The sequence below is a fragment of the Achromobacter sp. Bel genome, assembly GCF_012928505.1.
Taxonomy (GTDB): Bacteria; Pseudomonadota; Gammaproteobacteria; order Burkholderiales; family Burkholderiaceae_B; genus Achromobacter.
In genome coordinates, this window is record NZ_JABBJN010000030.1 from 1 (window position 1) to 57,413 (window position 57,413).

51 protein-coding genes and 1 pseudogene (1 of these 52 running past the window's edge) are annotated in these 57,413 nt (G+C 65.4%); 22 read left to right on the forward strand and 30 right to left on the reverse strand.

Features of this window, described 5'->3' with window-relative positions:
- Window positions 1–39: 39 nt before the first annotated feature.
- Window positions 40–1,650 (reverse strand): MFS transporter, encoded by a 1,611-nt coding sequence (locus tag HG262_RS18740; RefSeq protein ID WP_169272449.1) that lies wholly within the window; start codon window positions 1,648–1,650, stop codon window positions 40–42.
- A 104-nt stretch (window positions 1,651–1,754) separates the two neighbouring features.
- Between HG262_RS18740 and HG262_RS18745 the strand changes: the two genes are divergently transcribed.
- Entirely contained in the window at window positions 1,755–2,645 is an 891-nt protein-coding gene (locus HG262_RS18745; RefSeq protein WP_169272450.1) for a LysR family transcriptional regulator, read from the forward strand.
- Window positions 2,646–2,686: 41 nt separating this feature from the next.
- Here the strand turns inward: HG262_RS18745 and HG262_RS18750 are convergent, their stop codons facing one another.
- From HG262_RS18750 to HG262_RS31035, 3 genes and pseudogenes are all read right to left on the reverse strand, one after another.
- Window positions 2,687–3,685 (reverse strand): tripartite tricarboxylate transporter substrate binding protein, encoded by a 999-nt coding sequence (locus tag HG262_RS18750; protein WP_169272451.1) that lies wholly within the window; start codon window positions 3,683–3,685, stop codon window positions 2,687–2,689.
- A gap of 43 nt (window positions 3,686–3,728) precedes the next feature.
- On the reverse strand, window positions 3,729–4,907 hold the full coding sequence (locus HG262_RS31030) for a CoA transferase (RefSeq protein ID WP_282437041.1): 1,179 nt from the start codon (window positions 4,905–4,907) through the stop codon (window positions 3,729–3,731).
- Window positions 4,908–5,147: 240 nt separating this feature from the next.
- Window positions 5,148–5,993, reverse strand: a pseudogene (locus HG262_RS31035) (hydroxymethylglutaryl-CoA lyase); the annotation flags it as partial.
- A gap of 143 nt (window positions 5,994–6,136) precedes the next feature.
- On the opposite strand from HG262_RS31035, the gene HG262_RS18760 reads away from it, so the two are divergent.
- Window positions 6,137–7,042 (forward strand): LysR family transcriptional regulator, encoded by a 906-nt coding sequence (locus HG262_RS18760; RefSeq protein ID WP_169272453.1) that lies wholly within the window; start codon window positions 6,137–6,139, stop codon window positions 7,040–7,042.
- A gap of 27 nt (window positions 7,043–7,069) precedes the next feature.
- Here HG262_RS18760 and HG262_RS18765 read toward each other — a convergent pair whose 3' ends face one another.
- Window positions 7,070–8,593 (reverse strand): amidase family protein, encoded by a 1,524-nt coding sequence (locus tag HG262_RS18765; RefSeq protein ID WP_169272454.1) that lies wholly within the window; start codon window positions 8,591–8,593, stop codon window positions 7,070–7,072.
- A gap of 12 nt (window positions 8,594–8,605) precedes the next feature.
- Window positions 8,606–9,577 (reverse strand): tripartite tricarboxylate transporter substrate binding protein, encoded by a 972-nt coding sequence (locus HG262_RS18770; RefSeq protein ID WP_169272455.1) that lies wholly within the window; start codon window positions 9,575–9,577, stop codon window positions 8,606–8,608.
- A 180-nt stretch (window positions 9,578–9,757) separates the two neighbouring features.
- Between HG262_RS18770 and HG262_RS18775 the strand changes: the two genes are divergently transcribed.
- Entirely contained in the window at window positions 9,758–10,660 is a 903-nt protein-coding gene (locus HG262_RS18775; protein WP_169272456.1) for a LysR family transcriptional regulator, read from the forward strand.
- 50 nt (window positions 10,661–10,710) lie between these two features.
- On the opposite strand, the gene HG262_RS18780 is transcribed toward HG262_RS18775, so the two are convergent.
- The 3 genes from HG262_RS18780 to HG262_RS18790 form a co-directional block, all read right to left on the reverse strand.
- On the reverse strand, window positions 10,711–12,306 hold the full coding sequence (locus tag HG262_RS18780; RefSeq protein WP_169272457.1) for an aldehyde dehydrogenase (NADP(+)): 1,596 nt from the start codon (window positions 12,304–12,306) through the stop codon (window positions 10,711–10,713).
- Window positions 12,307–12,414: 108 nt separating this feature from the next.
- Window positions 12,415–13,749 carry an MFS transporter gene (locus HG262_RS18785; RefSeq protein ID WP_169272458.1) on the reverse strand — a complete coding sequence of 445 codons (1,335 nt, stop codon included), beginning with the start codon at window positions 13,747–13,749 and terminating at the stop codon, window positions 12,415–12,417.
- 101 nt (window positions 13,750–13,850) lie between these two features.
- Window positions 13,851–14,987, reverse strand: a complete 1,137-nt coding sequence (locus HG262_RS18790) for an iron-containing alcohol dehydrogenase (RefSeq protein WP_169272459.1) — start codon at window positions 14,985–14,987, stop codon at window positions 13,851–13,853.
- A gap of 108 nt (window positions 14,988–15,095) precedes the next feature.
- On the opposite strand from HG262_RS18790, the gene HG262_RS18795 reads away from it, so the two are divergent.
- On the forward strand, window positions 15,096–16,058 hold the full coding sequence (locus HG262_RS18795) for a LysR family transcriptional regulator (protein ID WP_248293414.1): 963 nt from the start codon (window positions 15,096–15,098) through the stop codon (window positions 16,056–16,058).
- On the opposite strand, the gene HG262_RS18800 is transcribed toward HG262_RS18795, so the two are convergent.
- Both HG262_RS18800 and HG262_RS18805 read right to left on the reverse strand, forming a co-directional pair.
- Window positions 16,048–17,244 (reverse strand): SLC13 family permease, encoded by a 1,197-nt coding sequence (locus HG262_RS18800; protein WP_248293415.1) that lies wholly within the window; start codon window positions 17,242–17,244, stop codon window positions 16,048–16,050. The genes HG262_RS18795 and HG262_RS18800 overlap by 11 nt on opposite strands.
- 64 nt (window positions 17,245–17,308) lie before the next feature.
- Window positions 17,309–18,544 carry an MFS transporter gene (locus tag HG262_RS18805; RefSeq protein WP_169272461.1) on the reverse strand — a complete coding sequence of 412 codons (1,236 nt, stop codon included), beginning with the start codon at window positions 18,542–18,544 and terminating at the stop codon, window positions 17,309–17,311.
- A gap of 275 nt (window positions 18,545–18,819) precedes the next feature.
- Here HG262_RS18805 and HG262_RS18810 point away from each other — a divergent pair, with 275 nt between their 5' ends.
- Window positions 18,820–19,188, forward strand: coding sequence for a VOC family protein (locus HG262_RS18810; RefSeq protein ID WP_169272462.1), 369 nt, complete (start codon window positions 18,820–18,822; stop codon window positions 19,186–19,188).
- Between the two features lie 85 nt (window positions 19,189–19,273).
- Here HG262_RS18810 and HG262_RS18815 read toward each other — a convergent pair whose 3' ends face one another.
- Complete coding sequence (locus tag HG262_RS18815; RefSeq protein ID WP_169272463.1) at window positions 19,274–20,245, reverse strand: tripartite tricarboxylate transporter substrate binding protein; 972 nt, start codon at window positions 20,243–20,245, stop codon at window positions 19,274–19,276.
- A gap of 130 nt (window positions 20,246–20,375) precedes the next feature.
- Here HG262_RS18815 and HG262_RS18820 point away from each other — a divergent pair, with 130 nt between their 5' ends.
- The 4 genes from HG262_RS18820 to HG262_RS18835 all read left to right on the forward strand — a co-directional run bounded on the left by HG262_RS18820 (window position 20,376) and on the right by HG262_RS18835 (window position 26,506).
- Complete coding sequence (locus HG262_RS18820; RefSeq protein WP_169272464.1) at window positions 20,376–21,320, forward strand: LysR family transcriptional regulator; 945 nt, start codon at window positions 20,376–20,378, stop codon at window positions 21,318–21,320.
- A 130-nt stretch (window positions 21,321–21,450) separates the two neighbouring features.
- A complete protein-coding gene (locus HG262_RS18825; protein WP_169272465.1) occupies window positions 21,451–23,526 on the forward strand; it encodes a hydantoinase/oxoprolinase family protein in 2,076 nt (691 codons plus the stop codon).
- A gap of 11 nt (window positions 23,527–23,537) precedes the next feature.
- Window positions 23,538–25,319: a hydantoinase B/oxoprolinase family protein gene (locus tag HG262_RS18830; protein ID WP_169272466.1), complete on the forward strand. Its 1,782-nt coding sequence runs from the start codon at window positions 23,538–23,540 to the stop codon at window positions 25,317–25,319.
- Window positions 25,320–25,420: 101 nt separating this feature from the next.
- Window positions 25,421–26,506: a calcium:proton antiporter gene (locus tag HG262_RS18835; RefSeq protein WP_169272467.1), complete on the forward strand. Its 1,086-nt coding sequence runs from the start codon at window positions 25,421–25,423 to the stop codon at window positions 26,504–26,506.
- A gap of 79 nt (window positions 26,507–26,585) precedes the next feature.
- On the opposite strand, the gene HG262_RS18840 is transcribed toward HG262_RS18835, so the two are convergent.
- Window positions 26,586–26,831: a hypothetical protein gene (locus HG262_RS18840; protein ID WP_248293416.1), complete on the reverse strand. Its 246-nt coding sequence runs from the start codon at window positions 26,829–26,831 to the stop codon at window positions 26,586–26,588.
- A complete protein-coding gene (locus HG262_RS18845) occupies window positions 26,828–27,610 on the reverse strand; it encodes a BON domain-containing protein (protein ID WP_169272468.1) in 783 nt (260 codons plus the stop codon). Before HG262_RS18845 ends, HG262_RS18840 begins: the two co-directional genes overlap by 4 nt.
- Window positions 27,611–27,893: 283 nt before the next feature.
- On the opposite strand from HG262_RS18845, the gene HG262_RS18850 reads away from it, so the two are divergent.
- Both HG262_RS18850 and HG262_RS18855 read left to right on the forward strand, forming a co-directional pair.
- Window positions 27,894–28,445 (forward strand): DUF4142 domain-containing protein, encoded by a 552-nt coding sequence (locus HG262_RS18850; RefSeq protein WP_169272469.1) that lies wholly within the window; start codon window positions 27,894–27,896, stop codon window positions 28,443–28,445.
- Window positions 28,446–28,531: 86 nt separating this feature from the next.
- Window positions 28,532–28,819 carry a hypothetical protein gene (locus HG262_RS18855; RefSeq protein WP_169272470.1) on the forward strand — a complete coding sequence of 96 codons (288 nt, stop codon included), beginning with the start codon at window positions 28,532–28,534 and terminating at the stop codon, window positions 28,817–28,819.
- Window positions 28,820–28,883: 64 nt separating this feature from the next.
- Here the strand turns inward: HG262_RS18855 and HG262_RS18860 are convergent, their stop codons facing one another.
- Both HG262_RS18860 and HG262_RS18865 read right to left on the reverse strand, forming a co-directional pair.
- The gene (locus HG262_RS18860; RefSeq protein ID WP_169272471.1) at window positions 28,884–30,704 is read right to left on the reverse strand and encodes a glycoside hydrolase family 15 protein; all 1,821 of its coding nucleotides are present in this window, start codon (window positions 30,702–30,704) and stop codon (window positions 28,884–28,886) included.
- Window positions 30,705–30,708: 4 nt separating this feature from the next.
- Window positions 30,709–31,527, reverse strand: coding sequence for a glucose 1-dehydrogenase (locus tag HG262_RS18865; RefSeq protein WP_169272472.1), 819 nt, complete (start codon window positions 31,525–31,527; stop codon window positions 30,709–30,711).
- Between the two features lie 350 nt (window positions 31,528–31,877).
- Here HG262_RS18865 and HG262_RS18870 point away from each other — a divergent pair, with 350 nt between their 5' ends.
- The 3 genes from HG262_RS18870 (at window position 31,878) to HG262_RS18880 (ending at window position 34,153) form a co-directional block, all read left to right on the forward strand.
- Window positions 31,878–32,714, forward strand: coding sequence for an alpha/beta hydrolase (locus HG262_RS18870; RefSeq protein ID WP_169272473.1), 837 nt, complete (start codon window positions 31,878–31,880; stop codon window positions 32,712–32,714).
- Window positions 32,715–33,081: 367 nt separating this feature from the next.
- On the forward strand, window positions 33,082–33,504 hold the full coding sequence (locus tag HG262_RS18875) for a GreA/GreB family elongation factor (protein WP_169272474.1): 423 nt from the start codon (window positions 33,082–33,084) through the stop codon (window positions 33,502–33,504).
- Between the two features lie 19 nt (window positions 33,505–33,523).
- Window positions 33,524–34,153, forward strand: coding sequence for an NAD-dependent dehydratase (locus HG262_RS18880; protein ID WP_169272475.1), 630 nt, complete (start codon window positions 33,524–33,526; stop codon window positions 34,151–34,153).
- Here the strand turns inward: HG262_RS18880 and HG262_RS18885 are convergent.
- From HG262_RS18885 to HG262_RS18920, 8 genes are all read right to left on the reverse strand, one after another.
- Window positions 34,141–35,808, reverse strand: a complete 1,668-nt coding sequence (locus HG262_RS18885) for a long-chain fatty acid--CoA ligase (protein WP_169272476.1) — start codon at window positions 35,806–35,808, stop codon at window positions 34,141–34,143. The genes HG262_RS18880 and HG262_RS18885 overlap by 13 nt on opposite strands.
- Window positions 35,809–35,823: 15 nt before the next feature.
- Complete coding sequence (locus HG262_RS18890; RefSeq protein WP_169272477.1) at window positions 35,824–36,978, reverse strand: acyl-CoA dehydrogenase family protein; 1,155 nt, start codon at window positions 36,976–36,978, stop codon at window positions 35,824–35,826.
- Window positions 36,979–36,995: 17 nt separating this feature from the next.
- Entirely contained in the window at window positions 36,996–37,820 is an 825-nt protein-coding gene (locus HG262_RS18895; RefSeq protein WP_169272478.1) for an SDR family oxidoreductase, read from the reverse strand.
- 21 nt (window positions 37,821–37,841) lie between these two features.
- Entirely contained in the window at window positions 37,842–38,261 is a 420-nt protein-coding gene (locus HG262_RS18900; RefSeq protein WP_169272479.1) for a MaoC family dehydratase, read from the reverse strand.
- Window positions 38,262–38,271: 10 nt separating this feature from the next.
- Window positions 38,272–38,715 (reverse strand): MaoC family dehydratase N-terminal domain-containing protein, encoded by a 444-nt coding sequence (locus HG262_RS18905; protein WP_169272480.1) that lies wholly within the window; start codon window positions 38,713–38,715, stop codon window positions 38,272–38,274.
- A 10-nt stretch (window positions 38,716–38,725) separates the two neighbouring features.
- Window positions 38,726–39,910: a lipid-transfer protein gene (locus HG262_RS18910; protein ID WP_169272481.1), complete on the reverse strand. Its 1,185-nt coding sequence runs from the start codon at window positions 39,908–39,910 to the stop codon at window positions 38,726–38,728.
- Window positions 39,907–41,442 (reverse strand): AMP-binding protein, encoded by a 1,536-nt coding sequence (locus HG262_RS18915; RefSeq protein WP_169272482.1) that lies wholly within the window; start codon window positions 41,440–41,442, stop codon window positions 39,907–39,909. Before HG262_RS18915 ends, HG262_RS18910 begins: the two co-directional genes overlap by 4 nt.
- Window positions 41,443–41,568: 126 nt before the next feature.
- On the reverse strand, window positions 41,569–42,621 hold the full coding sequence (locus tag HG262_RS18920) for an AraC family transcriptional regulator (RefSeq protein ID WP_169272483.1): 1,053 nt from the start codon (window positions 42,619–42,621) through the stop codon (window positions 41,569–41,571).
- A gap of 191 nt (window positions 42,622–42,812) precedes the next feature.
- Between HG262_RS18920 and HG262_RS18925 the strand changes: the two genes are divergently transcribed.
- Complete coding sequence (locus HG262_RS18925; protein ID WP_211187524.1) at window positions 42,813–43,982, forward strand: CaiB/BaiF CoA-transferase family protein; 1,170 nt, start codon at window positions 42,813–42,815, stop codon at window positions 43,980–43,982.
- A 71-nt stretch (window positions 43,983–44,053) separates the two neighbouring features.
- Entirely contained in the window at window positions 44,054–45,049 is a 996-nt protein-coding gene (locus HG262_RS18930) for a tripartite tricarboxylate transporter substrate binding protein (protein ID WP_169272485.1), read from the forward strand.
- Window positions 45,050–45,104: 55 nt separating this feature from the next.
- Here the strand turns inward: HG262_RS18930 and HG262_RS18935 are convergent, their stop codons facing one another.
- The 5 genes from HG262_RS18935 to HG262_RS18955 form a co-directional block, all read right to left on the reverse strand.
- Window positions 45,105–45,479 (reverse strand): tautomerase family protein, encoded by a 375-nt coding sequence (locus HG262_RS18935; protein ID WP_006223500.1) that lies wholly within the window; start codon window positions 45,477–45,479, stop codon window positions 45,105–45,107.
- A gap of 139 nt (window positions 45,480–45,618) precedes the next feature.
- Window positions 45,619–46,875, reverse strand: a complete 1,257-nt coding sequence (locus HG262_RS18940; RefSeq protein ID WP_169272486.1) for a glycine betaine/L-proline ABC transporter ATP-binding protein — start codon at window positions 46,873–46,875, stop codon at window positions 45,619–45,621.
- Window positions 46,872–47,729 carry a proline/glycine betaine ABC transporter permease gene (locus HG262_RS18945; protein WP_006223502.1) on the reverse strand — a complete coding sequence of 286 codons (858 nt, stop codon included), beginning with the start codon at window positions 47,727–47,729 and terminating at the stop codon, window positions 46,872–46,874. Before HG262_RS18945 ends, HG262_RS18940 begins: the two co-directional genes overlap by 4 nt.
- A 294-nt stretch (window positions 47,730–48,023) precedes the next feature.
- A complete protein-coding gene (locus HG262_RS18950) occupies window positions 48,024–49,025 on the reverse strand; it encodes an ABC transporter substrate-binding protein (RefSeq protein WP_169272487.1) in 1,002 nt (333 codons plus the stop codon).
- Window positions 49,026–49,493: 468 nt separating this feature from the next.
- Complete coding sequence (locus HG262_RS18955) at window positions 49,494–50,762, reverse strand: class I SAM-dependent methyltransferase (protein ID WP_348984403.1); 1,269 nt, start codon at window positions 50,760–50,762, stop codon at window positions 49,494–49,496.
- Between the two features lie 206 nt (window positions 50,763–50,968).
- On the opposite strand from HG262_RS18955, the gene HG262_RS18960 reads away from it, so the two are divergent.
- From HG262_RS18960 to HG262_RS18985, 6 genes are all read left to right on the forward strand, one after another.
- The gene (locus tag HG262_RS18960; RefSeq protein ID WP_169272488.1) at window positions 50,969–52,117 is read left to right on the forward strand and encodes a Bcr/CflA family multidrug efflux MFS transporter; all 1,149 of its coding nucleotides are present in this window, start codon (window positions 50,969–50,971) and stop codon (window positions 52,115–52,117) included.
- Window positions 52,118–52,465: 348 nt separating this feature from the next.
- Window positions 52,466–52,702 carry a 50S ribosomal protein L28 gene (gene rpmB, locus HG262_RS18965; RefSeq protein WP_006223506.1) on the forward strand — a complete coding sequence of 79 codons (237 nt, stop codon included), beginning with the start codon at window positions 52,466–52,468 and terminating at the stop codon, window positions 52,700–52,702.
- A gap of 37 nt (window positions 52,703–52,739) precedes the next feature.
- Window positions 52,740–52,907, forward strand: a complete 168-nt coding sequence (rpmG, locus tag HG262_RS18970; protein WP_003810296.1) for a 50S ribosomal protein L33 — start codon at window positions 52,740–52,742, stop codon at window positions 52,905–52,907.
- A 201-nt stretch (window positions 52,908–53,108) separates the two neighbouring features.
- A complete protein-coding gene (locus HG262_RS18975; RefSeq protein WP_211187526.1) occupies window positions 53,109–54,338 on the forward strand; it encodes an ABC transporter substrate-binding protein in 1,230 nt (409 codons plus the stop codon).
- The gene (locus HG262_RS18980) at window positions 54,338–56,215 is read left to right on the forward strand and encodes an ABC transporter permease (RefSeq protein WP_169272489.1); all 1,878 of its coding nucleotides are present in this window, start codon (window positions 54,338–54,340) and stop codon (window positions 56,213–56,215) included. The genes HG262_RS18975 and HG262_RS18980 overlap by 1 nt, the downstream gene beginning before the upstream one ends.
- On the forward strand, window positions 56,212–56,970 hold the full coding sequence (locus HG262_RS18985; RefSeq protein WP_169272490.1) for an ABC transporter ATP-binding protein: 759 nt from the start codon (window positions 56,212–56,214) through the stop codon (window positions 56,968–56,970). Before HG262_RS18980 ends, HG262_RS18985 begins: the two co-directional genes overlap by 4 nt.
- A gap of 52 nt (window positions 56,971–57,022) precedes the next feature.
- On the opposite strand, the gene HG262_RS18990 is transcribed toward HG262_RS18985, so the two are convergent.
- A protein-coding gene (locus tag HG262_RS18990; RefSeq protein ID WP_169272491.1) for a SulP family inorganic anion transporter crosses the window boundary here: on the reverse strand, window positions 57,023–57,413 show its final stretch. The gene runs 1,361 nt beyond the window's last position; only the last 391 of its 1,752 coding nucleotides appear in the window; its start codon lies off the right edge, out of view; it ends in the stop codon at window positions 57,023–57,025.

The following is a 57,413-nucleotide window of genomic DNA, read 5'->3' on the forward strand; positions in this document are numbered from 1 at the left end:
TAAACCCACCGACATGACGCTTCGCCCGGGCCCGCGGCATCAACGACTTACCCCGCCGCAAGCGGATCTTGCCTCCTTGATCGAACATGCTCCGGCGGAAGCGACAGCGCCCGTCGATACGTCCTGAAGGGCATGGATGGGCTTGACGCTGTCGCGCCCCTGCCTTCCGATGGACCAATATAACGCCACCGCCGTCCCCACCGTCACGGCGCACAGTACGTAGAGCAACGCGGCAAACGCTTGCCCCGACGCCAGGATCAATGCGGCTTGTTGCGCCGACGGCAGTAGCGTCATCGCCCCGGCCACATCGCCGGCCACCAGACGCTGGGCGGCCGCCCCCGCCGATGCCGCCTCGCCTGGCGTGGCTGCCGCAAGATAATAGGTCGTGAGGCCGGCCAGTACCGCACTTACGATCGCCAGCGCCAGGCCCTCGCCTGCCACCCGCGAGGTGCTGAAAATGCCGGCTGCCATGCCTGCACGCTCGTTAGGCACCACGCTCACCGCCAATCCATCCATCAACCCCCAAGGCAAGCCAATGCCTGCGCCGATCAGCAGCATTGGCCCTACGCTGGCGGATACATCGGCCTGCTGTGTCGCGTGACCCAGCCATGCCAACCCTGCCGCGTTCGCCAGAAGGCCGACGGCGCACAGGCTCGCTGCCGAAAACCGCTGCACCAGGCGCCCGGCCAGCATCGGCACCACCATCAAGGGGCCCGACAATGCCATCATCAGCAGGCCCGCACGCACCTCGTCCAGCCCCACCACCGCAATCCAACGCACGGGCAACAGGATCAAAAGCACCACGAATCCGTACGCCGGGGCCGCGGCCAACAGTTGAACGCCCACGAAGGGCGGATGACGGAACAACGAGAGATCCAGCAACGGCCGCTTGCAACCCAGCTCGATTTTTACGAACGCGATGAACGACAGCACGCAACCCGCCAGCAGCCCCAAGGTGCCGCGATCCGCCCAGCCCGCGCCCGGCACGCGCAGCGCCATGCACGTAAGCAAAGCCAGCGCGGCCGAGAACGCGAACGCTCCCCCCCAGTCCAGACTGCCCGCATCCGGATCGCGCGATTCGCGCAGATAGCGCCATCCCAGCCCCCACGCCGCCAGCGCCATCAAGGCAGTCAGGCCGAACACGCCGCGCCAGCCAAATTGCGCCACGAGCAACCCCGACAGGATCGGCCCGAATGAAAGCCCCACGCCGAAGCTCGTGCCCATGAAGCTAAAGGCCCGCGTGCGCGCCGCACCATCGAATTCCTGTGCCAACGCGGCCGCCCCAGCCGACAAGATCGCCGCGCCTCCCAGCCCCTGGGCCGCCCGCAACAGGTTGAACACGCCTATTCCAGGCGCCGCGATCAGCGCCAGCGATGCCAGCACGAAAAGCGCCGCACCCCAAAGATATACGCGCCGGCGCCCATGCCGGTCAGCCAGTCCCCCAGCGGCCAACAAGGTGCTGCCAAACGCCAGCATGAACGCGTTGGTCACCCAACTGAGCGCCTCCGGGCTCGCATGCAGCGCATGCACCAGCGACGGCAGCGCGACCGCCGGGCCGGTAAAACTAAGCGGCATTACGAGTGCGCCAAGGCATACGGCAGCAAGTGCCCACCGCTGCGAGGCGGAAGAAGTTGGAACGGGCGCGGTCATCGTCAATGTGAAATCCAAAAAAGGGATTTCAAGATAGTGGTTCCGACTTGGCGGATAAATGGGGCGATAATCCTGTCATTACGGAATAAGATTCTTGAATAGACATGGACCGTCTTGCCGCTCTCATGCCCTTTGTCTGCAGCGCCGAGCTGGGCAGCTTCGCCGCCGCGGGCCGCAACCTGGGCCTATCGCCCTCCGCCGTGGGCAAGGCCGTCGCCCGCCTGGAAGAGGACCTGCACGTGCGTCTGTTCCAACGCAGCACGCGCCGCATGCAGCTCACCGAAGAGGGCCGCCTTTACTTCGAGCGCTGCAAGCGCATCCTCGACGACCTTGATGACGCCCACGCCATGCTGTCGCGCACGCGAGACGAACCGCGCGGCCGTCTGCGCGTCAGCGCGCCGCTGATCAGCTATCACTTTCTACTACCGGTGCTGCCCGATTTTGCGGCGCGATATCCGGGCGTCGAGCTCGACCTGGACTTCAATGATCGCGTTGTCGACCTGATCGGCGAACGTATCGACGTCGCGATCCGCAGCGGTGACCTGCCGGACTCCCGACTGATGGCCCGGCCGATGAGCCAGTTTCGAATGTTGTTGTGCGCCTGCCCGGAGTACTTGGCAAGGCATGGGACGCCGCAATCGCCCAACGACCTGCAAGCGCATGCCGCGGTCCGATTCCGCTTTCCAAACTCTGGAAACCTGCAACGCTGGCCGCTGGCGCATCCCGACCCTGCGGTGCGCACGGCACTGACCTGCAACAACATGGAAGCGTTGCGCGGTGCGGTGATACAGGGGTTCGGCATCGGTTGCATGCCGGATTTCCTGGCGCGCGATGCGTTAGCAACGGGTGTGCTGGTAGAGGTGCTGCCCCAACACACCGAAGGCATGGGCCGATTCCAGCTGGTGTGGCCGTCGAACCGGAACCTGTCGCCCAAGGTGCGGGTGTTCGTGGACTTCATGGGGCAGCACTGCGGGGATACGCAGGCGAAACGGTGAATGGCGAGAATGGCCGGGTTGTCGATCAATCGCCCCCGTGCCTATTGCAATTCGATATTCGCATTCTTCACGATTGCCGCATATTTTCGAGTCTCGCTCTTGAAGTAATCGAGCGATTTCGCAGGGTCGAGCATGGTGATCCTATTGCCCTGCACGTCCATGGCCTTTTTGGTTTCTGGATCGTGGTATGCCGCGTCGAAAGCCCTGTACACACGCCGCACCTGATCGGCCGGCAATTTCGCCGGCCCGATCACCGCGAACCAGCCTTCCACTTCGTAATCGGGCATGCCTTGTTCACGAATGGTGGGAATCTCTGGCGCCGCGGGACTCCGTTCCTTGCTGCCCACGCCAATGGCTTTCAGCGCACCGCTTTTCAGATGCGGCAGGATCGACGGCAGCGAGGTCACGCCAAAGTCAACCTGACCGCTCATGATGTCGGTAACCATGGGGCCGGTTCCCTTGTACGGAATGTGGCGGATTTTCAGTCCATTTTGCTGCAGGAATAGCTCACAGCCCAAGTGCAGGATGGTGCCGTTGCCCGAGGATCCATAGTTATAGGCGTCGGGCTTCGTACGCAAGGCAGCGACCAGATCGCGCACGTTGGTGTACGGCAGCTTTACAGGATTCACGACCAGAAGCAGTGGCGTGGCGCCTATGATGGAAATCGGCGTGATGTCCAGGATCGGATCGAACGGCACGGACTTCAGCACGCTGGGAAAGATCACATGATTGTTGGACACCACCCCTAACGTGTGACCATCGGCGGTGGCGCGCACGATGGCCGACGTGCCCAGAATGCCACCCGCCCCCGGCTGATTTTCCACCACCACCGACTGCCCGAACGCTCGATTCAGCGCAGGCCCGGCGGAACGCACGATGGTGTCCACGCCAGACCCCACGCTGATGGGCAGAATCAACCTCACCGGCCGGGCACTGTCCTGCGCGCGCGCAACACGCAGCGCAAAGGGGGCCATCAGCATGCCCGCCCCCAAGACGCCCAGCATCCCGCGCCGAGTCACCGATCTATCGAATGCCTTCATGATGCTGTCTCCTTGTTTTATAGGTATAAGCGCAGCCAGGCCGTCAGTGGATGGCGCCTTGCTCGCGCAGCTTGTGAATACTCTCGTCCGAGTAGCCCACGCTTCTCAGCAGATCCGTGGTGTGCTCTCCCATGACGGGGGGTTGCAGCCGCACATCCAGCCGCGCTCCGTCCATGGTGATCGGGAACAATGTCACCTTCGCTTGCTGCCCGGCGCGTTCGCCATCGGTCAACCGTATATTCGCCAGGCCACCGGTGGCGCGCAGATGGGGATCGTCGAATAGTTCTTCCGGTCGGACAATGGGCGCGAACGGCAACCCGTTCTTTTCGAAGATACGCGCCAATTCGTCCACCCCATACCCCTGCAAACGCGACCGCAGATCGGCCAGCAGTTGCGCGCGCGCTCGCACCCGGTCATTGTTCGTTTTCAGATGCGACGCATTTTTAAGATCGTCAAACCCGAACGCATCGCAGAATGTGATCCACTGCGCGTCGCTGACGGCCGCCAGGAAGATCTGACCATCATCCTTGACGGTAAAAACGTCGTACAAGGCCCATGCGGAAATGCGTTCAGGCATGGGTGCGGCGGCTTGGCCCGTGACCGCGTATTGCAGCATGTGTTGTCCGACCAGGAAGACGTTGTTTTCGAACAGCGCCGACTGCACTTCCTGCCCAAGACCCGTCGCCCTGCGTTCTTGTAACGCGCCCATCGCCCCTATCGCACCGAACATGCCGCCCATGATGTCGTTCACACTTGAGCCCGCGCGCAAGGGATCGCCAGGACGTCCTGTCATGTACGCCAGGCCGCCCATCATCTGCACGACTTCGTCCAGCGCAGTGCGTTGTTCATAGGGACCCGGCAAGAACCCCTTGCAGCTGACATAGATCAGGCCACGGTTTCGCTGACTCAACGAGGCGTAGTCCAGCGCGTATCTCGCCATGACGCCGGGTCGGAAGTTCTCGACCACGATATCGGCGCTGGCGCATAGCTTGTGCGCCGCTTCGGCGCCCGCAGGGCTGCGCAGATCCAATGAAATGGACTTTTTATTCCGGTTGAACATCGGAAAGAACCCCGCGCCCGCGCCCAGCAGGTGACGGGTGCGGTCGCCCTCGATGGGTTCGACCTTGATCACTTCAGCGCCCAGGTCAGCCAGCACCATTCCACAGGTCGGTCCCATCACCATGTGGGTGAACTCCACCACACGGATGCCGACCAAGGGCAGACGGCGAGTCCTGGCAGCGGCCGATGCGCCGGGCGCCGAGGCGTCTCCGGCCGGAACGCCGTTGCTGGCTGCGACGGCGCTAGCCTGTTCTGCTGCCGCTGCCGGGGCGTCAACTTCCGCGCCGTCGTCGCCCGCGCCCAACGCCACGCCCTTCCATATCTTCGGCAATCCCGCCTTCGCAATCGATCCGCCCAGCGTTTCCCCTTCCAGCCAAACGCCGGCCTGCCTACGCAAGGCCAACAGCCGCGGCATGTCCAGCCCAGTGTGCACGCCCATGCTTCCCAGCAGATAGGCCACGTCTTCAGTGGACACGTTGCCGCTGGCGCCCGGCGCATGCGGACATCCGCCGATACCCGCCAGGCAGGCGTCGAATCGTGAGATGCCCGTTTCCATTGCCGCCATGACATTAGCCAGCCCCAGACCCCGCGTGTCGTGGAAATGCGCGCACGTCAGGCGATCGCCGGCAATACGGCGCGCGGCCTCAAACAAGCGCCGCACCATCAGCGGGTCCGCATACCCCACGGTGTCCGCAAGGCTGACGCAATCGGCGCCCGCGTCCAGCAACGCCTGCATCAATCTCAGCACCTCGACCGGGTCCACATGCCCCTGCAGCGCGCAGCCGAACGCGGTGCCCACGCCGCCTTCCAACAACATGCGCGAACCGGCGGCATCGCGCGCCGCGCGGATTTTGGCGACCTCCTTGACCACGTCGTCAGGCGTCTTGCGCAGATTGGCCAGGCTGTGCGCATGGCTGGCTGACAGCGGCACGACCATCAGGTCCGCGCCACATTCGATGGCGCGTTCCGCGCCTTTCAGATTGGGTACCAGCACCGTCGCCCGCAAACCAGGAAATGTCCGGGCATACGCCACCAACTCTGCCGTGTCGGCCAATTGCGGCAGCAGGCGTACCGGCACAAACGAGCCGACCTCGATTTCGCGCAATCCTGCGGCATAGGCCTGCGCAATCCACTCACGCTTGATGGGGGTGGGCACCACCCGTGCCAGGCTTTGCAGGCCGTCGCGCAAGCCCACCTCGCGCACGATCGCATGAGCCGGCCAGCCTGTAGGAAGTTCAGTAGCAAACATGAATGACGTCGTCCAATAAGCCTGGAATGGACATAGTGTAGATTTCACCTATCTACCGAATAACGATCATTGGGAATGCAAAACGTTCCAAAACGGAATATCTTATGAAGGGTCTGACGACGTTACTGTGAACGGAACTTCCCATGCGCGATCTGGACCTGACTTCATTGCGGCTGTTCGTAGCCGTTTGCGAAACCCGCAACATCGCCCGGGCGGGCGAGAACGCCAATCTGGTGGGATCCGCCATCAGCAAGCGTCTGGCCCAGTTGGAAAGCACCGTTGGCGCAAAATTGCTGACCCGTCGCAAATACGGCGTGGAGCCCACGCCAGCCGGGGAAACCCTGCTGGAACATGCCCGCGCGATCATGACGAGCACGGCTCGGATCGAGCGCGACATGTCCGCCTATTCCCACGGGCTGCGTGGCCAGATTCGTGTGCTGGCCACGTCGTCCGTGCTGGCTGAATCGTTGGCCGAGGATGTGGCGATATTCCTGCAAGATCCCCGTCATCGCAGCATCCGCGTCGATATGGAAGAAGGCTTGAGCCATCAAGTGATCCGCGGCATCAAGGAAGGGGTGGCGTCGTTGGGCATCTGTTGGGACGCATCGCCTCTGGATGGGTTGCAGTCGCGCCCATACCGCAACGATCATCTGGCGATCGTGGTGCATCCCTCCCATCCCCTGGCGCGGGAATCCACGTTGCGATTCAACCAAACGCTGGACTACGAACATGTGGGCATGCCGGTCGCAAGCTCCGTGCAGGTCATGTTGCACCGGGCCGCGGCGCAAGCCGGGAAACCCCTACTGCACCGGGTGATCGTCTCGAACTTCGACTCGGCCTTGCGTGTGGTTCGCGCGAACCTCGGGATAACTATCGTGCCCTGCGAAGTCGCGCAGCCCTATGCCCGCGCAACGGGATTGATCGTGATTCCATTGACCGACACGTGGGCCGAGCGGCGTTTCACCCTGTGCTTTCGCGACGAAGAGAATCTGCCGCCTGCCGCGCAGGTACTGTTGGACCATTTGGCCAATATGGCGCGTCACGATTAACCCCGTCGGTTCTCATGTCGGCGGCTGCTATACGGCCGACACCGCCTGCGCGCGCCCGCCGCCCTGCCCATGCGGCGGGGTGGTCACAATTGAGGTCAATGCAGGTTCCGCCGGCGCCAGGCCACCCAGGTCCGGTCGCGGACGACCCAGGCCCTGTATGCCCGCGAAGGCCTGTTCCATCGCCTGAGCAGCGGCCAGCACGTCGCGGTCACCCCGAAAGCGTCCCACGATCTGCAGGCCGAAGGGCATGCCCTGCGCGTCGCGCCCGCAGGGCAGCGTCAACGCCGGATGTGTCGTCAGCGTGACGACATACGTCAGCGCCAGCCAGCGGTAGTAGTTCTCTTGCGCGACGCCGTTGACGGTTTCGGCATACAGCTGCGTCCACGGAAATGGCGAGACTGGCGTGGTGGGCGAGAGAATCAGGTCGTAGTCGTCATAGGCACGCTGGAAGCGCTTGATCAGGCGGGTCTGCTCGGCCTGCGCCCATACGCAGTCCTTCAGGCTCATGGCCGCGCCCATTTCGAAATTGGCCCGTGTGTTGGGGCCCAGGCTTGAAGGATCCTTTTCGTAGGCATCGCGCATGCCTGCCACGAAGGCCTCTGCACGCAGCACGTCAAAGCATCGGTGGGCGTCGCCCAGATCCAGTTCGATGGCATCGCAAGCCGCGAACAGGTGCCGCATGGCAGCGATCTTCTCCCTGAAGACGGCGCGTATGCCGTCATCCACGGCGCAGCAGCCGAAGTCCTCGGTGTAGGCCACGCGCAGTGATCCCAGGTCCGCCACGCCCGGACGCAGGAACTGCAGCGGGTCAAGCGGATAGCTGAGCGGATCGCCGGCGTGCGGCCCGGCCGATGCCGCCATCTGCAGGCAGGCATCCGCCACCGTACGCCCCATTGGCCCGACGACGGAGATCGGTGTCCAGCCCAGCAATTTGCGCACGCTGGGGACGATGCCAGGCGACGGGCGAAAGCCCACTACGCCGCACTTGGACGCGGGGATGCGCAGCGAACCGCCGGTATCCGACCCGGTGCACACGGGCAGCATGTCGCAGGCCAGCGCCGCGGCGGAACCTCCCGAGGAACCGCCGGCGTTCAGGTTGGGGTTGAAGGGATTGCCTGTTGCGCCCCACACCGTATTGCGTGAATTGGCGCCCGCGCCCATCTCCGGCACGTTGGTCTTGGCGGCAACGATGGCCCCGGCGCGCCGCAGCCGCGCCACCAGCTCAACGTCCGCTTCGGGCACGTAGCCACGATACAGCGCCGAGCCGTAGGTCGTCAGCACGCCGGCCGTGGCCTCCAGGTCCTTCACGCCCATCGGCAGGCCATGCAGCAGGCCCAGCGGCTCGCCGGCCATCACGGCGCGCTCGGCCGCGCGCGCCTCCGCCCTGGCCCGCTCGTAGGCGGTGGCCGTCACGGCGTTCACGTACGGGTTGACGGCATCGATACGCGCGATGCAGGCCTCCAGCAATTCCACCGGCGAAAGCTGCCGCGCGCCGATCATGCGCCGAAGCTCCACGGCCGTCAGGGATACCAGGGTGTCGTCCAATGCCATCGTCTTTCTCCTTTAATCGATCTTGATGTTCGCGCGCTGCGCGACCGCTCTCATCACCGGCAATTCCTGCTGAATCAGCGCCTCGCCCTCGGCCGCACTGGCGAAGGCCGCATCGAAGCCCTGGGCCTCCAAGCTCTTCTTCACTTCTGGCGATTCGACCGTGGCGCGCAGCGCGTGCTCCAGCCGGCTTTTCACATTGGCAGGCAAGCCGCGCGGCGCGGCCACCATCAGCCAGGTATCCATTGCCACCGAGGGATAGCCCTGCTCCGCGAACGTGGGCACCTCCGGCAGGAAGGCCGAACGCGCAGGGCCGGAAATCGCCAGCACCCGCACCTTGCCTTGCTTGCTTTGCGGCAGCGCGGCGGCCACGGTGTCCACCGAGAACGGGATCTGGCCGCCGATCAGGTCAGTCATCGCGGGCGCGCTTCCCTTGTACGGTACGTGCGTCATCTTCAGCTTTGCCGACGCCATGAAGGCTTCCCCGACGAAATGCGCCGTCGTACCGGTGCCGAACGAGCCGTACGGCGGCTGTTCCTGCGCGTGATCCTTCACATAGGCGACGAACTCCTTCAGGTCCTTGACCGGCACCTTGGGGTTGGCCAGCAGGGCCAGGCCCGTGCGGCCGACAATGCCGATGGGCTCGAAGCTCTTTACCGGGTCATAGGGCAGATGGCTCTGGATCGCCGGATTCACGGTGAAGGTTGTGCCCGAACTCACCAACAACGTGTAGCCGTCGGGCGCAGCCTTGGCCACGAAGCTGGCGCCGATCACGGTGCCTGCGCCGGCGCGGTTTTCCACCACCACGGTTCGGCCCAGTTCCTGACCCAGCTTTTGCGCCACGACCCGCCCCAGCACATCGGTGGCGCCTCCCGGGGGAAAGGGCACAACCATCGTCAACGGACGGCTGGGATAGGCATCCTGGGCCGCTGCGGGGACAACGGCGGTGGCAAGGGCGAGACTGACTGCAAGAAGCAAGGTGTTCATGGCTGTGCTCGAGGAAGGGGGGTGGAAAATGCGGCGTTTCGATCGCGTCGGATCGCAACATGGCTGTGGTAAGCACCGTCCGCGAAGGAATTGCCCCCATCCTAGAATTCACGGCGGCATTGCGGCAATATCAACGGATAGAATTCTTCTTTGCGTTTTCCGCAAACCAGGAGGCCCGCCATGAATGCCCAAGTCCTGCAGGAAATCTCGCTGCGCTACTTCCTGGAAGTGGTGCGTACCGGTTCGGTCAGCGCAGCCGCGGCCCGCCTGGACGTCGCCCCCTCCGCCGTTAGCCGTCAAATCGCCCGGATGGAGCGCGAACTGGATACGCTGCTGTTCGAACGGCAATCCCGGGGCATGACGCCCAACGCCGCCGGTGAATTGCTGGCCGCGCATGCCAAGCGCATGCAGCAGGACGTCGAACGCGTGGCAGGAGACATCCTGGCGCTGCGCGGCTTGCGGCAAGGTCATGTGCGTATCGCCAGCACGGAAGGCTATGCGTCGGAATTCGTGCCCGCCGCGATCGCCCGGTTCCGCGACGATTTCTCAGGCATCCGCTTTTCGCTGGACGTGTGTTCGCAGCAAGAGATCCCCCAGCGGATCCGCGACGGCTCGGCCGACATCGGGGTCACGCTCAGCCTGACGTCGCAGCGCGATATACGGGTAGAAGTCCGCGTGCCGGCGCCGGTCCGGGCGATCCTCGCCGTCGACCACCCGCTGGCAAGCCGGCGCGACCTGGCGCTGCCGCAGTTGATTGGCTACCCCCTGGCCTTGCCCTCTTCCGATTCCACGCTGCGCCAACTGATCGACATCAGCTGCAGCCGCCAGCAGCTGCATTGCGAGCCTGCCTTCACTAGCCGCAGCATCGACGCGCTGGTGGGTTTTGCCAGCGCAGGCGGCGGGGTCGCCTTCTGTGGAGAGCTGGCGATCCGCAACCGCCTGCAATGGGGCAGGATCGTCGCGGTGCCGCTACGGGACCGCGAAATGAATGAACGTCATTTCGAAGTGCAGACCCTGGCGGGGCGCATCATGCCCGACGCCGCCAAGGCGTTCATCGCCAGCATTGCCAAGGCGGCATCGTGATCCAGGCGGCAAGGCCGATTCTCGGCCCGCGCCTGGCCTGGACCCGCCGGTTAACTCCCCTGCGGCCGGGTCGGCACCCCATCGATCAAACGCCAGGCCGACAGCGGATTTTCTTGTTGCAGTGCCTGGGGCCGAAGTCCGTCCGGCAAGTCTTGATAGCAGACAGGCCGTAGAAAGCGCTCAATGGCGGTTGCCCCGACCGAGGTGTGCGCCGCATTGGACGTGGCGGGGAACGGCCCACCGTGCACCATCGCGTAACTGACCTCGACGCCCGTCGGGAAGCCATTGGCGAGGATACGGCCGCACTTGCGCTCAAGCACGGGGACAAGCTTGCGGGCCGCCGCAAAGTCCGGCTCATCGATCTGCAACGTCACGGTGAGCTGGCCCTCCAGATGCTCCGCGACCTGCAGCAACTCTTCCAGGTTTCGCGCCTTCACGATCAGGGAGGCCGGGCCGAACATCTCGGCCTGCAAGGCGGCGTTGCCCAGCAGGCTCTGCGCATCCGTGACGTACAGCGCGGCCTGGGCGGCATGGGACGGGGCCTCGGCGGGGGTGCCGCTTGCCACGAGTTCCACGCCCGGCGCCGACTGAACCTGTTCGCGCCCCTTGCGGTACGCCGAGGCAATGCCCGGCGTAAGCATGACTTGCGGCGCTTTGGAAGCCAGCGCCTGGCCGGCGCTGGCGATGAAACGGTCCAGGTCCGGGCCTTCGATGGCCAGCACCAGGCCGGGGTTGGTGCAGAACTGGCCCGCGCCCAGAACAAGCGATTCGACGAAGCCCTGCGCAATCGCGTCCGTGCGGGCCGCGAGCGCGGCCGGCAACACGAACACAGGGTTGATGCTGCTCATCTCCGCATACACCGGGATCGGCTCGTGGCGGCCATTGGCGATCTTGACCAGCGCCAGGCCGCCTGGGCGCGAGCCCGTGAAACCCACGGCCTTGATGGCCGGATGCGCGACCAGCGCTTCGCCGATCTCGCGGCCGGCCCCGATCAGCAGCGAGAACACGCCTTCGGGCATCTCCGTGCGACGCGCGGCCTTCTGCACCGCCCGCCCCACCAGCTCCGAGGTACCCAGGTGCGCGCTATGCGCTTTGACGACCACCGGCGCGCCGGCCGCCAAGGCCGATGCGGTGTCGCCGCCCGCCACCGAAAACGCGAGCGGGAAGTTGCTGGCGCCGAACACGGCCACCGGCCCCAGCGGAATTTTCACCATACGCAGGTCCGGGCGCGGCAGCGGCTGGCGTTCGGGTTGGGCCGAGTCGACGGTCGCGCCAAGAAAGTGGCCGTCCCGTACCACCTGGGCGAAAAGGCGCAGTTGGCCCATGGTGCGCCCCCGTTCACCGGTCAGGCGCGCCCGGGGCAGACCGCTTTCGGCATGGGCGCGCTCGATGAGTTCGTCGCCCAACGCCAGGATCTCGTCCGCAATGGCTTCAAGAAATTCGGCGCGGCGCACGAGCGGAAGATTTCGATAGGGATCGAATGCCGCAGCGGCCAGTTGCGCAGCGCGCTCAACGTCCGCACGGGTACCGAGGCCAAAGACCGGCTCTGAAATCTCGGCGTTCAACGCCGGATTGAAGGCGCGCTGGGTGCCGCCCGTGCCGCGTACCGCGGCATGGCCGATCAGCATCTCTCCTGTGATCTGCATGAAGGGACTCCTTGAATGGTGTTCTGAATGAATGAAGGTGCTTCGCGCACTGCCGGCGGCATGGCGCCGCAGCGCGCGAAGAAGGCTTCGGTGGAATAACGGGATGGATCAGTCGTCCAAGGGCTGACCGCTGCGGTCGCGGGCCACCGCCACGGAAATGATGGACACGGCGGCGCATGCGGCCAGGAACAGCACCACGGGCACATAGCTGCCGCTGAAGTAAGCGATCAGCGCGGTGGCGATCAAGGGCATCGGCCCGCCCACAAGCGCCGCGCCGATCTGGTAGCCCAGCGACATGCCGGTATAGCGAATGGCCGGGGGGAACGCTTCGGCCAGCAGCGTGCCGATCATCGCGCCGTAGCTGGCCCAGATGACACCAAAGCCCACGGCGATCGCAAGACCGGCAGCCCAGACCGACTTTTGGTCCAGCAACCAGAAGTACGGAAAGATCCACACCAGAAAGGCCACGCTGCCCCCGATGAACACCTTCTTGCGGCCGATGCGGTCGGAAAGATGGCCAAAGAACAGCATGGCCGGAAAGGCGATCAAGGCACAGACCAGCACGATGTTCAGGATGGTCGAGCGGGCGAACCCGTGGTCCATCATGTACGAGATAGTGAAGGTGGCATAAAGGAAAAAGGTGGAGGTCTCCACGACCTTCGCGCCAATCGCGATCAGCACTTCCCGCCAGTGGTGCTGCAGCGTTTCCTTGAGCGGAATACGGGCACTGCTGCGGGTCGCCTGGATTCTCTTGAACGAAGGCGTTTCGCCCACGGCGTTACGGATCCACATACCGACCATCACCAGCACGATCGAGCCCACGAAAGGAATGCGCCACCCCCAGGCCTGGAAGGCTTCTTCACTCATGCTGGCGCTGAGCAGCGAGGTAATGATGTTGCCCAGGGCAAGGCCCAGCACGGCCCCGGTCTGCGGAACGGCCCCGTAGAAGCCGCGCTTCGTCCGCGGGGAATACTCCACGGCCAGCAGCACCCCGCCGCCCCATTCGCCGCCCAGCGCCAGGCCTTGCATCAGGCGCAGGAGGGTCAGCAGGATGGGCGCGGCCAGCCCGATCTGCGCATAGTTGGGCAAGAGGCCCATGAGCACCGTTGACAAACCCATCATCGACAGCGTCATCGCCAACGTCTTCTTGCGGCCGATGCGGTCGCCGATATGCGAAAAGATCACGCCGCCCAGCGGACGGACCAGGAAGGCCAGGGCAAAGGTGGCCAGCGCCATCATCTGGCTCACCAGCGCGTTGTCGCTGGGAAAGAACTGCTTGGCAAAAATGATGGACGACATGGTTCCATACAGGAAATAGTCGTACCACTCGATGGTGCTGCCCACGGCGCTGCCCATGAGCGCGCGGCGGCGCTCGGATTCGGGGACCAGGGTTTCTTTATCGGCCGCCGAAAGTCCGGGGCCGTTGACGGATAGGGTGCTCATGTCTCCACCTCATTGGGTTTGTTCATGGAAAATCGCCATCCCATGCGGATGCGGGATGGGTCTTATGGCAAATCGGGGTGCGCCCGCAGGCGCCTGGCGCTTTACGTGGAGGCGCGCAGCATCGCCACGTAGTCGTCGGCACTGGCTTCGCGCGGGTTGGTGCGATGGCTGTGGTCCGCCAGCGCGCCCTTGACGATGCGTTCGTAGAACGCTTCGGTCACGCCCAATTCGCCCAGGCCCGTGGGCAGGCTCAGGGCTCGCGACTTGGTCACAAGCGCCTCTTCCACTGACTGCGACGCGGACAGGCCCATCGCCTGTTGCAGGCGGGCGATCTTGTCTTCACGCGCCACGGTCTCGGCGCCACGGTTAAAGCGCACCACCGCCGGCAGCAGGATGGCGTTGAGGGTGCCGTGATGCAGTTTGGGATTGATGCCGCCCAGGGAATGGCTCAGGCTGTGCACACAGCCCAGGCCCTTCTGGAAGGCCAGCGCCCCCTGCAGCGAGGCGCTCATCATATTGGCGCGCGCGTCGATGTTGGCCGGCTCGTTCACCGCGACTTCAATGTGGCGCCAGGCGCGCCACAGGCCGTCAAGGGCAATGCCATCGGCCGGCGGGTTGAAGGCCGGGGCAAGAAAGGTCTCGATGCAATGGGCGATGGCGTCCATGCCCGTGGCGGCCGTCAGGCCGGCGGGCAGGCCCAACGTAAGTTCCGGATCGCAGATGGCGACCTTGGGAATCACGTGCGGCGAAAGAATGCCCACTTTGCGCCCGTCTTCCAGGATGATGATCGCCCCGCGGCCGACTTCGCTGCCGGTCCCTGCCGTCGTGGGAATGGCGACGATGGGCAGCGTGGCGGCCGTGATGTTCTGCATGCCGCCTTCGATCAAGGCAAATCGGCGCAGCGCGCCCTCATGGCGCGCAGAAACGGCCACGGCCTTGGCCAGGTCGATCGAAGAACCGCCGCCGACGGCAATAACGCCGTCGCAGCCCGCGTCCGTCAGACTTGCCACGCCCGCACGCACGGCCGTTTCCGAGGGGTTGGGCGGCGTGTCGTTGAACACCGCGAAGCTGGCGCTTCCCAGGGCCGACTTCACGCGATCGATAATGCCCGCCGCTTCCACTCCCCGATCGGTCACGATCAAAGGTTTTGTAATACCCAGGCGGTGGCAGACCTCGTTCAGGTCTGCCAGGACGCCGGCGCCGAAGTGAATTTCGGTCACGTAGTTGATAAGTGCCATGCTGCCGCTACTCCTCTCGTTCATCTCAACCGGATAAGAAGTGCGAGTCTAGGCATGGGGCCCATTTCGGTACACTGACGAGTTTCCATACAGCTATAACTTTTGCTCATGACAAACCTCTCGCCCAGCCTGAATTCCGTCATGTCGCGCCTCCATGCAAAACAGCTCAGGCTGCTCATCACCATCGAGGAATGCGGCTCCCTGCTGGGGGCGGCCGACAAAATCGGCCTGACCCAACCCGGCGCCAGCAAGGCCCTGCGCGAACTTGAGCAGACCCTGCAAGTGGAGCTGTTCGCGCGCACCAACCGCGGGTTAATCCCTACCGAGGCCGGACTGTGCGCATTGCGCTTTGCGCGTTTGATCCAGGCAGACATCAACAAGCTGAGGCACGAACTGGATGCAATCGCCAGCGGCGCGGGCGGACGCCTGTCCATCGGCACCATCATGGGCGCCGTGCCGGTGTTGACCGATGCGGTGACGCACCTGCTGCGCCAGCAGCCGCGCATGTCCGTGGAGATCGTGGAGGACACCAGCGAAACGCTGCTGGGCCTGATTGATCGCGGCCGGCTGGACGCGGCGATCTGCCGATCCTCCGTCAGCCGCAATCCGGACGTCTATGAATCACTTTTCGTGAAAGCCGAATCCCTTGCGGTGATCGCCAACGTGCGCCATTCCGCGATGGGCGCGGACGCGGTGGATTTGCGCGAATTGCAGGATAGCCGCTGGGTGGTCTATCGCGCCCAGATGCCGATGCGCCGGTTGCTGGAGCGGGAATTCCACGAAGCAGAGCTGAACTTTCCCTTGCACCTGATCGAGACCACCTCGGCGCTGGCGACGCTTACCCTGCTAAGCCGCAACACCGATCTGGTGGCGCTGGTGTCGGAAGACCTGGCCAACTATTTCTGCCACAACGGTTTGGTGGGCACCCTGGCGTTGACGCTCAAGTCACGCAGTGAACCTTACGAGCTGGTATTTCGCAAAGGCACCCCGAAGAGTCCCGCGTTGGCATTGTTGGTGGAGGCGCTGGTCCCCGACGGACAACCGGCCTCCGCGCGCGGCATCAGCTCGTAAGATGCAGCGCCGCCAGCGCCAGCAACAAGGCCGGCGGCATGACGACAAGCCCCAGGCGCAAGAAGCTGAGCGCACCGATATGCATCCCCTCCCGGCGCACGGCCATCAGCCAAAGCAAGGTGGCAAGCGAGCCGCTGACCGACAGGTTGGGGCCCAGGTCGATACCGATGAGCAGTGCGGCAGTCCCCGAGCCGGACAGGTCGGCCATGCGGGCTAACGATCCTGCCATCAGCCCCGCCGGCAGGTTGTTGATGATGTTGCCCGACAGCGCCGCGCCGATCCCGCTGGTCCAGAGCACGGCGGTATCGGACAAGCCGCGCATCATTTGGGCCAGGGCTTGCAGCACGCCGCTGGCCGCCATCCCCTCGACCAGGACGAACAATCCCGCCACCAAGGGCAGAACCCCCCAGGCGACGCCTTTGACCAGGCGCCACGGGCTGGACCGCGTCACGGCCAGCACCAACAGCGCCGACGCACTGCCGGCGGCCAGCGTCGGCAACCCCAGGCGCAAGCCCAGGGCCGACGTGATCAGCAAGGTGCAGGCGGTGCCCGCCACCCCCAGTGCCGCGCACCGCAGGGCGGGCGTCATGGGGGGCAGCGGCGGCGACGGCTTCAGCGGCTGCCGCAAGTCGTCGCGGAACACCCATCGCAGCGTGACGTAGGTGGAACCGATCGCCAGCACGGACGGCAATGCGAAGTGCAACAGCCACGGCGCCAGGGCCGGCATGCGGTCGCCGAACACGACCAGGTTCGCTGGATTCGATATCGGCAACACAAAACTGGCCGCGTTGGCGATGAATGCGCACACGTACAAGTAGGGCAAGGGCGGCGCGCCCACCACTCGGGTCACCGCATAGACGGCGGGCGTCAACACGACCGCCGTTGCGTCGTTGGACAGCAACACGGTGACCACCGTGCCCACCAGGAACACCAGATCGAACAGACGCCGCGCCGAGCCCGCCGCATGATCGGCGGCCGCCACCGCCAGCCAGTCGAACAGGCCCGCCTGCCGGGCCACCTCTGCCACCAGCATCATGCCGACCAGGAAAAGATAGACGTCGGTTCCTTCCAGGATCGCGTGGCCGGCTTGGGCGGGGGTGAGTAATCCCAACGCCACCAGCGCCACCGCGCCCGAACACGCCCACACATATTCCGGCAGTCGAAAAGGACGCAGAAGAATCGCCATGGTGGTTGCCGCGGCAATCAACCAGATCAAGAAATTGGGTAACGACATGCTTTCCAGGGTGAAATCAAGAAGACGAGGAGGGAGCCGCGGCGGGCAATACGCCTGACGCGCGCGTCTCAGGCAAGATCAGCAGGGTCGCGCAGGCCAGCGCCGCAATCCCGGCCAGGACCAGAAACGCCGCGCTGTATCCCGCATGCTGGACGATCACGCCGGCGACGCCGTTGCTTAGCGACGCGCCGACGCCGAACACGGTGGTGACCGCGCCCAAGCTGGCGTTGAACCGGCCCGTGCCTTGCGTCAGATCCAGCACCATCAAGGGCAGAACGGCCCCGAAAATCCCCGCGCCCACGCCGTCCAGCAGTTGCACCGCCACCAGCCAGGCCGTGTCGTCGGAAAAGGTATATAGCACGCCGCGCAAGGGCAGGATGGCGAATCCGATCAGCAGCAATTTCTTGCGTCCCAGGCGGTCGGCATAGCGCCCCACCGCCATCGCCGCGGGAATCATGACGAACTGCGCCGCCACGATGCAAGCCGCCGTCAAAGGCGTGGCAAGCGCCGGGTTCGCCAGCGCCAGCTTCTGCCCGACAAGCGGCAACATAGCAGCATTGGCCAGGTGGAACAGCCCGCAGCTCAGGGCAAGAAGCAAGAGCGATCGGTCACTCAGCAACTGGCGCAGGGGAATGGGTTGCGCGTTGGCCGCCCCCGCGGTGCCGTCGTCCAGGCCACGCGCACGGGCCAAATCGATATGCGCCGGAAGGTACGACGCGGCGGCCAGGCTGGCCAGCGCCATCGCTGCCATCAAGTAAAAAACAGCCACGGGCCCCCAGAGGTAGGCCAGGCCGCCTGCCAGCAAGGCGGCGAAGGCGTTGCCAGCGTGGTTATAGGATTCGTTGCGCGCAATACGCCGGGTGAACGCATGGGCGGCGGTCAGCCCCAAGGTGATGCCGGCGATTGCAGGGGCGAACACCGACGACGCGGCGCCTGCCAGGGCTTGCGTGATCGTGACCCAGGCAAAACTCGCATTGGCCAGGAGGGCCATGCAGGCCCCGGTCACGAGCACGGCGGCCGCGATCAACAGTGCGCGCTTGTTCGACGTCCGGTCCACGAGAGCGCCTGCCGGCGTCTGCGCGACCAGCGCCGCAAGTCCGGATATCGTCATCACCAGCCCGATGCTGTCGGGCCGCCAATGATGCACCGCGAGCAAGTAGATGGCCAGATAGGGGCCGAGACCGTCACGCACATCGGCGACGAAAAAGTTCAGCCAGTCCAGTGGACGCGAAGCAGAAGATGGAAAATGCAAAGTAGCCGTAAGAACCGTAGGTATCGATCAGGGTCGATCGTCAACGAACGCGAAGGACGCGCCTTTGCGTCACCATTTTCCATTCCTGCGCATCGATTGTCGGTGGGAATCAGCCAGACACCTGCACCGCCGGATTGTAGACAGCAAACCGAACAAGCGTCACGACTCTTACGCCCAGCCGGTCGGCACTACACTGATCCGGTGCCAGCGACCCACAATCCCAGACCCACAATCCCATTGACAGGCGGCAGGCCACCGCCAAACGGAGATCACGCATGTTCGATCACATCGGTTTCGGCGTCAGCGACATGGACCAAAGCCGCGAATTCTTCCTGCAGGCGCTGGGCCCGCTGGGTGTAAGCCTTGCCATGGAAGGCCCCGACAGCGTCGGGCTGGGAAAAAACGGCAAACCCTCTCTTTGGCTGTATGCGGCCTCGTCGGTGCCGGCCCCTTTGCATATCGCCATTGCGGCAACGACACGGCAGGAAGTGGACGCCTTCCATCAGGCTGCCCTGGCTGCGGGCGGCCGGGATAACGGCGCCCCCGGACTTCGTCCGCATTACCATCCCCACTATTACGCCGCTTTCGTATTCGGCCCGGACGGCCATAACGTGGAGGCGGTCTGCCACCGTCCACAAGAATAATTGCGCCCGGTCAGCGACCAAAAGAAAGGCCCCACCGAAGTGAGGCCGTCAAATCCGCCATCGCAGACGCGTCGCCCGCCACGATTCATAGCGGCTTCAGGTCCACCTCTTTAGCGATCTTGCCGAATGCGTCAAGGTCCGTCTTGACGCGGGCAGTCGTGTCAGCCGGGCTGGACGCGCGTGGGATCATCGCCAAGTCCAGCAAGCGCTGCTGCATTTCGGGCTTGGCGAATTCTTTTGCAATAGCCTGCTGAATCTTGTCCACAATGGCGTCCGGCGTGCCCTTGGGCGCCGCCAGACCAAACCAGGCCACCGCCGAAAAGCCCGGCATGCCTGCCTGGGGGCCAGTCGGCACATCCGGCAACGCCGCCACGCGCTCGGGGTTGGTGACGAACAGCGGCCGCACCTTTCCCGCCTTGATGAAAGGGGTCTGCACGCCGGTATTGTCCAGCACGGCGTCGATATGGCCGCCCAGCAGATCGTTCATCGCGGGACTGCTCCCCTTGTAGGGCACGATATTGATCTGGATGCCGGCGGCGCGGGCGAACATGAGCTGTGTCAGGTGCTGCTGGGTACCCAGTCCGGCATTGCCGAACGTGATCTTGTTGGGATTCTTGCGGCCGTAATCGATGAACTCCTGCAGCGTCTTGGCGGGGAACTCATTGTTCGTCACCACCACGAAAGGCAGATCCACCAGCACCGTAATTTGCTTGAAGTCTTCCAGCGGCTTGTATCGCAACTTGTAGACGTAGGGGTTGACCGCCATCGTACCGCTGGCCGTCAGTGCCAAGGTGTAGCCGTCGGGCTCTGCCCGCGCGACGTGCTCGGTGCCCAGCACCCCGCCGGCGCCGGGCTTGGCCTCGACGATGACGGGTTGCCCCAGTTCGCTCTGCACCGCCTGGGCCGCGAAACGCGCCAGCATGTCGGCGGACCCACCCGTAGCGTAGGGCAGGATGATCGTGATCGGCTTGCTGGGGTAGTTGTCCGCGGCCGCCGCTTGCGAGGCAGCCAAGGCCGCAAAACAGGCAGCAGCCAGAAACTTCAGGTTCTTTATCATCGATTGATTACCCAAGTTGCGTGAGAACTGCGCAGGAACCCGGGCAAGGTTAAGCGGTCTGGTGTTATATGACCAATCAACAATTAAAATAGAACATCATCAACATTGTTGATAACAATACGGGGATACCGTGCTTGACGCCATCGACCTGAACCTGCTTCGCATCTTCGACGCCGTCATGACCGAGCGCAACGTCACGCGCGCGGCATTCACGTTGCACATGACGCAGCCGGCGGTCAGCAACGCCATCAACCGCCTGCGCCTGACATTGAAGGACCCGCTGTTCATCAAGGTGCAAGGCGGGGTACTGCCCACCCAGCGCGCCGAATTGCTGTGGCCTCCCATCCGCGACGCGCTTGCCCGCATCGCAGCAACCCTGGAGCGCAACGAATTCGACCCCGCCCGCTCGGAAGCGGTGTTCCGCCTGGCCATGTCCGATTACGTAGCCGACCAGGTGATCCGGCCGCTGTTCGTCGAACAGCAGTCGGTGGCGCCGAACATCCGCATCCACCTGCATCCCTATTCGCTGGACAACACTGCCGCGCTGCTCGACAAGGGCGAAGTCGACATGGCGGCAGGCGTGTATTCGAACTTCGGCTCGTCGCTGCGCACCCTGCCCCTGGAGACCCTGACCTACGTATGCGCGATGCGCAAGGGCCATCCGCTGCTGTCCTTGCCGCGCTTTACGCTGGATGACTTCCTGCGCGCCCGGCATCTGGTTGTCAGCCTGCTGGGCACTGCCGCCCTGATCGACCACGAACTCGCCGCCCACGGCTACAAGCGCAATGCCGTGCTGACGATCAACCAGTTCGCGCTGGCCCCACGCCTGCTGGCCGAGACCGACCTGATCTGCATCGTGCCGGTCAATGCCGTACGCAACAGCCCGCACAGCCATCAACTTGAAGCCATCGAGCCGCCCTTTCCGCTGATTCCGCGCACGGTCAACCTGATCTGGCACGAGCGTTCGGACAACCTGCCCGCGCATCGCTGGCTACGCGAGGAAATCCTCAAGGTATGCAAGGCGCAGGGCATGATGTTCGACCCGGTGCAGGGGGCCGAGTCGCACGCCTATTGATCGCCACATCATTCACGCAGATGATGACGATCAATGCAAATCTTTGATTAGATCGAATGATTCTCCGTCGATAAGATTCGGGTCACCCTAGCTTCGGCGCTCGCATGCGCCGGCATCCTGGAGACCCGCGTTGACTCACCCCGCACCCCTCCCCGGCGAGCGCCGTTTCCGTGTCGGCTTCGACGTCGGCGGCACCTTCACTGATTTCACCCTGCTGGCCGAACATAGCGGCGAGCTGTCCTACTTCAAGGTGCCCTCGACGCCGCACGACCCGTCCGAAGCCATCCAGAGTGGCCTGGCGCACCTGATGCGCGAACATGGGATCGCCGGCGACGAGCTGGCGCACGTGGGCCATGGCACGACGGTCGCCACCAATATGGTGATCGAACGGCGCGGCTCGCGCTGTGCGCTGGTCACCACGCGTGGCTTTCGCGACGTGCTGGAGATCGGACGGCAGACTCGCCCTCACCTGTACGACTACAACGTCATCAAGCCAGCTCCGCTGGCGCCGCGCGAGTGGCGCTTCGAAATCGGCGAGCGCATGGCCGCCGACGGCAGCGTGCTGCAAGCGCTGGACGAGGATGAGGTGGTCTCTGTCGCGCGTCAACTGGCCGAAGCGCAGGTGGAATCGGTGGCCATCTGCTTCATGCACAGCTACCGCAACGACGCCCACGAACGCCGCGCACGCGACATCCTGGCGGAATATCTGCCTGGCGTTTATCTCAGCGTGTCCAGCGAAATACTGCCGGAATTCCGCGAATACGAGCGCATGTCGACAACGGCCCTGAACGCCTATGTTGGCCCGCGCATGGCCTCCTACATGCGCAACCTGGTCGGCTCGGTGCGGCGCATGGGCGTGGGGGTAGCTCCCACCACAGTGCATTCCAACGGCGGCCTGATGTCGGTGGAGTCAGTGCTGACCGCCCCAGTGCGGACGTGCGTGTCCGGGCCCGCCGCTGGCGTGATCGGTGCAGCCGAGCTTGGGCGGGCGGCGGGCTTTCACAACCTGATCACCTTCGACGTGGGCGGCACCAGCACCGACGTCTCGCTGGTGGCCGAACTGCAGCCGCTGTTCACCTCCAGCCGCCTGGTGGCGGACTATCCGGTCAAGACCCTGATGGTCGACGTACACGTCATCGGTGCCGGCGGCGGCAGTATCGCGCGCATCGACGACGCCGGCGCGCTGAAGGTAGGCCCGCAAAGCGCCGGCGCCGTGCCCGGCCCGATCGCCTACAACCGGGGCGGCACGGCGGTCACCCTGACGGATGCGCACGTCGTGCTGGGCCGCCTGAATCCCGTGGCCCTGCTTGAAGGCCGCATGGCCGTGCATGCCGAGCGCGCGCGCGCCGCCCTGGCCGAACAGGTGGCCGGCCCGCTGGGCATCAGCCTCGAAGAGGCGGCCTACGGCATCCTGCGGATCGCGAACTCGAACATGGCGCGGGCCGTGCGCGCGGTATCAACCGAACGTGGCCACGACATACGGAAGTTCGCGCTGTGCGCCTTCGGCGGCGCGGGGGGCCTGCACGCGGCCGAACTGGCGCGCGACTGCGGCGTCGGCACCCTGCTGATCCCGCAAGAACCCGGCACCATGTGCGCGCGCGGCATTCTGCTGTCGGACATCTCCATGGACTTTGTCCAGACGCTGATGGCCGACGCCAGCGAACCAGGCTGGCAGGCGGTGCAAGCGGCGCTCGACGCGCTGGGCGGCAAAGCGCGCGCATGGTTGGCCGGCGAAGGCGTGGGCGACGCCGCCCAGCGCCTGTCGGCCGTCATCGACGCGCGCTACCAAGGCCAGAATTTCGAGATCCCCGTGCCGCTGGACGGCATGCGCCTGATCCCACGGGCCGACTTCGTGGCGGCCTTCAGCGCGGCGCACATCCGCGAATATGGTTACGACGCCGCCGGCCGCGCGGTCGAGATCGTCAATTGCCGCGTGCGCGCGGTGGGCATGGTGCCGCGCGCACCGATTGCCCACGTGGCTGGGGGCACCAGTCTGGACGCCGCGATCAAGGAGCGTCGCGCTGTCTACTTCGAGAAGACCGGTTGGGCCGACACGCCCGTCTACCGCCGTGCCCTGCTCCCGGTGGGCACGCCCATCGACGGCCCCGCCGTCATCGAGGAAATGAGTTCGACCACCGTGATCCTGCCCGGCCAGCAAGCGCGCGCCGACGACTACGGGAACCTCGTCGTCAACCTCAACCCCTAAGGCAAATCGACATGACCACCGCACCCATCGCCGCCGCCGAGTCCGACGCCTTCGACCCCATCGAAATGGAGGTCTTCAGCAACCGCCTGCTGTCCATCACCGAAGAAATGGGCAACACGTTGATCCGTTCGTCTTTCTCCAGCAACATCAAGGAACGCAAGGACTGCTCCGTGGCGCTGTTCGACGCCGCGGGCCGCCTGGTGGCCCAGGCCGCCCACGTGCCGGTGCACCTGGGCTCGTTGTCGGGCGGCATCGATGCCGTGCTGCGCCGCTATGGCGCGGCCGGCATCCGCCCGGGCGATGCGTTCCTGTGCAATGACGCCTATCTGGCCGGCGGCACCCACGCACCGGACATCACCGTCGTTTCACCCATCTTCTACGACGGCGTGCTGCGCTTTTTTTCCGCCAACATCGGCCACCACACTGACGTGGGCGGCGCCGTGCCCGGCTCGACCTCGCATCACCTGAAGACCGTGTGGGAAGAGGGCATCCGCCTGCCGGCCATGCGTATCGTGCGGCAAGGCGAGCTGGACCTGGACCTGCTGGAGATGATCGCGCACAACACGCGCGAACCCGACAACCGCATGCACGATATCCGCGCCCAGATCGCCACCAACGACAAGGGCGCTCGCTTGATGCTGGAGCTGCTGCGGCAATCCGGCCTGGACACGGTGCTGTCGGCCATCGACGGCATCCTGCGCTATACCGAGCGGCGGCTGCGCAACCGCATCGCCCAGCTGCCCTCGGGCAGCGTGTCGTTCACCGAACGCATGGATGATGACGGCATGGGCGGCGAGCCGGTGGTGATACAGGCCAACGTGCAGGCGCGCGACGGCCAGCTGCACGTGGACTTCACCGGCACCGGCAAGCAGGCGCGCGGCGCCTTCAACCTGCCGGCCAGCGCGCTCAACGCCAGCGTGTACTTCGCCGTCAAGGCGATGCTCGACCCCGAGCTGATGCCCAACAACGGGCTGTTCCAGCCCATCACCATCAGCGCGCCCGAAGGCACGATCACCAATCCGGTATTTCCCGCCGCAGTGGGCGCGCGCGTGACCACCGCGCAGCGCGTGGCCGGCACCGTGATCGGCGCCCTGGGCCAGTTGCTGCCGCCCGGACGCGGCATGGCCTCATCCAACGACGTCATGCCTTCCATGCTGTTCTCCGGCCCCCTGCGCGACGGCAAGGGCACCTTCGTCTATCTTGAAACCCTGGGCGGCGGCGCGGGCGGGCGCGCGCGCGGCGACGGCATGGACGGCATCCAGGTCAACGTCACCAATACCTCCAACCTGCCCGCCGAGGCTCTGGAAATCGAGTACCCCCTGCTGGTCGACGAATACGCCCTGGTGAACGACACCGGCGGCGCGGGCAAGTACCGCGGCGGCATGGGCATCGCGCGCCAGATCCGGTCGTTGCACGACCAGCTGGCCTGCACCATCCGTTGCGACGCGGCCCTGTTCGGCGCAGCCGGTCTGGATGGCGGCCTGACCGGCGGGACCTCACGACTGATCCAGAACCCCGGACGCCCCGACGAGCAGCGCCTGCCCAGCAAAATTTCGGGCCACCCGTTGCCGGCGGGCGTATCGGTGCGCCTGGAGACGCCCGGCGGTGGCGGCTATGGCGCGCCAGCCGAGCGCGCGCTGGCCGATATCCGCCAAGACCTCCTGGCGGGCAAGGTGAGCCGCCTCGCCGCCGAGCGGGACTATGGGTCCGAGAAGGTCGTCCGCGCCCTTCAGCAAACGGGCTCCGGATCCGCGGCAACAGGACAAGCCGGCCCCCAGGCGCGGCAAGACTGAGGCACGGGAGGCTGTTTTCGGCAAATTTCCTATAAGCCGCGCCTTCCCGCCCGGGTTCCCTGCGTGCTAGGCTCGCTGGAGTTCCTGCCTGCCGAGTCCAGATGAAATCCATTCTGCAGTCTGAGAAATTCCTGCTTCTAGCCTGCACGGCCGCCGTGGCGGGATATGCTGTCGACAGCCGCTTAGCCGACTTCGGCCGACTTGCCAGCGTGTTGGAGACGGCCCTTCTTATCGCGGCGATCCTGGCCGCGTCGCTCAACGTGGCGCGCCACGCCGAACGCATCGCCCAGAAATTGGGCGATCCCTACGGCAGCATGATCCTGACGCTGTCGGCGGTCCTGGTGGAAGTGATCGTGCTGGCCATCGTCTCGACCAAGACGGGTTCGCCCACTCTGGTGCGGGACAGCATCTACTCGGCCGTCATGCTCGACATCAACGGCATCCTGGGTGTCGCCGCGCTCATCGGGGGGTTCAAGCACGGCGAACAGGCCTACAACGATGACTCCGCGCGCACTTACAGCGTGATGATCCTGACGGCCGTCACGGTGTCCATGATCATTCCCGAATTCGTTCCCCAGGCCGACTGGCAGGCCTATAGCGCCTTCACCATCGTGGCGATGCTGTTGCTCTACAGCGTATTCCTTCGCATGCAAACCGGGCCGCACAGCTACTTTTTCAGCTACAGCTATCCCGACAAGAAAACGCGCACCAACACGCCGGCCTCGGGTTCCCCCGGCTGGAGATACTCGGCCGCCATGATGGCGTGCGGCATCATCGCCGTGGGCTTTCTGGCCGAACTGATGTCGCATTCGCTGGAGCGCAGCGTTCAAGGCATCGATGTGCCCATCGGACTGATCGCACTGATCGTGGCTGGCATTTCCGCCGCGCCGGAAATGCTGACCGCGCTGCGCGCCGCATTGGCCAATCGCATGCAGTCGGTAGTCAACATCGCCCTGGGGGCCTCGCTGTCCACCGTCATCCTCACCGTGCCCGCCATGGAGGCCATGGCGCTGTTCTCCGGGCAACGCATCGACCTGGCCATGACGCCGTTGCAGACGCTGATGATGCTGGCCACGCTGCTGGTGGCCGCCATCAACCTGAACGATGGTCAAACCAATGCCATCGAGGGCATGACGCACTTCATCCTGTTCGGCACCTTCCTGATGCTCCTGACGCTGGGCTTGTAGCGCTGCCCTGCGATCGGCGCCTCTGCCCGTCTGCGCCGGAGGCGGCCAGGCCCGTGCCATCTGGCCTGACCGCCGCGATTCAGGGTTTGCTGCGCGCCCCCCCACCACGGTTTCGCTGGCTCTGCTGATCCTGCCCCGTCCCGATCTGCGAAACGTGGCCTTCCTTCTTTGTGCGATTTTGCGTGTCGCCGTGACTCGCTTGCGATTCGCGGGGAGTATCGTCGGCAGTCGGATCGGGTTTGCTGGGTTTGGTTTTCATGGTTTCTTTCCTGTTCGTTGCGATAGCGGGTGCGCGCGTGGCGGGCGAAATTTCCTGTTGCGTCATGTCGCCGCCGGCTCCTTTCCCCCCACGCCGGCAACCCGGATCCGGTTGTCGACGTCCTGCACGCCGGCGCATGCGTCCGTGCAGTCTTCAATACGATGCTTGGTGCGGCGGTCTTGCACGGTTCCCTCCAGCGTCACGCAGCCATCCGCCACGGCTACCGACACGTCGCTGACGTCCAGGCCGCTGTGCGCCAGGTGCTCGCACACGTTTTCCCGCACGCGTTCGTCCGAGCGCGTATAGCCTTTGGGATCCGTCCGCCGCGAACCGCGGTCGCGCCAGGCGGTCGGCCCGCGGTTGTAGCCACCGCGCTCCGCGGTCTCGAAAGACGCTTCCGGTTCGTCCGCCCATTGCGGGCGGTCGCCGTAATAGCCGCCTTCCTCGTCACCATAGGAAGTGGGGCCGCTGTAGGATGGGCTGCGCGATCCATACACCTGCTCACGCTGGTATGACGGGTCCTGGTTCCGGAAGCCGCCATAGCTGCTTTGGCCGGGGTCCGCGCTGCGGCTGCGCACGCCGCCCCGGGTTTCACGGGCGCCAGGCGCGCGGCTCGTGCCTTCGCCCTGGTAGCCGAACGAAGGTGCCGGATCGCGCCACGGCTCCTGGTCCCCCGCCCCCGCATGCTGCTGGCGCCGCACGTCGTTGACGGAATCCCGCGGCGCCTGCCCGCCGGACCGCCCGGGCTGCTGGGCCTGGCGGTAGGGATCGCGGGTGTTGCCGCTGCCGGGATCCCGGTTGAAGTCGTCCTCATCACGCCACGGATATCGTTGGTCATGGTTCATGTCGAGCCTCCTGAGAGTAACGATGTTTCCCCTTTGCGCAGTTTCTCCGCGCGGGAACTCGACATTCACGCAGCAAGCGTTGTGCCACCCGCCGCGGCGCAGCAACGCCCCCGCGCAAGCCAGCCCGGGAACCGGGCGGCCGGGCATTCCTTACAAGCACAGTAAGAAGTACCGAGGCCTTTTCGGGAGCGCGGCATCCCCGGGCACGCCACTTGCTGAGGTCTCCGGACGACCTCCCCCCCACTCGCCTCGCGAGCACCATGCTTCGCTTCCGGAGACATTCATGAATACTCGTCATCTCACCGCCACCCTGCTTGCCGTTGCGGCACTGGGAGGCGGGCATATCACCATGGCCCAGACGGCTACCCCGCCGATGGCTGCGGAGTCAAAACTGGACAGTAAAGATCGCGATTTTCTGGAAAATGCCGCGCAGGCCGGGCATATGGAAGTCGAAGGCAGCAAGTTGGCCCTTGAGAAAGCCCGTAGCGCTGAGGTCAAGACATTTGCGCAGAAGATGATTGACGACCATGGCAAGGCGGGTCAGCAGTTGGCCGCCCTGGCCAAGAAGAAGGGCTATGACGCCCCGACCGAACCCTCCCTGATGCAACAGGCAAAGTTGAAGACCCTGGGCCTGCGCGACGACGGCTTTGACAAGGCATATGCCGAGAGCATCGGCGTTTCGGCCCACGAGGACGCCGTCAAGCTCTTCCAGGAAGCGTCGAACCAGGCAAAGGATCCCGAGATCAAGCAATTTGCCACCGAAACGCTTCCCACACTTGAGCAACATCTTCAAATGGCCAAGTCGCTGGAACAGAGCGTGAAGAAGGCGCCTTAAGCATGCATGCCAGCCGGACATGCACACGGACCGGGGTGACTTCGGTCCCCCACCAACGCTTCACTTGCCCAACAGCGGTGATCGCCATGAATTCCCCCCAACCTGCCTTAACATCCACCCCGGCTGGCAACATCATGATCATCGTCCGCGTGGGGCCGCAAAGTTCTATGGGCCAATATGCGGACCCACCCGATGCGGCCAATGACGGCATCCTGTCCCCGCCGCCGGACGGCCTGCCGGTTCCGGTGATCCACGCCGTGCAAGCCCCTCACCGAATTCGGGTTCCGCTCGCGATCGCCTTGGCGGCAATGCTGTGGATACTGGGCACGATTCTCTTGCTGACGCTTGCCCTGGCGTACCAGCTCATGGCCTGAGACGGCCCTGCGCCGCGGCATGCCGGCGCCAAGCCGGATGGGAACGCGCGGCGGATGCGCGGGCTTATTCCTGCGGCGCGTCCCGGGACGAACGCTGGTGTGCCGTGCCGCCAGCGGCGCTGAGGTTGTAGGCGGTATTGACCAACCCGATGTGCGAAAAGCCCTGGGGAAAGTTGCCCACCAGCCGCTTGCGCGCCACGTCGTATTCTTCGGCCAGCAGCCCAAGGTCGTTGCGTAACGACAGCAGGCGGCCGAACAGGCGGTGCGCATCGTCCAGCCGGCCTTGCATGATGTAGGCGTCGGCGAGCCAAAAGCTGCACGCCAGAAACACGCCTTCGTCTCCCGGCAGACCATCGTCGCTGTGCTGCGTCGAGTAGCGCAGCAGCAGGCCATCGCGCAGCAGTTCGTTTTCGATGGCTTGCACGGTGCCGGTCACGCGCGGGTCGTCCGCCGGCAGAAAGCCGACTTGCGGGATCAGCAGCAGGCTGGCGTCCAACGCCGTGCCGCCGTAATACTGCACAAACGTATTGCGCTGGGCGTCATAGCCATGCGTGCAGATGTCGGCGCGGATCTCGTCAGCCAGCGCCCGCCAGCGGTCCACGGGACCTTCCAGCCCGAAGCGCTCGCAGGATTTCACGCTGCGGTCCAGCGCTACCCAGCACATCAGCCGCGAGTGCGTGAATGCTCGACGCGCCCCCCGCACTTCCCAGATGCCATGGTCGGGCTCGCGCCACAGGTCCTCAAGCGGCGTGAGCAACACCTTCTGCATGCGCCATGCTTCGGCCAGCGGGGCCAGGTCGGCAACGCGCGCGGCATGCAGGGTCTCGATCAGTTCGCCATACACGTCCAGCTGCATCTGCCCGGCCGCGGCGTTGCCCAGCCGCACGGGCGCACTCCCCTCGTAACCGGGAAGCCACGGGATGTCGTGTTCGGGCAGCCAGCGCTCGCCGGAAATGCCATACATGATCTGCAGCTGGTTGGGATGGCCGGCCGCCGCCCGCAACAGCCATTGCCGCCAGGCCTCGGCTTCTTCCCGATAGCCGGCATTCAACAGCGCATACAAGGTCAGGGCGGAATCGCGCAGCCAGCAATGCCGGTAATCCCAGTTGCGGGTGCCGCCCAATTGCTCGGGCAGCGATGTCGTGGGCGCCGCAACGATGCCGCCGGTAGGCTGAAAGGTCAGCAGTTTCAAAGTGATCAGCGATCGCACGACGGCGTCTCGCCGTTGCCCCGGGCCATTTTCCCAATGACAGCGCTTGGCCCATTCGCGCCACCACGCGATGGTGCGGTCCATGCTTTCCAGTCGGTCCGGCACGAAATGCGGCGTCTTGTGCGAACGGTGATACGACAGGGTGAAGGGTACGGTCTCGTCCTGCCGCACGGTGAACTCGGCCACGCTCTTCATGTCGCGGCCGGTGAGCGGCACGGCCGTATGCAGTTCGACGGCATCCGGCCCGGCAATGGCGCTCAGGCCGTAATCGCGCCGGCGCACCCAGGGAACGGCCTGCCCGTAGTTAAAGCGCAGCGTCAGTTCCATCCCCATGTCCACGCGGCCCGACTCGCCCTGCACGATACGCACGACATCCACCCGCTCTTCATCATCGCTGAGCGGCATGAAGTCGTAGACGCGCACCACGCCGCCCGGCGTTTCATGACGCGTCTCCAGCACCGCCGTGTCCGGCAGGTAGCGGCGCGTAGTGATCGCCTCCGGGGAGGTGGGCGCCAGCAGCCAGCGGCCATGGCTGTCGTCGCCCAGCAAGGCCGCAAAGCATGCCGGCGAATCGAAATGCGGCAGGCAGAGCCAATCGATGGAACCGTCGCGCGCCACCAGCGCGGCCGACAACATGTTGCCGATCAAACCATAGTCTTCAAGGGGCTTGGACATCGGCTCAACCCGCGCCGCGAAAAGCGGCATACAGGGTCATGCCGCCGTCCACGAACAAGGTCGACCCCGTCACGTAGTCGGAATCGTCACTGGCCAGCCAGGCCACGGCACGCGCCACGTCTTCCGGCTCGCCGATGCGGCCATACGGGATCAGCTTGAGCAGCGACGCCAGGCTTTCCGGCGTGTTCCAGGCCGGCGCGTTGATGGGCGTGCGTATCGCCCCGGGGGCCACGGAATTGACGCGGATCTTCATCGGCGCCAACTCTTGCGCCAGCGACTGCATCAGCAGCGACACGCCGCCTTTGGACGCCGCATAGTTGGACTGGAACGCCCAAGGAATGACTTCGTGGACCGAACTGATGAAAATGATCTTGCCCGCCGCGGTACCGGCGGGCGGCTGGGGCGTGCGGTTCAGGAAGGCTCGAACCGCGGCACGGGCGCACAGGAACTGGCCCGTCAGGTTGGTGTCGATCACCTTTTGCCATTGGGCCAGCGTCATGTCCTGAATGGCGGCCGGCTGTTCGATACCGGCGTTGTTCACCAGTATGTCGACGCCCTGGAAATGATCCTCGGCCACGCGGAACAGATGCTCGACGTCGTCCTCACGGTTGATATCGGCTGCCGCGGTGACGGCCAGCCCGCCTGCGCGCGCGATGTCCTGCACGACCTCTGCGCCGCGCCGCGCGGAGTCTTCATTGGGACGATGGTTCACGACCACCCGCGCGCCCGCCGCCGCCAATTCCAGGGCAATACCGCGCCCGATTCCAGAATTGGCCCCGGTGACGACCGCCACGCGCCCCGACAGATCCACTGCATGCCGCATGCTGCTCTCCTTGCGGCGAGCGGGTCCGGTGTTGCTGACTGGCGGATCCACGAGCGCCGCTTTCGATAGCCAAGCTTGCAGCTTAGTCCCGGACAGGCGTCGGTACAACCATCGGCGGCGTGAGGGATGTTGCCCCGGCCACGCTGCTGGCGGACGTCCTCGCCCAGGTCCGGCGGATGGCGGCCGCCAGCCGGGTGTAATGCCTCGCCAAGGTTGATTTCATCCAAATTTGCTTGATAACGTACAAGCTCCGGATCGCCATGCGGGCTACGCTGCAGGATGGCTGGCGCCAGGGCCCGGCCATCCCCTGCGGTTCCCCTTCCCCCTGCTTCTTCCCGGAGTCACTGACCATGAGCACCATCACTACCCCCGACGGCGTGCAGATCTACTTCAAGGACTGGGGCCCCAAGACGGCCCAGCCCATCATGTTCCATCATGGCTGGCCCTTGTCGAGCGATGACTGGGACGCCCAGATGCTGTACTTCGTCGCCAAGGGCTTTCGTGTCATTGCACATGACCGCCGCGGCCACGGCCGTTCCAGCCAGGTCAGCGACGGCCACGACATGGACCACTACGCCGCCGACGCGTCGGCGGTGGCCGAGCACCTCGATCTGCGCAACGCCGTCCATATCGGTCATTCGACCGGCGGCGGCGAAGTCGCGCGCTATGTCGCCAAGTTCGGCCAGCCGCAGGGCCGGGTCGCGCGGGCTGTGCTGGTCAGCGCCGTGCCCCCCTTGATGGTCAAGACCGATGCCAACCCGGGCGGCACGCCGATCGAGGTGTTCGACGGTTTCCGCTCAGCCCTTGCCGCCAATCGCGCTCAGTTTTTCACTGACGTGGCGTCCGGCCCCTTTTATGGGTTCAATCGCCCGGGCGCCCAAGTCTCGCAAGGCGTCATCAATAACTGGTGGCGGCAAGGCATGATCGGCTCGGCCAAGGCGCATTACGAGGGCATCAAGGCCTTTTCCGAAACCGACCAGACCGAAGACCTGAAGGCCATCACCGTCCCCACGCTGGTCATGCACGGCGACGACGACCAGATCGTGCCCATCGACGACTCCTCGCGGCTATCGGTCAAACTGCTGAAGAATGGCACGCTGAAGGTGTATGCGGGCTTTCCGCACGGCATGCTGACAACGCACGGCGAGGTCATCAATCCGGATCTGCTGGCCTTCATCAAGGGCTGATTCCGGCAAGAGAAATGCGTTCCACGGGCGGACCGGTCCGCCCGCCTCTGGACGCTTGCCCACCCTGACCTGCCAATGGCCTATATACTTGGCTGTTGCCGACAGCAGATTGGGCGCCAACCGCGCGACAACCTGCGTCGCAACGACGCTTGAACCCGCCCGCGTGGGCGCTCCCCCGGGTCAGGGTGCTTATCCGCCGTCCATCGCGACGGCGGCGTACCCCTTGAGACCGGCTTCAATCGATACGCTTCGTTGCGGCGCTGCTTGACCTTCTTTTCCCGATAGCGCTGTCACTACCTCCATCGCCCCACCCGAGCAAGCCTGAAAAGTGTCTGCCGTTGGGGCCATACGTCTAAGAAGAATCGACATGAACGCCTTGCCGCAAGACAAACTGATCACCGCCCTGGACCACGCCCGCCTGCTGGGCATGATCACCCGCCCCGCCAGCGCCGCGGCGCTGTCGCGCGATGCGATCGACGCGACGCAGGAGATCCTGGATTCCGCGCCGATCATCACCCTGGAAGACGTCACGCCGGACATCGTCACGATGCGCTCGCGCATGCGCCTGCTGACCGCCAACGGCGACGAAATGATCGTCACCCTGTGCTACCCGGCCGACGCCAACCTGGCGCAGGGCCAGGTGTCCGTGCTGTCGCCACTGGGACTGAGCCTGATCGGCTCGCGCCAGGGCCAGCGCATCACCTGGACCGCGCCCAACCAGACCGAGCACGCCGCCACGATCGAAGAGATCGTCTATCAGCCCGAAGCCGCGGGCGACACCACGGCGTAACGCCCTTCGGGACGCTTCAATGAAGCTGCTGCTGATCGGATCGACCGGCCTGGTTGGCCACCATGTGCTGGACCAGGCGCTGGCCGATCCCCGCGTGACGGAAGTGGTCTCGATCGCCCGGCGCCCGCTGCCCGCGCACCCCAAGCTGCTGAGCGCCGTGGCCGACTTCGACCGTCTTCCGCCAGAGGCGGACTGGTGGCGCGCCGACGCGGTGATCTGCACGCTGGGCACCACCCTGCGCGCCGCGGGTTCCGAGGCCGCCTTTCGCAAGGTCGACCACGACTACCCGCTGGCCGTCGCCCGCCTGGCGCGCCAACACGGCACGCCGGCCTACGTGCTGAACTCGGCCATCGGCGCCGATGCGTCCTCGCGCTTCTTCTACAACCGCGTCAAGGGCGAAGTGGAACGCGACCTGGCCGGCCTGGGCTTTGCCTCGCTGACGCTGGTACAGCCCGGATTGATCGGGGGCCGACGCACGGAATTCCGCCTGGGTGAACGCGCGGCCATCGGCACGCTGACACTGCTGGGCCCGCTGCTGCCGCGCCGTTGGCGGATCAACCCTGCCAGCACGATCGCCCAAGCGATGCTGGAAGCGGCCATCAACGCATCGCCCGGCATGCACGTCATTACGTCCGATCAACTGGCCTGAGCCCCCGCCTCCTGCAACTGGCGCCAGAGGATCTTTCCCGTGCTGGACTTGGGCAGCGAGTCAACGAATTCCACGATGCGCGGTGCCTTGTAGGCCGCCATGCGCGTGCGCGCCCAGGCGATTACCTCGTCTTCGCGAGCGCTATCGCGCGCTTCGGGACGCAACACCAGCAGCGCCTTGACCGTTTCACCGCGACAGACGTCGGGTACGCCAATCACGCAGGCTTCATGGACGGCGGGATGCTCATACAAGGCATTCTCGACCTCGGCCGGCCAGACCTTGTAGCCCGACGCGTTGATCATGCGCTTCAAACGGTCGGTGACGAAGAAATAGCCGTCTTCGTCCACGCGCCCCAAATCGCCGGTGCGAAAGTAACGCTCGCCATCCAGCAGGAAGAACGCGTCAGCGTCGGCCGCCGGATTGTTCCAATAGCCCTGCATGATCTGCGCGCCGCGCGTGACCAGCTCACCGGTCTCGCCGGGCGGCAGTTCCGCAAGCGTCGACGGGTCCACCACCCGCGTATCCACCCCGAACGTCGGCACGCCGATGCATTGGCGCTTGTTGCGCTGCATCGGGTTGCAATGCAGGAATGACGCCGTCTCGGTCAGTCCGTAGGCCTCGTTGAAGATGATGCCGTAGCGTTCGGCCAGCATCGTCGCCACCGCTTCGGGCATGGGCGCGCCGCCGCCGCACAGCAACGCCAGGTTGGACAAGTCGAACGATTCGATGCCGGGCTGCGCGAAGAAATCCACGATCATTGCGGGTGGCGCGGCCCAAACGCTGACCCGGTGGCGAGCCATCAATTGCGCCGCCACCTGGCGGTCCCAGCGCGGCAGCAGGACGACGGTGGCCCCCAGCAAGATCGGCAGGTTCATGCAATTCTGCATGCCCAGCAGATGAAACATGGGCGCCACCCCCATGATGACGGCCTCGGCCGTCAGGCCCCGCCACAGCTGCGATCCCGTCACCGCCGCGCCCAGCGTGCCGTGCGTGTGCCGGCACCCCTTGGGGCGGCCGGTGGTTCCCGACGTGTAGGGCAGCAGGCACAGGTCCCCGGCCTTCGCCTTGTGCGGCAAGGGTGGCGCGTTGACGGCCAGCGCGCCGTACCACGGCACGCCGCCCGCGACATCCGGCGCGCGCCGCGGCGCGGCGATCCAGTCCGGGGGCGCCAAATCACCGTCGCCCGGCCCCAGATAATCCGAATAGGCATGAACGATGACCCGGTCCAGCCGGCCGTCGTCCACAAAACCCGCCAAGCGGCTGGCCAGTTCCTGTGCCGCGAACGCCACGCGGGCGCCGCTGTCTTCCAGGTAGTGCGCCAGTTCGTCAGGGGTGCTCATCGCGTTCACCGGCACCACCACGGCCTCGGCGCGCAGGATGGCGTAGTAGGCGATGATGAACTGCGGGCAGTTCTGACTGAACAGCAGCACGCGGTCGCCCGCCTTCACGCCGGCGCCGTGCTGCAGATAGCCGGCCATCGCGTCGACCTCGCGCTTGAGCCGCGCGTAGTCCAGCACCGTGTCATAGAACACGATGGCGGGCTTGCCGGGATACCGCGTGGCCGAGGCCTCCAGGTTGAAGACCAGGCTGGACTGGGGTTGGCTGATCTCATGCGGCAGGCCCTTGGGCCAGTATTGATGATGCGCTTGCTGCATTCGTGTCTCCCCGCCTCAGGCGGCCATGCCGCGGGCGATGATCTCTTTCATGATCTCGTTCGAGCCGCCGTAGATCTTGCCCACGCGAGCGTCGGCATACATGCGGGCGATGGGGTATTCCAGCATGTAGCCATAGCCGCCATGCAATTGCAGGCACTCATCGATCACCTGGCAGTTCATCTGCGTCGTCCACCACTTCGCCATGGCGGCGGTGGACAGGTCAAGCGCCCCCTCCAGTTGCCGCGCAATGCAATCGTCGACGAAGCGGGCCGCGATGGTCGCCACGGTTTCGCATTCGGCCAGCTTGAAGCGCGTGTTCTGCATGTCGCTCAACGGTTGGCCAAAGACCTGCCGCGTCCGGGTGTACGCGACCGTCTCGTCGATGGCGCGCCGCATTGTCGCCACCGCCCCCACGGCGATCAGCAGCCGTTCGCGCGGCAGTTGCTGCATCAGCTGGGTGAAGCCGCGCCCTTCGGCTTCACCCAGCACATTGGCGGCAGGGACGCGCACCCCATCGAAGAACAGTTCGGCGGTATCCCCGCTTTTCTGGCCCAGTTTTTCCAACAGGCGGCCGCGCCGGAACCCCGGCAGGTCCCGGGTCTCGACCATGATCAGCGACACCCCGCGCGAACCGGCCTGCGGGTCCGTTTTGGCCACCACGCAGACCAGGTCGGCATGCAGGCCGTTGGTGATAAAGGTCTTCGACCCGTTGACCACATATGCGTCGCCGTCGCGGACCGCCGTGGTGCGCACGCTCTTCAGGTCGGACCCCGCGCCCGGTTCGCTCATCGCGATGGCGCCCACAAGCTCGCCCGTCGCCATCTTGGGCAGCCAGCGTTGCTTTTGCGCTTCGGTGCCGTAGTTCAGGATGTAGTGCGCCAGGATCGCGCTGTGCACGTTGTTGCTGAAGCCATAGACCATGGCGCGGGCCTGCTCCGCCGCCACGATGGCCTCGTGGGCGAAGGAGCCGCCCCCGCCGCCATAGGCCTCGGGCATGCTGACGCACAGCAGGCCCATGCGGCCCGCCTTGTGCCAGACCTCGCGGTCGGCGTGCTGTTGCTTGCGCCACTTTTCCTCGTCAGGCACAAACTCCTTGTCGAACAAGCGGCGCGTCGAATCCTGGAATAGCGTCAGGTCGGCGTCCATCCAGCCTTGCCGGGGCGTGTCCATCGCGTTCTCCCCGGACATCAAGGACGGCCGCCGCCCACGACCAGCACCTGGCCGCTGACGTAGTTGGATTCGGGCAGGCAGAACAGGTACACCGCGCCCGCCGCTTCCGCCGGCGTGCCGGCGCGGCCGATCGGGATCAGGCTTTCGGCGTTCTTCAGCACCTGCGGATTCACGCCCACCTTGATCTGGCGGCCCTGGATATCCAACGTGGCGTCGCCATCGGCGGCCGCCTCGGTCAGGCGCGTCTTGATCAGGCCAAACGCCACGCTGTTCACGTTGACTTTGTAGCGTCCCCACTCCTTGGCCAAGGCGCGCGTCAGCCCGTTGATGCCCGCCTTGGCGGCTGCGTAATTCGCCTGGCCTGCGTTGCCCATCACGCCCGACGTGGATGAAATGTTCACGACCTTGCGGAACACCTCGCGTCCCTGCGCCGCCTCGGCCTTGGCGGCTTCGCGGATAAAGCCGGACGCGGCGCGCAGGATGCGGAAAGGAGCGGACAAATGCACCGCCAGGATCTCATCCCACTGCTCGTCGGTCATTTTCTGGATCACGTTATCCCAGGTGTAGCCGGCGTTGTTAACGATGATGTCCAGCCCGCCGAACGTGTTCACCGCTGTCCCGACGAAGCGCTCGGCAAATCCGGATTCCGTCACGCTGCCCACGCAGGCCTGCGCGTATCCGCCCATCTGGCGGATCGTGGCCACCGTGGCTTCGGCAGGGCCGGCGTCCAGATCATTGACAACGACCTTGGCGCCTTCGCGTGCCAACTTCAGCGCGATTTCCTGGCCAATGCCGCGCCCCGACCCCGATACCAGTGCAACCTTTCCTTCAAGCGTTCCCATCGTCTCTCTCCTGTTCCGTATTCAAAGCGCGGCCAACACCGCCACGCCGCTCAATCTGAGTTCGCCCGTCTGGCTGCGCGCATTGAGTTCGATCCGCAAGCGGGTTTCGCCGCCCGCCTCGAAGCGCTCGACGACCTGGCCGGTGCAGCGAACTTCGTCGCCCACGTGCGTGATGGCCACGAAGCGCACGGCGAATTCACGCAGCGCCGACTGCGGCGCCCAGGTCGTCAGCAGACGCGCCAGATAGGCCGCCGACAGCATGCCGTGCGCGAACACGTCGTCCATGCCGGCCGACCGGGCAAAGTCCAGGTCCACGTGAATGGGGTTGTGGTCGCCCGAGGCGCCACAGTACAGCGCCAGCGCATGCCGGCTGACGGGGCCTGCCGTGAAAGCGGGCAGCGCATCGCCCGCCCGGGCGTCTTGATATCGGTTGGCGTTCAACGTGCTCTCCTCATCCGTTGCGCACGACGGTGACGGCGCGCAGTTCGGCCACCAGCGTTCCCGATGCGCCAGTCACTCTCGTTTCACGCACCACGAACTCCAGCGCACCGCCCTTCTTCGCGTAGATGTCGGTGATGCGCGGCTCGAAGCGCAGCACATCGCCCGCATGCGCCATGGCGTGATACGTAAAGCCCTGTTCGCCATGCAGCACCCGGCCGATGTCGATACCCAGCAGCTCGCGCAGGGCGGCGGGACGCGGGCTGTCCATTTCCAGGCAGAAGAAGAAAGTCGGGGGCACGGGCAAGGCGGGATGGCCGGCGGCGCGCGCGGCGGCCTCGTCGGCGTAGATGGGATCGTCTTGCCCCGTCGCCTTGGCGAAGAACCGCAGCCGCCCCGCTTCCACCGTCGTGGTGAATGCAGGCAGCGCCGCGCCGATATGTCGGGTATCCAGCATGGCGGTCTCCTCAGGTGGCCTGGTACAGCGTGACGACGCAGGCGCCGCCCAGCCCCAGGTTGTGCTGAAGCGCCAGCCGCGCGCCATCCACCTGGCGCAGATCCGCCTGGCCGCGCAGTTGCCAGACCAGCTCCGCGCATTGCGCCAGCCCGGTCGCGCCCAGCGGATGGCCCTTGGACAGCAAGCCGCCCGACGGATTGGTCACCACACGGCCCCCATAGGTGTTCTCGCCATCGACGATAAACTGCTCGGCGGTGCCTTCAGCCGTCAGTCGCAAGCCTTCATAGGTGATCAGTTCGTTGGCCGTGAAGCAGTCGTGCAGTTCCACCACATCCACATCGGCCGGATCGACGCCTGCGGCCGCATACACCTGGTCGGCCGCGGCGCGCGTCATGTCGTAGCCCACAAGCTTGCGCATGTCGCCCTCGCCGAATGTCGACGGCGTATCGGTCGTCATGGCCTGCGCGGCGATCCTTACCGCCGGCGACAAGCCGTGGCGGCGCGCGAAGTCCTCCGAACACAAGATGGCTGCCGCCGCGCCGCAGGTCGGCGGGCAGCATTGCAAGCGAGTCAAGGGATCGAAGATCATGGGCGCGGCCAGCACTTCGTCCAACGTGACCGTCTGACGGAACACCGCATACGGATTGCGCGCCGCGTGCTGGCGCGCCTTGACCGAAATGCGCGCGAACGTATCGGGGCGGATGCCGTGTTCCTTCATGTAGTCGCGCCCCGCGCCGCCGAAGAACTGCGCAGCGCGCGGCTTGGCCGTGTCATAGCCCTGGATATCGGTCATGGACGACACGAATTCCGACAAAGGCGATGGGCGGTCCTCGTACACTCCTTTGAGCGCGCCCGGCACCATCTGCTCGAAGCCCACCGCCAGCGCGCATTCCACCGCGCCGCTTTCCACGGCCTGGCGAGCCAGAAACAATGCCGAGGATCCGCTGGCGCAGTTGTTGTTCACATTGAAGACGGGAATGCCCGTCAGCCCCACGCCGTACACCACCGCCTGGCCGGACGTGGAGTCGCCATAGACGTAGCCCGCATAGGCCTGCTGCACGGCGTCATAGGGCGCGCCGGCATCCTTCAAGGCTTCGCGCACGGCGCGCATGCCCATGACGGAATAGGGTTCGCTTGCGCCGGGCTTGCTGAAGGGGATCATGCCGACACCGGCCACCCATACTTTTCGATTCATGCCTGCTTCTCCTGAAGGGGCGTCGCGGCCTGGGCCGCACGCGGGGATTCATGGCCCTGCCGTAGCACGGACTTCAATACCTTGCCCGCGGCGGACAGGGGAAGGTCGTCGCGGAATTCAAAGCTCTTGGGGCATTTGTAGGTGGCCAGCCATCGACGGCAATGGGCGTGCAGCGCGTCGGCGTCAGGCGCGTGGCCGGCACGCGCGACGATCACCGCATGCACCGCTTCGCCCCAGCGCTCGTGTGCCACGCCGATCACCGCGCAGCGCGCCACCGCCGCGTGCTGCGCCAGCACGGCCTCGACTTCAGCGGCATAGACGTTTTCACCGCCGCTGACGATCATGTCTTTCAAGCGGTCGACAACGGTCAGGTAGCCCGCGTCGTCCAGCCGTGCAGCGTCGCCCGTCAACAACCAGCCATCGGCGAAGGCGCGGGTGGTCTCTTCGGGCAGGTTCCAATAGCCCGAGATCACCATGGGGCCGCGCACCGCCAGCTCGCCGACCTGGCCGGCCGCGGCCTCCTGCCCATCAGGCGTCAGGATGCGCACTTCCACGCCTACGGCGGGCCGTCCGGCGGACATGGCGCGCGGGCCGCCTTGGCGCACATCGGCATTGATCGCCACCATGGCCGAGGTTTCCGTCATGCCATAGGCGTGCACGAATTCCGCTTGCGGAAACGCGGCCAGGGCGCGGGCCAGCAGCGCCGGCGAAATCGGCGACGCGCCCCAGATGACGCGCTGCACGCCGTCCAACCGGTAGTCGGAAAACCCGGGTTCATCCAACAGCATCTGGATCATGCTGGGCACCAGCAACACCTCGGTGACGCCGTCGTCCTGCAAAGACTGCAACGCCGCCCTGGGGTTGAAGCCGCGCTGCATCACGACGGACGCGCCCGCCAGGAACTGGCCCATCAATCGCCCCAGCCCCGCCACATGGAACAGCGGCGCCACCAGCAGCACGCAGCTGTCCGCGTCGGTTGGCACGGTGGCCAGCCGGGCGACGCCGGCGCTCCACAAGTTCGCGTGCGTCAGCATCGCGCCCTTGGGAAAACCCGTGGTGCCGCCCGTATAGAGGATGGCGGCCAGCGTATCGCCGCCCGCGCGCAGGTCGTCGATCGACGCGCGGGCGGTGGCGGCCACGGCTTCCAGCGGCGGCATGGGCAGCACGCAAGTCGATGCCGGCGGGGCCACATCGGCCATGCGTGGCGCCAGCGCCTCATCCACCAGCAACAGGCGCGGGGCACCGTCGGCCAGCCCTTGCGTCAGCTCGGCGCCGCTCCAACGGGTGTTCAAGGGCTGGATCGCCGCGCCCAGCCACCAGCACGCCAGCATCCACGGCACATAGGCCGCGCTATTGGCGCCCAGCAAGGCGACGCGATCGCCTGGCTGCACGCCGTGGTCGCGCAACACCGCGGCCTTGCGCGCCACCCAGGCCAGCAATTCGGGATACGTCCAGCGCTGCGCGCCTTCACGCAACGCGATCTTGGCGGGATACAACCGGCTTGCACGATGCAGGCCTTGCGTCAGATACATGGCTTTGTCTCCTGCGGCACGCGGTCTCTGTGGCCCGCTGTCCTGTCCAGCCAGACGCGCCGCGCCCGACCGTTGCCGAGCCCATAGCTTCCCGCCAGGCGCGGCAAGCGGCAATGGCCGCAGGCGTCAAACGGATTGGCGGAAAGTGTCAGCGGCGGACGACAGGCAGGCGGGGCCGCACACCAGGCGGTTGCGGCGGTATTCGCCAGGCGATACGCCGGTCCATTTCTTGAACGCCCGGTGGAAAGTGCTGGATTCGGAAAAGCCCAGCCGTTCCGCGATATCCATCAGGGACAGGTCGTGCCGGCCCAGGTATTCCACCGCCGCGTCGCGGCGCAGGTCGTCTTTCAGCACCTGGAATCCCTGGCCCTCTTCCCGTAGATGCCGTCTGAGGGTTTGCGGCGTCATCGACAGCTGCGCGCTGATCTGCGCCAACGACGGCAACTCGGCGGACAAGTCGTTGCGCAGCAGCCGGCGGATGCGGTCAGTGAGCGTGGCGCGGTCCTGGTACTTCACCAGCAAGTCGAACGGCGCGTTCGCCAGGAACGCCTTCAACGCCTGCGCGTCCTGGACCACCGGCAGCGCCAGCCAGCGCGATTCCAGCCATAGGCCCGACACCGGTTGCCCGTAACGCACGGGCGCATGGAACACCCTGTGCGCGTCGACGCTGCGCTCGCCCTCGTTGTAGTCCACGCCCGACACGGGAATCCGCCGGGCAGCCAGCCAGTTGGCCACGCCCAGCGTGAAGAACAGAAAAGTGCGTTCGCCATACCATTGCGTGCCCCGGCGCTCGCCGCGCGAATCCAGCACGATGTGCGCGGATTCGCCGCTGACGCATAGCCGCGCGGTGAAGTCGCGCAGCACACCGTGGTAATAGCGGAACGCCGCCCGCAACGCCTGCCCCACCGTGGCTTCCTGCAAGGCCAGCCGGCAGGCGTGGGCGAAGGCGCCCATGGGCACGGGATGCTGCCCCAACGCCAGGAAATCGTCGCGCGTGGCGCGACGCAGCATCCTCAGGATCTGCGCGAATTGCGCCTGCGACACGCGCGCCATCGGCGCCTGCAGCAGGGCAGGCGGCACGTCGGCGCGCACCAGGACGCGGTCCACGTCCACGCCCCGGCTGCGTGCGCCTTGCAGGATCTGGGCGATATGCCCCACGGCGATGGTGTGATGAGTCATGGCGTATTCCAACGGCTGGGCAGACACCGACAGCGTCGATGGTAGCCAAAGGCCCTGCCGCGCGGAATGCCCGGCGTGAGCATTCCCGCCAAGCGGAATCAGCGATTTCGCCATTGGTTGGCCGCAAAGCCGCGCCTAGACTGGTTTTCCCGCCTGGCCGGCCACCTCTTCGTATTTACCGGAGTCCCTCTTTGGATACGCCGAACACCGCCCCGCTTGCGGGCATCAGGATCCTGGACCTGTCGCGCTTGCTGCCCGGCCCGCTGGGCGCGCAGTACCTGGCCGACCTGGGCGCCGACGTCGTCAAGATCGAAGACACGCAGGGGGGCGACTATGCCCCGCCCGCGTTGCGCGCCGTGTGCAACCGCAACAAGCGCGGCCTGCGCCTGGATTTGAAGCATCCCGAAGGACAGGCCGCGCTGGCCGCCCTGGCGCGCAACGCCGACGTCGTCATCGAGAGCTTCCGGCCCGGCGTCGCGGCTCGGCTGAAGGCCGATTATCCGACGCTGTCGCAGCACAATCCCCGATTGGTGTATTGCAGCATCACCGGTTACGGCCAGGACGGCCCGCAACGCGACGCCGCCGGCCACGACTTGAACTACTCCGCCCATGCCGGCATGGCCGATCAGATGGGATGCGGGGCCGACCAGCCGGCACTGTCCAACCTGCCCGTGGCCGATATCCTGGGCGGCTCGTTGACCGCCGTGATGGGCATTCTGGCGGCGCTGGTCGACGCGCAACGCACCGGCCACGGACGCTATGTAGACATCGCCATCGCCGACGGCCTGCTGGCCGGGGCGGTCGTGCCGCTGGCCACGCTCAATGCCCTGGGCGATACGCGGCCGGCGGGCGCCGACAGCCTGTCGGGCGCGCTGGCCTGCTACGGCCAGTACCGCACGCAAGACGGGCGCTATCTGGCCGTGGCCGCCCTGGAACCGAAATTCTGGGACACCTTGTGCCGTCGCCTGGAACGCCCTGACCTACTGCCCCTGCATCGCGAAGGTGGCGCCACGCAGCAGGCCTATGTCAAAGACGAACTGCAGCGCCTGTTCGGCGCGCAGCCGCTGGCGCATTGGATGGATAGGCTGGAGGGCGCCGACTGCTGCGTGTCGCCCGTGCTGAAACTGTCTGAAAGCCTGGCGCATCCGCAATACGCCGCGCGCGGCATGGTACAGCGCGCCGAGCATCCCGCCTACGGGGCGGGCGCGCATATCGCCAGCCCCGTGAAGATGACGGGATTCCAGTTCGCCATTCACCGCCAGGCGCCGCTGCCTGGCGAACATACCGATCAGATCCTGCGCGAGGCCGGTTACGACGACGCCCGCATCGCCAGCCTGACCGGACGCGGCGTCGCGCGGTAGGCACATACGGCCGATGCGTCAGGCGCGGCGTTGAACCCGCCGCGTCCATGAAAACCAGGACGGAGACAACCATGACCGATCATCATCGCAGCATCGCCTTGCCCACCCGCCGCAGCCTGCTCAAGCTTGGGCTGGCCCTGCCCGCCGCCCTGGCGCTTGCCCGCCCTGCACGCGCCGCCGCCTTCCCCACGCGCCCGGTCACGCTGATCGTGCCCTTTCCGGCAGGCGGCGCGACGGATACGCAGATGCGCGCACTGGCGGTGGCCGCCTCGCGCGAACTGGGGCAGACCGTCATCATCGCCAACCGCCCAGGCGCAGGCGGCACCTTGGGGCCGGCCGCGATGGCCCAGACCGCCGCGCCCGACGGCTACACGGTGTCGGTGGTGGTGGGCACGCTGTTCCGCTACCCGTTCCTGCAAGCGGTGAACTACGACCCGCTCACGGATTTCACCTATGTAGCCTGCATGACGGCCTACTCCTACGGCATCGTCGTGCGCCAGGACGCGCCGTGGAAATCGCTGGATGAATTGATCGCGGAGGCGCGCGCGAACCCCGAGAAGATCAGCTACGGCGGCACCGGCACGGGCGGCTCCGGCCGCATCGCCATCGAGCGCCTGTCGCGACTGACGGACGTGAAGTTCAACTTCATTCCCTACAAGGGCGCAGCCGAAGAAACGACCGCGCTGCTGGGCGGCCATATCCAGATGGTGTCGGATGCGGGCTGGGGGCCGATGATCGACACCGGCAAGGCGCGCCTGCTGGCCGTCATGGGCGATGCGCGCGCCAAGCGCGTGCCGGATGTGCCGACGCTGACCGAACTGGGCTATCCCATCGTCGCGTCCAATCCGGTGGGCATCGCCGGCCCCAAGGGCATGGACCCCAAGGTGGTGGCCGTGCTGCAGCAGGCGTTCCACCGCGCGTCGCGCGATGCCGACTACAACCGCGCGCTGGAAAATGCGGATCAACCCCACATGCTGATGGATAGCAAGGCCTATACGGAATACGCGGTCCGGCAGGTGGCCGAAGAGAAGCGATTCGTGGCCGAACTGGGCCTGAAGATGCAGTAAATCGAACAGCGGACGGACAGGCAGCGGGCGGGCGTGGCCTCGCCCCTGCCCCGGTTCAGCGGCCGGCCGCCTTGGCGCTGATGCCGTTGGCCACCCCCATGTCGACTTTGGGCACGTCGCGGATCAGCACCCGCACGTCTTCGCCCGAAATGTCGATGCTGGTGCATACGGCCTGGTTCACCGCGGCAATCAGCGCAGCTTTTTTCGCTTCGTCACGGCCCTCGATCAGCGCCGCGTCCACGCGTACCATGCGTTTGCCGATTTCGCCGGCCACGATCACGTTTTCAGCAGGCACTTCCTGCAACACGATGCGCACGCTGGGCAACGGCGCGGCGATGCTCTCCACCACGGCGTTGGAAACGGCCTTCAACAGCGCGGCCTTCTGAGCGGCCGAGTGGCCTTGCAGGATCTGGACATTCAAAATGGGCATGAAGGCTTCCGATTTTTTCAAATGGCGGGAATCCGGCCGCAATGACCGGCCAGCCATCATATAGCGACTTTGCCCGCGTGCAAGCGATTGCAGGCGGGCAAAGTCCAGGCGTCGAACGCCTGAGAAAGCGCCAAAGCGATCAGGCCGCTTCGCCCCGGTGCGAGGGAGCAGGCTGGGGTTCCAATTCGCTGACGGCGCTTTCCGGCGACGGCGCGGCTTCGGTCAGTGCCGGCGTCACCAGCTCCACGACCTTCTTGCGCGACAGCATGCCCAGGAACTCGTCGTCCTCGCCCGTGACGGCGACCGGCTGGTCGCTGTGCACCAGTTGCGCCAGCACTTCGCCCAGGCCCGCCGTGGCGGGCACCGAAGCCAGGTCCTCGACAAAGCGCGACACGTCGCGTGCGCCTTGCTCGATGGCCTGCTCGGCCGCCTTGGCCGTCAGCACGCCCGCCAGGCGCTTGCCGTCCAGCACCGGCGCGTACTCGTAGTCCATCGCCCGCATGCGGTCCAGGGCATGCGCGGGACGCGAACGCATCGTCAGCGTCAGGCGCGCCGGATTCACGGCGTGCGTGGCGTTGAGCACCTTGGTGCGGTTCACGTCCTGCAGGAACGACTGCACATAGTCATTGGCCGGATTCAGCAGAATGTCTTCCGGCGTGCCTTCCTGCACCAGTTCGCCGTCTTTCAGGATGGCGATGCGGTTGCCCAGGCGCAGGGCCTCGTCCAGATCATGCGTGATGAACACGATGGTCTTGTTCAGCTTGGCCTGCAACTGCAGCAGCTGATCCTGCATTTCGCGGCGGATCAACGGGTCCAGCGCCGAGAAGGCTTCGTCCATCAGCAGGATTTCGGCGTCGGTGGCCAGCGCGCGCGCCAGGCCCACGCGTTGCTGCATGCCGCCCGACAGCTGATGCGGATACTGGTTTTCAAAGCCGGCCAGGCCCACTTGCTCCAGCCAGTCGCGGGCGCGCTTTTCGCGTTCCGCCTTGCCCACGCCTTGCACGGTCAGGCCATACGCGGCGTTGTCCAGCACCGTGCGGTGCGGGAACAGGCCGAAGCGCTGGAACACCATGCTCATCTTCTTTTGGCGGAAGACTTCCAGATCGCGCTTGTTCAGGCTGACCACGTCCACGCCGTCCACCAGGATGTGGCCCGCGCTGGGCTCGATCAAGCGGTTGAAGTGACGGATCAACGTCGACTTGCCGGAACCCGACAACCCCATGATGACATAGATGCTGCCCTCTTCGATCGACAGGCTGATGTCGCGCAGGCCCAGCGTATGGCCGCTTTCGGCCAGCAGCTGTTCCTTGCTCATGCCGTTCTGGGCGGCTTCCAGCCATTTCTTCGGATGCGAACCGAAGACCTTGTAGATGTTCTTGACCTCGATCTTGCTCATCGCTGGCCTCCCATGCGCATGCGCTGTCCATACGATTGCGTGATCCGGTCGAACAGCACGGCCAGCACCACGATACCCAAGCCCGCCAGCAGGCCGCGGCCCACTTCCAGACGGTTGATCCCCAGCAACACTTCATAGCCCAGGCCGCGCGCACCGATCATCGACGCGATCACCACCATCGACAACGCCATCATCGTGGTCTGGTTAATGCCCGCCATGATGTTGGGCAAGGCCAGCGGCAGCTGCACGCCGAACAATTGCTGGCGCGGGTTGGCGCCGAACGCGCGCGACGCTTCCAGCACTTCGCGGTCGACCAGGCGGATGCCCAGGTCGGTCAGGCGAATCAGCGGCGGCACGGCGTAGATCACCGTGGCGATGATGGCGGGGATCTTGCCCAGACCGAACAGCATCACGACCGGGATCAGGTACACGAAGCTGGGCATGGTCTGCATTACGTCCAGCACCGGCAGCATGATGGAGCGCAGCCAGTTCACCCGCGCCATCAGCACGCCCAGCGGAATGCCGATCAGCACCGACAACCCGGCTGCCATGATCATCAGCGCCAGCGTCTGCATGCCGGCGTCCCACAGGCCCAGCACGCCGATCACGCACAGCAGCGCGCCCATCGCCAGGCTCAGGCCGATGCGGCGGCTGACGCCCCACGCGATGGCCACGGTCACGGCGACCACCGCCCACCAGGGCGAGTTGCGCAGCAGTTGCTCCAGCCACACCAAGGCATGCAGGACCGGCTGAGACAGGGTCTCGAGCGTGTCCGCGTAATTGGTGACCAGGTGATCGACGAACCCGTCGATCGCCGCCCTTACCTGACGGGCGGGAATAATTTCAGGAAACATTGTTTTGACTCCATTCTGGGGCGCTTACGGTGGCGATCGCCGCCGGATGTTCCGATAGACCGGATGTCCGTGCAGCCAAGCGGTTTCCTGGACGGAAACAGGCTGCGGGACGGGCGGCGCCAACGGCTAGCATCCGGACGCGAGCGCCCGGCAAACAGCCATCCCAGGGGAAAAAGCCCAGGGCAATTTGCCCGCCACGGGGCTTTTTCCCTTGAGGCGGCCCGGCCTGCCGGAAGTCTTCCGGCAGGCCGGGCCGGCACGCGCCGAAGCGGCGCGAGGCCTGCACCACGTGTATTACAGCGCGCTTTGGACGCGCCCGGCGACGTCGGCGGGGACCCACTTGGTCCAGACGTCGGGCTTGTTCTTCAGGAACCACTTGGCCACGGTGCTGGAATCATCACCAGACTCTTCCATGTGGGCCAGGGTTTCATTGATTACCGGCAGCGGCACCGACACCTTGGCCAGGAAGGCGGTCAGCGTGGGCGCTTCTTCAGAGAACTTGGTGTTCACCGCGGTGAAGACGGGATTGTCGGGGTAGGCGCTGGCCTCGGGCTTGGCGCACTTGGACGACGTCAGGCACTTGTGCTTTTCGGCGTCATAGGGCGGCATGTCCAGCTTGACCAGGTCCATCGCGCCGACGAGCGGCGTGGGCGACCAGTAGTAGAAGACCACGTTCTGCTTGCGCTTGTAGGCCGACATCAGCGCCGCCTTCTGCGCCGCGCCCGTACCGGGCGAATACAGCGTGTAGCTGTCATCCAGCTTCAGGGCATGGAACAGGTTGTTGCTGGTGACTTCGCAACCCCAACCTGCCGGGCAGCCGTAGAAACGGCCCTTGCCGGGTTCTTCCGGGTCCTTGAACTTGTCCTTGAACTTCGGCAGGTCGGCCGCGGCCTTCAATTCGGGCAGGCGTTCCGCCGTGTAGCGGGGGATGTACCAGCCTTCGGCGCCCATGTAGAGATCGCCGATGCGCTTGACGCGGCCGGTCTTTTCGGCGCGATCCCAGGGATCAGCCACGCTGTTCAGCCAGATCTCGGTATTGATATCCAGGTCGCCCCGCTCAAGCGCGGCCAGGGCAGGCAGGGTTTCCGTCGGCAGGGTTTCGGTCTTGCAACCGTAGCCCTTTTCCATGATGAAACGTTCGACATCGACCAGGACCAGGTTGGATTCCCAGTTCATGGCGCCGAAATTGACCGGACGCTTGATTTCGCATTGCGGCGCGTCGGCGGCTTGGGCCGCACCGGCAAACGCAAACAGAACGGCCGCGGCGGCCAGGGTCTTGACAGGGGTGAAACGCATTGGGCTTTTGCCTCCATAGGTTCAGGGACACACGCCGGGCCTGGCCCGGAAGTGCCATGGAGCTAAGGGGGTTGTGCGGAAGACGGGCTGAACCGCCAATACAAACCGACACTAGCGACAAGAGGATCCGCAAGCGGTGCGGAATCTTGCTAAGACAGGAGCTTCAAAAACAGGATTTTTGAAAACCCACAGAAAGTGAACAAACTGAACGAAGAAGGCAGCATCTTAAACGAAATTGCTGCGGCGCCCAACCCCGGGCCTGAATGAAACAGATACATTCGCGCCAAAAATGCTACGGGATAACCCCGATCGACCAGAGGCGGATTATTAATTTTCCCTAGGAAATATCGCCTTCCCAGCAACGATACATTCAGTAAATATTTTATTCTTATTAGTACAGTCTAGCGGTTTCAAAACCGCCGGAAAGCCGGCTTTCCGGCGTCGAAACCGCAGGAATTCAACTGGAATTCAGCCATTCCGGCTCTCGCTATACATATAGTCGCGCCGCCAGGGATAGGAAAGGTCCGCCGGGTTGTCCAGCTCGTCCGGCCGGCCGGAGGCGGGCGGCTGGCCCAGGATCTGATGCAAGGCGATCCAGCCGTGTTCGAACGCCATGGCGCAACCGGCAAGATACAAGCGGTACGCCCGCAACGACCGCCCGCCTTGCTCGCCGCCCAGCGCCTGCGCGGCCTCGGGCAAACGGGCCTCCAACGCGTCGCTCCATGCCCACAAGGTACGCGCGTAATGCGGCCGCAGATTCTCCACGTCCACCTCTTCCAGGCCGCCATTGGTCATGGCTTCCATGACGACGCTGATGTGGGTCAGTTCGCCGCCGGGAAAGATGTACTTCTCGATGAACTCGCCCATGCCGTTGCCCAGCTCGGGGTTGTAGACCCCGGCCGCGGTGATGCCATGGTTCATGATCAGGCCGCCCGGCTTGAGCAGGCGGCGCAGCTTGGCAAAATAGCCCTCCAACTGGGCCCGTCCCACGTGTTCGAACATGCCCACCGACGCGATCTTGTCGTACTGCGCGGCTTCGTCCAACTTGCGGTAGTCCAGCAGTTCCATGCGGACCCGGCCGCCCAGGCCTTTTTCCTGGATCAGTTTAGTGACGTGCGCGTGCTGGTTGCGCGACAGCGTGATGCCCGTGGCATCCACCCCGTAGTTTTCGGCGGCCCACAGCAACAATCCGCCCCAGCCCGCCCCCACATCCAGAAAGCGTTCGCCTGCCTGCAGGCGCAGCTTGCGGCAGATGTGGTCAAGCTTGGCTTCCTGGGCCTGGGCCAGCGTCATGTCCGGCGTGCGGTAATAAGCGCAGGAATAGACGCGGCGCGGATCCAGCCACAGTGCGTAGAAATCGTCGGACAGGTCGTAATGGAATTCGATCTGCTTGGCGTCGCGCTCCACCGAATGGCGCCACACCGACACCACCTTGCGGACCAGCTCCGTCAGCCAGCCGCCCCGCGCGGCATCAACCGGCGAGCCCGGCAGCAACGCCGACGCGGCGGCCATCACATCGCGCATATTGCCTTCGATATCGATGCGGCCTTCCACATAATCCTGCCCCAGCACGCCCACGGCGCCCTCGGCCAAATGCGCCAGCGCGGTCTTGTCGTGCGTCACGAAGCGCACGCGCGGATCCGGGGGCCCCAGCACGGCGCCGTCAGGCAGCACCAGTTGGACAGGGACGGGCAAGGCCTCAAGCTTGCGTTCCACAACAGACAACAAAGGATTCACGACTTCTCCTCTGGATACTCTACGGACCCTTACGACTGTATCGGAAAACCGCTGAAATTTGCGTGTCAGGTTACCCGTGATACAGTCGCTGGCTTGGCGCAAAACCTGCAACAAAACGCATGCGCGCCCTGTCTCTGCGCCTTACCGCGACCACCATGCCCCCAACACCCCTTTCCCGCAGCAGCCTGCCTGGTTGGCTCATTCTCATGGGCGCGCTGACGGCGATCGGCCCCTTCGCCATCGACATGTACCTGCCCGCGTTCCCGACGATCGCGGCGAACCTGGGCGTGCCGCGCGGCGACGTCGAACGCACGCTGGCGGCCTACCTGATCGGACTGGCGCTGGCGCAGGTGTTCTATGGCCCGATGGCCGACCGCTTCGGTCGCAAGCCGCCGTTGATGGTGGGCCTGGCGCTGTTCATGGTGGCGTCGCTGGGTTGCGCCCTGTCGGGCTCCGTCGAAGCCCTGACGGGCTGGCGCGTCGTGCAGGCGATGGGCGGCGCAGCCGGCATCGTGATCCCTCGCGCAGTCATCCGCGACCACTACGAAACCCACGAAGCGGCCCGCGCGATGTCGCTGCTGATGCTGATCATGGGTCTGGCCCCGATCCTGGCGCCGCTGGCCGGCGGCCAACTGCTGGCGGTCGCCTCATGGCGCAGCCTGTTCTGGATCATGCTGGCCGGCGGCGCCATGCTGATGCTGGCGGTGGCGAAGATCATGAAGGAATCACTGGCGCCCGAACGGGTCGTGCCGCTGCGCTGGAGCACCATCCTGCGCAACTACCGCGACCTCTTCGCGCATCGCGGGTTCATGGCGCACAGCCTCGCGGGGGGCTTCGGCCAGGCCGGCATGTTCGCCTACATCATCGGATCCCCGCGCGTCTTCATCGAACTCTACGGCGTCCCGCCCCAGTACTACGGCCTGTTGTTTGGCACCAATGCGCTATCGCTCATCATCTGTTCGCAAATCAGCGCCCGCCTGCTGCGCACCTACAAGCCCCGCCAGCTGCAACGCAAGGCCCTGACCTCGCTGGCCATTGCCAGCCTCGCGGCCGTGGCGCTGACGCTCGCTGGCTGGATGACGCTGCCGCTCTTGATGCTGTGCCTGATCGGCTACATGGGCAGCCAGGGCTTTGTGAACCCGAACTCGGCGGCGCTGGCGTTGTCGGACCAGGGCAAGCGCCTGGGCGCGGCGTCCGCGTTATTGGGGACGCTGCAATTGTCCTGCGGCGCCCTGGCCGGTTTCGCCGTCAGCGCCTGGCAAACGGACAGCGCCCTGCCCCTGACCACCACGCTGGCGACCTGCGCCTGCCTGTCCTGGATATCGGGCCGTGTCGCCCAATCGCACACCAACTAAGCCCGCCGCTTGATTTACTTGGCTTTTTCGTATTAGAATCTAAGTCTTCACAAGAAGTTTCCCGTGCTGGACTACTATGCTTTGTAGTGCAGCACTCTGACCCCAACCGCGTAGCGTTTGAGAACTCCGGTCAAGGAATTCATCAAGAATTTCTAACAGGATTTCAGCGGGTGGCAGGCAGCGGGTATAAGCACGGGCGGATCCCGATCCCCCTCATCCACTAAGACTGGGTGGCCGGCAAAGGCAGCGCAACAGGCAACACATTGCGCTTCCCACACAGCCCGGCGGCTAATACCCTGTCTACCCCCCAAGCGATGCGCGAAAAGAACGACATAAAGAGGTGCATCCATGGCACGCGTATGCCAAGTGACCGGCAAAGGCCCGATGGTGGGCAACAATGTTTCGCACGCAAACAACAAGACCAAGCGTCGCTTCCTGCCGAACCTGCAATCGCGCCGGTTCTGGGTTGAAAGCGAAAACCGCTGGGTCCGCCTGCGTGTTTCGGCCAAGGCCATCCGCACGATCGACAAGAACGGCATCGACGCCGTCCTGGCCGACATGCGTGCCCGTGGCGAAATCGCCTAATCGGCGCCCCCTACAATCACCATACTAGGAGCACGACATGGCCAAAGGTATCCGCGAAAAGATCAAGCTCGAGTCGACTGCCGGCACGGGTCATTTCTACACGACCACCAAGAACAAGCGCAACATGCCCGAAAAGATGCTGATCAAGAAATTTGATCCGGTCGCTCGCAAGCACGTTGACTACAAGGAAACCAAGCTGAAGTAATTCAGCCGGTATTCTGGTGCGTCCAAAAAAGCCCTGCCTTGCAGGGCTTTTTGCATTGGCTCGCCATGGCCGGACCGCCCCGGGGAGGGGGAAGCGTCTATTGCGGCACGGCAAAGGCACGTGTTTCAATTGGCCGCAACCCGCCGCGTCTCGTGCGACGCGGCGACGCCCGATCCCTCTTGCCTGCGATACCCCTCTGCCATGCCTCGTCCCAGCCTTACTCTGCTGCGCCGCGTATTCGCGCCCGCGCTCCTGGCCCTGGCGCTGACTCCGGTCGCCGTTGCCGTCGCCAAAGACAAAGAGCCGCCGATCCGCATCGGCGAGATCAACAGCTACAAGGCGATCCCCGCCTTCCTGGGTCCGTACAAGAAGGGCTGGCAACTGGCGCTGGAGCAGGTCAACGCCGAAGGCGGCGTGCTGGGCAGGAATCTGGAAGTCATCTCGCGCGACGACAACGGGAACCCCGGCGATTCGGTGCGCGCCGCCCAGGAACTGCTGGCGCGCGAGAAAGTCGAGCTGCTGTTCGGCGGATTCCTGTCCAATACCGGGCTGGCCTTGACCGACTTCGCCAAGCAGCAGCAGGTGTTCTTCCTGGCGGCCGAACCCCTTACCGACAAGATCACCTGGCAGGAAGGTAACCGCTACACGTACCGGCTGCGCCCCTCGACCTGGATGCACGTCGCGGCGCTGGCACCCAAGGCGCTGGCCTTGCGCAAGCAGCGCTGGGCCATCGTCTATCCCAACTATGAGTACGGGCAATCCGCGGTGGCCACCTTCAAGGCCATGATGAAGTCCTTCCAGTCCGACGTGGAATTCGTGGCCGAACAAGCCGTGCCGCTAGGCAAGGTGGACGCCGGCGCCGTGGTGCAGGCCTTGGCCGACGCCAAGCCGGACGCCATCTTCAACGTGCTGTTCGCCGCCGACCTGACCCGCTTCGTCCGCGAAGGCAATACGCGTGGCCTGTTCGAAAATCGCGCGGTTGTCTCGGTGCTGTCCGGCGAGCCGGAATACCTGGAACCCCTGGGCGCCGATACGCCGACGGGTTGGATCGTCACCGGCTATCCCTGGTACGCCATCGACACGCCCGCCAACAACGCTTTTGTCGACGCCTACAAGAAGCGCTACAACGAAACGCCCAAAGTGGGCTCCGTGGTGGGCTACGCGTCGCTGATGTCCATTGCTCAGGGCCTGAAGGCCGCCGGCGCGGTCGACACGGAAAAGCTCGTCGACGCGTTCGCCGGCCTGAAGGTGGACACGCCCTACGGACAGATCCAGTACCGTAAGATCGATCACCAGTCGACGATGGGCGTGTACGTGGGCGTGACCGCCGTGGAAGACGGCAAAGGCATCATGAAAGACTTCGCCTACATCGACGGGGCGCGCCTGCAACCGCCCGACGAACAGGTCCGCAAAATGCGTCCGGCGCACTGATGAGCCTGTCGGGGCTGCTGTCGCAACTGCTCAATGGCCTGGCGGACGCCAGCGCGTTGTTCCTGGTTGCCGCGGGCCTGTCGCTGATCTTCGGCGTGACCCGCGTCGTGAACTTCGCGCACGGGTCGTTCTACATGCTGGGCATCTACCTGGCATGGACCTTCACCACGTATTTCGGCGACGGCGCCGGCTATTGGGCCGGCCTGCTGCTGGCCGCGCTGGCCACGGGCCTGATTGGCGCGGCCGCCGAATGGCTGGTGCTCAAGCGCCTGTACCAGGCGCCCGAATTGTTCCAGTTGCTGGCCACGTTCGCGCTGGTGCTCATCATTGGCGACGCCGCGCTGGCGATCTGGGGCCCCGAAGACTTGTTCGCCGCCCGCGCACCCGGCCTGTCCGGCGCGGTGCAGATCCTGGGCCGCCGGTATCCGCAGTACGACCTGCTGTTGATCGCAGCCGGCCCCGTGGTACTGGGCCTGCTGTGGCTGCTGCTGATGCGCACGCGCTGGGGCCGGCTGCTGCGCGCGGCGTCTGAAAACCGCAGCATGCTGGCCGCGCTGGGCGTGAACCAGGCCTGGCTGTTCACATCCGCCTTCACGCTGGGGGCGTTCCTTGCCGGCCTGGGCGGCGCCTTGGCCGCCCCCCGCGTGCCCGCCACCCTGGGACTGGACCTGGAGATCATCGCCAGCGCCTTCGTGGTGGTGGTGGTGGGCGGCCTGGGCTCGATTCCAGGCGCCTTCCTGGCCGCCCTGCTCATCTGCTCCGTCAAAGCCGTGTTCGTCTTCCTGGGCCAGGTCCAGATCGGCCCTTGGATGTTCAACCTGTCCAAACTGACGCTGCTGGCCGAATTTGCCGTGATGGCCGTGGTGCTGGTGGTGCGGCCGTGGGGACTGCTGGGTAAAGCGCCTGCGCCCACCTCGCATGGGGGCCCGCCGGAACGCCCCATCGCGCCTGCCGGCAGAAGGCTGCGCCTGGCATACAGGCTGCTGCTGGTCCTATTGGCGCTGGTGCCCGTCGCCACGCTGCATTGGCCGTATCTGGGCATCTTGATGACCGAGATCCTGATCGCCGCGCTGTTCGCCGCCAGCCTGCATTTCCTGACCGGGTTGGCCGGCATGACGTCTTTCGGCCATGCCGCCTGGTTCGGCCTGGGCGCCTACGGCGCCGCGCTGCTGCTGAAACTGGCCGCCGTGCCGATGGAGGCCGCGTTGCTGCTGGGCCCCTTCGCCGCCGCGTTCGGCGCGCTGCTGTTCGGCTGGTTCTGCGTGCGCCTGTCTGGCGTCTACCTGGCGATGCTGACGCTGGCCGTGGCGCAGATCCTGTGGGCGCTCGCGTATCAGTGGGACGACGTCACCGGCGGCAGCAACGGCCTGATCGGCTTGTGGCCCTCGTCCTGGCTGGCGCAAGGCCCCTGGTTCTATTACGCAACGCTCGCCTTGTGCGCAGCGGGCATCGTCTGGCTGCGCCGCCTGGCGTTTTCGCCGCTAGGCTATGCCCTGCGCGGCGTGCGCGATTCCGCCATGCGCGCCGAGGCACTGGGCATCGAGACCCGGCGCGTACAGTGGGCGGGCTTTGTCGCCGCGTCCTTCGCCGCGGGGCTGGCCGGATCGCTCTACGCATTTTCCAAGGGCAGCATCGCGCCCGACGTGCTGGCCGTCAGCCGCTCGGTGGATGGGCTGGTCATGGTGCTGCTGGGCGGCCTTCAGACGCTGGCAGGCCCGCTCGCGGGCGCCGCGGCCTACACTTGGCTGCAAGACGTGGCGGCGCGCAGCACCGAGTACTGGCACGCCGTGCTGGGCCTGGCCATCCTGGCGCTGGTCTTGGCGTTTCCGGAAGGCCTGGCTGGCGCTGCGGCGCGATTGCACAGGAGGCGCGCATGACCCCGCCCTCCGCCTTGCTGCAGGTCGAGTCGCTGCGGAAATCGTTCGGCGGCATCGACGCATTGGCTGGCGTGTCGTTCACGCTGGAAGCCGGCCGGATGCTGGCGCTGATCGGCCCGAACGGCGCCGGCAAGTCCACGTGCTTCAACGTTCTGGGCGGGCAATTGCGCCCGGACGCCGGATCGGTGCGGCTGGACGGGCGCGAACTGGTGGGCCTTTCCGTCGGCAAGATCTGCCGTCTGGGTGTGGGGCGCACCTTCCAGACCGCCGCCACCTTCCGCTCGATGACCGTGCGCGAAAACGTGCAGACGGCCCTGCTGTCGCGCGACCGCCTGCTGTTCAACCCGTGGCGTCGCGCCGCCCGCCACGCGGTCGACGAAGCCATGGCCTTGCTGTCGCAAGTGCAAATGGCGGACAAGGCTGAGGCCGCGTGCGGCACGCTGGCGTATGGCGACGTCAAACGGGTTGAACTGGCGATGGCGCTGGCGCACCAGCCGCGCCTGCTGCTGATGGACGAACCCACGGCCGGCATGGCCACCAACGAGCGCCACGCCCTGATGCGGCTGACGCGCCAACTTGCCGACACGCAGCGCATTGCGGTGCTGTTCACCGAACACAGCCTGGATGTGGTGTTCAAGCATGCCGACCGCATCGCCGTGTTGGTGCGCGGCGCCCTGCTGGCGGAAGGCGAACCGGCCGCCATCGCGGCGGACCCGAGGGTCCGCGCGGCCTACCTGGGAACGGAAGCCCCCTGATATCAGCCGAATTGGCCGAATCCGGCGAACGTGGCGGATCCGCGCGGCGCGGTCAGTGTTCGCTTTGCGGGCTTTGCGGCTGGCATTCCCAGAAGATCCGGGCCTTGCATCCCGCGCAGATGCCAGGGTCCAGCTTGGCATAGATGGTGTGCAGCGCCGTGGCCTTGTCCGGGAAAATATGATCCGCGCCCAGGCGATCCAGAAAGCCCGTGCGGCGCCACATGTCCAGCACTTCCGGCCGCGGCCGGTGGAAGTACAGGTCGCCGCCCATTGCACGGCGCGCGGCCAGCTCGTCTTCCCACACCTGGGCGCCCGCCAGGTCGATGAAGTTCATGCTCTTGGCCATCACCAGGAGGTGGCGCGGCGCGTCCGGCGCCGCCCGCAGCTCGTGCAGCCGCTGGGCCACATGCGCCGCGGCGCCGAAATAGATCGAACCCTCCATG

Coding starts and splice junctions, on each gene's coding strand:
- HG262_RS18890 (WP_169272477.1), bottom strand. CDS start 36,978: ATGGACACGCCCCGGCAAGGCTGGATGGACGCCGACCTGACGCTATTC.
- HG262_RS18910 (WP_169272481.1), bottom strand. CDS start 39,910: ATGAATCGAAAAGTATGGGTGGCCGGTGTCGGCATGATCCCCTTCAGC.
- HG262_RS18800 (WP_248293415.1), bottom strand. CDS start 17,244: ATGGCGATTCTTCTGCGTCCTTTTCGACTGCCGGAATATGTGTGGGCG.
- HG262_RS18790 (WP_169272459.1), bottom strand. CDS start 14,987: ATGGCACTTATCAACTACGTGACCGAAATTCACTTCGGCGCCGGCGTC.
- HG262_RS18795 (WP_248293414.1), top strand. CDS start 15,096: ATGACAAACCTCTCGCCCAGCCTGAATTCCGTCATGTCGCGCCTCCAT.
- HG262_RS18850 (WP_169272469.1), top strand. CDS start 27,894: ATGAATACTCGTCATCTCACCGCCACCCTGCTTGCCGTTGCGGCACTG.
- HG262_RS18905 (WP_169272480.1), bottom strand. CDS start 38,715: ATGCTGGATACCCGACATATCGGCGCGGCGCTGCCTGCATTCACCACG.
- HG262_RS18830 (WP_169272466.1), top strand. CDS start 23,538: ATGACCACCGCACCCATCGCCGCCGCCGAGTCCGACGCCTTCGACCCC.
- HG262_RS18975 (WP_211187526.1), top strand. CDS start 53,109: ATGCCTCGTCCCAGCCTTACTCTGCTGCGCCGCGTATTCGCGCCCGCG.
- HG262_RS18860 (WP_169272471.1), bottom strand. CDS start 30,704: ATGTCCAAGCCCCTTGAAGACTATGGTTTGATCGGCAACATGTTGTCG.
- HG262_RS18880 (WP_169272475.1), top strand. CDS start 33,524: ATGAAGCTGCTGCTGATCGGATCGACCGGCCTGGTTGGCCACCATGTG.
- HG262_RS18740 (WP_169272449.1), bottom strand. CDS start 1,650: ATGACCGCGCCCGTTCCAACTTCTTCCGCCTCGCAGCGGTGGGCACTT.
- HG262_RS18950 (WP_169272487.1), bottom strand. CDS start 49,025: ATGCGTTTCACCCCTGTCAAGACCCTGGCCGCCGCGGCCGTTCTGTTT.
- HG262_RS18770 (WP_169272455.1), bottom strand. CDS start 9,577: ATGAACACCTTGCTTCTTGCAGTCAGTCTCGCCCTTGCCACCGCCGTT.
- HG262_RS18815 (WP_169272463.1), bottom strand. CDS start 20,245: ATGATAAAGAACCTGAAGTTTCTGGCTGCTGCCTGTTTTGCGGCCTTG.
- HG262_RS18765 (WP_169272454.1), bottom strand. CDS start 8,593: ATGGCATTGGACGACACCCTGGTATCCCTGACGGCCGTGGAGCTTCGG.
- HG262_RS18810 (WP_169272462.1), top strand. CDS start 18,820: ATGTTCGATCACATCGGTTTCGGCGTCAGCGACATGGACCAAAGCCGC.
- HG262_RS18835 (WP_169272467.1), top strand. CDS start 25,421: ATGAAATCCATTCTGCAGTCTGAGAAATTCCTGCTTCTAGCCTGCACG.
- HG262_RS18980 (WP_169272489.1), top strand. CDS start 54,338: ATGAGCCTGTCGGGGCTGCTGTCGCAACTGCTCAATGGCCTGGCGGAC.
- HG262_RS18930 (WP_169272485.1), top strand. CDS start 44,054: ATGACCGATCATCATCGCAGCATCGCCTTGCCCACCCGCCGCAGCCTG.
- HG262_RS18865 (WP_169272472.1), bottom strand. CDS start 31,527: ATGCGGCATGCAGTGGATCTGTCGGGGCGCGTGGCGGTCGTCACCGGG.
- HG262_RS18915 (WP_169272482.1), bottom strand. CDS start 41,442: ATGTATCTGACGCAAGGCCTGCATCGTGCAAGCCGGTTGTATCCCGCC.
- HG262_RS18745 (WP_169272450.1), top strand. CDS start 1,755: ATGGACCGTCTTGCCGCTCTCATGCCCTTTGTCTGCAGCGCCGAGCTG.
- HG262_RS18750 (WP_169272451.1), bottom strand. CDS start 3,685: ATGAAGGCATTCGATAGATCGGTGACTCGGCGCGGGATGCTGGGCGTC.
- HG262_RS18785 (WP_169272458.1), bottom strand. CDS start 13,749: ATGAGCACCCTATCCGTCAACGGCCCCGGACTTTCGGCGGCCGATAAA.
- HG262_RS18760 (WP_169272453.1), top strand. CDS start 6,137: ATGCGCGATCTGGACCTGACTTCATTGCGGCTGTTCGTAGCCGTTTGC.
- HG262_RS18940 (WP_169272486.1), bottom strand. CDS start 46,875: ATGAGCAAGATCGAGGTCAAGAACATCTACAAGGTCTTCGGTTCGCAT.
- HG262_RS18875 (WP_169272474.1), top strand. CDS start 33,082: ATGAACGCCTTGCCGCAAGACAAACTGATCACCGCCCTGGACCACGCC.
- HG262_RS18780 (WP_169272457.1), bottom strand. CDS start 12,306: ATGCAGATCACAGGAGAGATGCTGATCGGCCATGCCGCGGTACGCGGC.
- HG262_RS18960 (WP_169272488.1), top strand. CDS start 50,969: ATGGGCGCGCTGACGGCGATCGGCCCCTTCGCCATCGACATGTACCTG.
- HG262_RS18845 (WP_169272468.1), bottom strand. CDS start 27,610: ATGAACCATGACCAACGATATCCGTGGCGTGATGAGGACGACTTCAAC.
- HG262_RS18945 (WP_006223502.1), bottom strand. CDS start 47,729: ATGTTTCCTGAAATTATTCCCGCCCGTCAGGTAAGGGCGGCGATCGAC.
- HG262_RS18855 (WP_169272470.1), top strand. CDS start 28,532: ATGAATTCCCCCCAACCTGCCTTAACATCCACCCCGGCTGGCAACATC.
- HG262_RS18840 (WP_248293416.1), bottom strand. CDS start 26,831: ATGACGCAACAGGAAATTTCGCCCGCCACGCGCGCACCCGCTATCGCA.
- HG262_RS18985 (WP_169272490.1), top strand. CDS start 56,212: ATGACCCCGCCCTCCGCCTTGCTGCAGGTCGAGTCGCTGCGGAAATCG.
- rpmG (WP_003810296.1), top strand. CDS start 52,740: ATGGCCAAAGGTATCCGCGAAAAGATCAAGCTCGAGTCGACTGCCGGC.
- HG262_RS18895 (WP_169272478.1), bottom strand. CDS start 37,820: ATGGGAACGCTTGAAGGAAAGGTTGCACTGGTATCGGGGTCGGGGCGC.
- HG262_RS18885 (WP_169272476.1), bottom strand. CDS start 35,808: ATGCAGCAAGCGCATCATCAATACTGGCCCAAGGGCCTGCCGCATGAG.
- rpmB (WP_006223506.1), top strand. CDS start 52,466: ATGGCACGCGTATGCCAAGTGACCGGCAAAGGCCCGATGGTGGGCAAC.
- HG262_RS18775 (WP_169272456.1), top strand. CDS start 9,758: ATGAATGCCCAAGTCCTGCAGGAAATCTCGCTGCGCTACTTCCTGGAA.
- HG262_RS18935 (WP_006223500.1), bottom strand. CDS start 45,479: ATGCCCATTTTGAATGTCCAGATCCTGCAAGGCCACTCGGCCGCTCAG.
- HG262_RS18870 (WP_169272473.1), top strand. CDS start 31,878: ATGAGCACCATCACTACCCCCGACGGCGTGCAGATCTACTTCAAGGAC.
- HG262_RS18920 (WP_169272483.1), bottom strand. CDS start 42,621: ATGACTCATCACACCATCGCCGTGGGGCATATCGCCCAGATCCTGCAA.